The 45,155-nt window shown below is 53.4% G+C and carries 39 protein-coding genes; 21 read left to right on the forward strand and 18 right to left on the reverse strand.

Going from position 1 to position 45,155, the window contains the following annotated elements:
* Positions 1 to 316 precede the first annotated feature (316 nt).
* From C2U68_RS18660 to C2U68_RS18670, 3 genes are all read left to right on the forward strand, one after another.
* Positions 317 to 1,375 (forward strand): OmpA family protein, encoded by a 1,059-nt coding sequence (locus tag C2U68_RS18660; protein WP_140913982.1) that lies wholly within the window; start codon positions 317 to 319, stop codon positions 1,373 to 1,375.
* 838 nt (positions 1,376 to 2,213) lie between these two features.
* Positions 2,214 to 3,017 (forward strand): ferritin-like domain-containing protein, encoded by an 804-nt coding sequence (locus tag C2U68_RS18665; RefSeq protein WP_140913983.1) that lies wholly within the window; start codon positions 2,214 to 2,216, stop codon positions 3,015 to 3,017.
* Positions 3,010 to 4,185: an NnrS family protein gene (locus C2U68_RS18670; RefSeq protein WP_140913984.1), complete on the forward strand. Its 1,176-nt coding sequence runs from the start codon at positions 3,010 to 3,012 to the stop codon at positions 4,183 to 4,185. Before C2U68_RS18665 ends, C2U68_RS18670 begins: the two co-directional genes overlap by 8 nt.
* Before the next feature lie 50 nt (positions 4,186 to 4,235).
* Here the strand turns inward: C2U68_RS18670 and ispG are convergent, their stop codons facing one another.
* Positions 4,236 to 5,456 (reverse strand): flavodoxin-dependent (E)-4-hydroxy-3-methylbut-2-enyl-diphosphate synthase, encoded by a 1,221-nt coding sequence (ispG, locus tag C2U68_RS18675; protein ID WP_140913985.1) that lies wholly within the window; start codon positions 5,454 to 5,456, stop codon positions 4,236 to 4,238.
* Positions 5,457 to 5,551: 95 nt separating this feature from the next.
* Here ispG and C2U68_RS18680 point away from each other — a divergent pair, with 95 nt between their 5' ends.
* The 8 genes from C2U68_RS18680 to nqrM all read left to right on the forward strand — a co-directional run bounded on the left by C2U68_RS18680 (position 5,552) and on the right by nqrM (position 12,668).
* On the forward strand, positions 5,552 to 6,280 hold the full coding sequence (locus C2U68_RS18680; protein ID WP_140913986.1) for a metallophosphoesterase: 729 nt from the start codon (positions 5,552 to 5,554) through the stop codon (positions 6,278 to 6,280).
* A gap of 188 nt (positions 6,281 to 6,468) precedes the next feature.
* Positions 6,469 to 7,812 (forward strand): Na(+)-translocating NADH-quinone reductase subunit A, encoded by a 1,344-nt coding sequence (locus C2U68_RS18685; protein ID WP_140913987.1) that lies wholly within the window; start codon positions 6,469 to 6,471, stop codon positions 7,810 to 7,812.
* Positions 7,813 to 9,012 (forward strand): NADH:ubiquinone reductase (Na(+)-transporting) subunit B, encoded by a 1,200-nt coding sequence (locus tag C2U68_RS18690; RefSeq protein ID WP_140913988.1) that lies wholly within the window; start codon positions 7,813 to 7,815, stop codon positions 9,010 to 9,012.
* On the forward strand, positions 9,005 to 9,865 hold the full coding sequence (locus tag C2U68_RS18695) for a Na(+)-translocating NADH-quinone reductase subunit C (RefSeq protein WP_140913989.1): 861 nt from the start codon (positions 9,005 to 9,007) through the stop codon (positions 9,863 to 9,865). Before C2U68_RS18690 ends, C2U68_RS18695 begins: the two co-directional genes overlap by 8 nt.
* An 8-nt stretch (positions 9,866 to 9,873) precedes the next feature.
* Entirely contained in the window at positions 9,874 to 10,542 is a 669-nt protein-coding gene (locus C2U68_RS18700) for an NADH:ubiquinone reductase (Na(+)-transporting) subunit D (RefSeq protein ID WP_054759006.1), read from the forward strand.
* The gene (gene nqrE / locus C2U68_RS18705; RefSeq protein ID WP_140913990.1) at positions 10,542 to 11,150 is read left to right on the forward strand and encodes an NADH:ubiquinone reductase (Na(+)-transporting) subunit E; all 609 of its coding nucleotides are present in this window, start codon (positions 10,542 to 10,544) and stop codon (positions 11,148 to 11,150) included. Before C2U68_RS18700 ends, nqrE begins: the two co-directional genes overlap by 1 nt.
* 12 nt (positions 11,151 to 11,162) lie before the next feature.
* The gene (gene nqrF, locus C2U68_RS18710; protein ID WP_140913991.1) at positions 11,163 to 12,383 is read left to right on the forward strand and encodes an NADH:ubiquinone reductase (Na(+)-transporting) subunit F; all 1,221 of its coding nucleotides are present in this window, start codon (positions 11,163 to 11,165) and stop codon (positions 12,381 to 12,383) included.
* Positions 12,384 to 12,473: 90 nt separating this feature from the next.
* Positions 12,474 to 12,668: a (Na+)-NQR maturation NqrM gene (gene nqrM / locus C2U68_RS18715; RefSeq protein ID WP_140913992.1), complete on the forward strand. Its 195-nt coding sequence runs from the start codon at positions 12,474 to 12,476 to the stop codon at positions 12,666 to 12,668.
* 35 nt (positions 12,669 to 12,703) lie between these two features.
* On the opposite strand, the gene C2U68_RS18720 is transcribed toward nqrM, so the two are convergent.
* From C2U68_RS18720 to C2U68_RS18750, 7 genes are all read right to left on the reverse strand, one after another.
* The gene (locus C2U68_RS18720) at positions 12,704 to 13,273 is read right to left on the reverse strand and encodes an alpha-ketoglutarate-dependent dioxygenase AlkB family protein (RefSeq protein WP_140913993.1); all 570 of its coding nucleotides are present in this window, start codon (positions 13,271 to 13,273) and stop codon (positions 12,704 to 12,706) included.
* A gap of 6 nt (positions 13,274 to 13,279) precedes the next feature.
* Positions 13,280 to 13,672: a bacteriohemerythrin gene (locus tag C2U68_RS18725; RefSeq protein ID WP_140913994.1), complete on the reverse strand. Its 393-nt coding sequence runs from the start codon at positions 13,670 to 13,672 to the stop codon at positions 13,280 to 13,282.
* Positions 13,673 to 13,902: 230 nt separating this feature from the next.
* Positions 13,903 to 14,241 (reverse strand): integrase core domain-containing protein, encoded by a 339-nt coding sequence (locus C2U68_RS21330; protein WP_313901422.1) that lies wholly within the window; start codon positions 14,239 to 14,241, stop codon positions 13,903 to 13,905.
* Positions 14,148 to 14,789, reverse strand: coding sequence for an IS3 family transposase (locus C2U68_RS18735; RefSeq protein WP_140913996.1), 642 nt, complete (start codon positions 14,787 to 14,789; stop codon positions 14,148 to 14,150). The genes C2U68_RS21330 and C2U68_RS18735 overlap by 94 nt, the downstream gene beginning before the upstream one ends.
* On the reverse strand, positions 14,786 to 15,100 hold the full coding sequence (locus C2U68_RS18740) for a transposase (protein WP_140913997.1): 315 nt from the start codon (positions 15,098 to 15,100) through the stop codon (positions 14,786 to 14,788). Before C2U68_RS18740 ends, C2U68_RS18735 begins: the two co-directional genes overlap by 4 nt.
* Positions 15,101 to 15,259: 159 nt before the next feature.
* Positions 15,260 to 17,002 (reverse strand): sulfite reductase flavoprotein subunit alpha, encoded by a 1,743-nt coding sequence (locus C2U68_RS18745; RefSeq protein WP_140913998.1) that lies wholly within the window; start codon positions 17,000 to 17,002, stop codon positions 15,260 to 15,262.
* A gap of 108 nt (positions 17,003 to 17,110) precedes the next feature.
* The gene (locus tag C2U68_RS18750; RefSeq protein WP_140913999.1) at positions 17,111 to 22,594 is read right to left on the reverse strand and encodes a glutamate synthase-related protein; all 5,484 of its coding nucleotides are present in this window, start codon (positions 22,592 to 22,594) and stop codon (positions 17,111 to 17,113) included.
* 249 nt (positions 22,595 to 22,843) lie between these two features.
* Between C2U68_RS18750 and C2U68_RS18755 the strand changes: the two genes are divergently transcribed.
* A complete protein-coding gene (locus C2U68_RS18755) occupies positions 22,844 to 24,064 on the forward strand; it encodes an FAD-dependent monooxygenase (RefSeq protein WP_140914000.1) in 1,221 nt (406 codons plus the stop codon).
* Between the two features lie 6 nt (positions 24,065 to 24,070).
* Here C2U68_RS18755 and glnD read toward each other — a convergent pair whose 3' ends face one another.
* Positions 24,071 to 26,716 carry a [protein-PII] uridylyltransferase gene (glnD, locus tag C2U68_RS18760; RefSeq protein ID WP_260839402.1) on the reverse strand — a complete coding sequence of 882 codons (2,646 nt, stop codon included), beginning with the start codon at positions 26,714 to 26,716 and terminating at the stop codon, positions 24,071 to 24,073.
* Positions 26,713 to 27,510 (reverse strand): type I methionyl aminopeptidase, encoded by a 798-nt coding sequence (gene map / locus C2U68_RS18765; RefSeq protein ID WP_260839403.1) that lies wholly within the window; start codon positions 27,508 to 27,510, stop codon positions 26,713 to 26,715. The genes glnD and map overlap by 4 nt, the downstream gene beginning before the upstream one ends.
* Before the next feature lie 240 nt (positions 27,511 to 27,750).
* Between map and rpsB the strand changes: the two genes are divergently transcribed.
* The 9 genes from rpsB to C2U68_RS18810 all read left to right on the forward strand — a co-directional run bounded on the left by rpsB (position 27,751) and on the right by C2U68_RS18810 (position 35,924).
* Positions 27,751 to 28,494 (forward strand): 30S ribosomal protein S2, encoded by a 744-nt coding sequence (gene rpsB, locus C2U68_RS18770; protein ID WP_140914003.1) that lies wholly within the window; start codon positions 27,751 to 27,753, stop codon positions 28,492 to 28,494.
* A gap of 120 nt (positions 28,495 to 28,614) precedes the next feature.
* Positions 28,615 to 29,499 carry a translation elongation factor Ts gene (gene tsf, locus C2U68_RS18775; protein ID WP_140914004.1) on the forward strand — a complete coding sequence of 295 codons (885 nt, stop codon included), beginning with the start codon at positions 28,615 to 28,617 and terminating at the stop codon, positions 29,497 to 29,499.
* 84 nt (positions 29,500 to 29,583) lie between these two features.
* Positions 29,584 to 30,303, forward strand: a complete 720-nt coding sequence (gene pyrH / locus C2U68_RS18780; protein WP_140914005.1) for a UMP kinase — start codon at positions 29,584 to 29,586, stop codon at positions 30,301 to 30,303.
* Between the two features lie 4 nt (positions 30,304 to 30,307).
* Positions 30,308 to 30,865, forward strand: a complete 558-nt coding sequence (frr, locus tag C2U68_RS18785; RefSeq protein ID WP_140914006.1) for a ribosome recycling factor — start codon at positions 30,308 to 30,310, stop codon at positions 30,863 to 30,865.
* A gap of 11 nt (positions 30,866 to 30,876) precedes the next feature.
* Positions 30,877 to 31,638: an isoprenyl transferase gene (locus C2U68_RS18790; protein WP_140914007.1), complete on the forward strand. Its 762-nt coding sequence runs from the start codon at positions 30,877 to 30,879 to the stop codon at positions 31,636 to 31,638.
* Between the two features lie 37 nt (positions 31,639 to 31,675).
* Entirely contained in the window at positions 31,676 to 32,599 is a 924-nt protein-coding gene (locus tag C2U68_RS18795) for a phosphatidate cytidylyltransferase (RefSeq protein ID WP_140914008.1), read from the forward strand.
* Complete coding sequence (gene ispC / locus C2U68_RS18800; protein ID WP_140914009.1) at positions 32,596 to 33,780, forward strand: 1-deoxy-D-xylulose-5-phosphate reductoisomerase; 1,185 nt, start codon at positions 32,596 to 32,598, stop codon at positions 33,778 to 33,780. Before C2U68_RS18795 ends, ispC begins: the two co-directional genes overlap by 4 nt.
* Before the next feature lie 7 nt (positions 33,781 to 33,787).
* The gene (gene rseP / locus C2U68_RS18805; RefSeq protein ID WP_140914010.1) at positions 33,788 to 35,152 is read left to right on the forward strand and encodes an RIP metalloprotease RseP; all 1,365 of its coding nucleotides are present in this window, start codon (positions 33,788 to 33,790) and stop codon (positions 35,150 to 35,152) included.
* A gap of 64 nt (positions 35,153 to 35,216) precedes the next feature.
* Complete coding sequence (locus C2U68_RS18810) at positions 35,217 to 35,924, forward strand: DsbC family protein (RefSeq protein ID WP_140914011.1); 708 nt, start codon at positions 35,217 to 35,219, stop codon at positions 35,922 to 35,924.
* 40 nt (positions 35,925 to 35,964) lie between these two features.
* Here C2U68_RS18810 and C2U68_RS18815 read toward each other — a convergent pair whose 3' ends face one another.
* From C2U68_RS18815 to C2U68_RS18850, 8 genes are all read right to left on the reverse strand, one after another.
* Positions 35,965 to 36,558 (reverse strand): OmpA family protein, encoded by a 594-nt coding sequence (locus C2U68_RS18815; protein ID WP_140914012.1) that lies wholly within the window; start codon positions 36,556 to 36,558, stop codon positions 35,965 to 35,967.
* A gap of 14 nt (positions 36,559 to 36,572) precedes the next feature.
* Positions 36,573 to 37,019 (reverse strand): FecR domain-containing protein, encoded by a 447-nt coding sequence (locus C2U68_RS18820; protein ID WP_140914013.1) that lies wholly within the window; start codon positions 37,017 to 37,019, stop codon positions 36,573 to 36,575.
* A gap of 109 nt (positions 37,020 to 37,128) precedes the next feature.
* Entirely contained in the window at positions 37,129 to 39,390 is a 2,262-nt protein-coding gene (locus C2U68_RS18825; protein WP_186289670.1) for a CHASE2 domain-containing protein, read from the reverse strand.
* Positions 39,391 to 39,540: 150 nt separating this feature from the next.
* Complete coding sequence (mutS, locus tag C2U68_RS18830; RefSeq protein WP_140914015.1) at positions 39,541 to 42,141, reverse strand: DNA mismatch repair protein MutS; 2,601 nt, start codon at positions 42,139 to 42,141, stop codon at positions 39,541 to 39,543.
* Between the two features lie 402 nt (positions 42,142 to 42,543).
* Positions 42,544 to 43,041, reverse strand: a complete 498-nt coding sequence (locus C2U68_RS18835) for a GNAT family N-acetyltransferase (protein ID WP_140914016.1) — start codon at positions 43,039 to 43,041, stop codon at positions 42,544 to 42,546.
* A gap of 28 nt (positions 43,042 to 43,069) precedes the next feature.
* On the reverse strand, positions 43,070 to 43,675 hold the full coding sequence (locus tag C2U68_RS18840; protein WP_140914017.1) for a glutathione S-transferase family protein: 606 nt from the start codon (positions 43,673 to 43,675) through the stop codon (positions 43,070 to 43,072).
* A gap of 180 nt (positions 43,676 to 43,855) precedes the next feature.
* A complete protein-coding gene (locus tag C2U68_RS18845; protein WP_140914018.1) occupies positions 43,856 to 44,347 on the reverse strand; it encodes an SLATT domain-containing protein in 492 nt (163 codons plus the stop codon).
* 5 nt (positions 44,348 to 44,352) lie between these two features.
* On the reverse strand, positions 44,353 to 45,155 hold an 803-nt coding region (locus C2U68_RS18850; protein ID WP_186289671.1), incomplete at its 5' end, for a nucleotidyltransferase.

Here is a 45,155-nt window from a genome sequence, read left to right on the forward strand (position 1 = left end):
TTTTTGGGGCCGGCTCTCTGAGACCTTGAGATCACTTTAACGGGTTATTCCGGAATCAGTCGGTGCGCTAGCGTACATAAAGTACCAAGCCGGTAATGCCGCGACGTCTGTGTTGAGGAAGTAATGGGTGTTTGCTTAGAAACTGGAGGTCAGTGTGCTTATGTGCGTTACCGTACCGACAGTCTATCTCTGTTGCGAATAAGCTACTTGACAGCTTTTTTACAACAGATCGTCGAGAAAGTTAAGCGAGTCGGGATGGCTGGTCTGATCGGCGACGCCATTTACGTGTTCCCATTTTTTACTTAAAGGAAAGATTATGCTGAATAAACACTTACTGCCTTTCGCCTCTTTAGTCGGCATGGCAATGGTGCCGCAGGTGCGCGCCGCGGATCAATATCAAGATAACCGCTGGTATGTTGCGCCGTTTGCAACCTTTATCAACAGCGGTGGCGACAGGCGTGCGAGCGACGGTTGGGGGGGCGGTGTCGGCGTCGGTAAAATCATCGATCAGCATTTTAACGTCGAGATAAAAGGTTTTTATCAAGGCTTTGGCGGCGATAACGGTCCGTGGGATCTGGCCGGCGGGAGTGCCGATGTACAGTACTATTTGTTCCGCGATAAATTCTCGCCTTATGCGGTGGTGGGTTTGGGCGGCATGAACACCTGCGCCTCCGCCAACTGCGGTATCGGTTTTATCGGCGAGGCCGGTATCGGTGCCAGTTATGAGGTTAACGACAATTTGTTGATACGCAGCGATGTGCGTTACCGCTACAACAATAATTTGAACGCCCATGTTCAAGCCGGCACCGACGAATTTCACGACATGACCGTCAATTTAGGCGTGGTGATTCCGTTTGGCGATAAACCCAAATATGCGGCGAAGACTGACACCCGCGCCGCGCCAGTGCCGTTCGCGGTGGCGCCCAAACCCGATTGCAGCACGTTGGATTCCGATGGCGACGGCGTCAACGATTGTCTGGACAAATGCCCAGGGACTATCAAAGGCGCCACGGTCGACATCAAAGGTTGCGCGGTTCGGTTGATACTGAAAGGCCAGCATTTTAAATACGATTCCGCCGAACTCGGCGAAAACGCCAAACAACTGCTGGACGGCGTAGCCAGGGATTTGATCGCGTTTCCGCAGAAAAATGAAATTGAAGTGCAAGGCCATGCCAGTAGCGAAGGTAGTGATTCCTACAATATGAAACTGTCGCAAAGGCGGGCGCATTCGGTTGTTGAATACCTGAAGGCAAAAGGTGTTACCAACCGATTATCCGCAAAGGGCTATGGCGAAACCCGGCCAGTCGGCGACAATGCAACCGAAGCCGGTAAATCCGAAAACCGGCGGGTCGAGTTGATCTGGATCGAAGAGTGATTACCACTTACCTGCTGAAAATCTTGGAAACGGAGCGCGAGCGAAGTGAAGATTTTTAGTTCGAGATAGCCGTAGCGCCGGCCGGATATTCGCAGCGAAGCGCAGAAAACCTGCAAGGCGTCGTGAAACGGCGTCAAATCATGCGAGAGCCAATGTTTCGATCCGCTTGTTGGGTCGAACGAGGTGATGTGCACGAACCGGAGCCGCAGAAGGCGTGAGCGGTCGGGGCGATGTTGCTGATTTTTCCGGGATTCTGCTGGGAAAAATCGGCAAAAAGAAAGCGCGCTATCCCTGCCTGTGGCGCCCCCACCGTTCATCGACGCACGTTACCTTGGCTCAACAGAGCTTAGGTTCTCCCTGATCGGCGCTAAGACCTTTAGCGCGCCAGTGTAGTAAAAATCTAGTACTGCAAGATGGATACGACATTGATATTGGTCTCGCTGTAGTAGAACTTTAAAATTGCGAGATTTACAAGTTGTTGATTTTATTTTCTAATAAAAGGCGCTAATTGACTGGGAGTAAGTGTCGTGGGTTCTGATGCCTCGGCCCCAACCAATATTTTCAATGACTTACTTGATTTTTTACTGCGCTCTATATTTGAAGTGTCGTATTTCTCTAAACAAGATTTTGCGTTGCCAACATGGGGTTTAAGGTGTTCGCTTGATAGATGCGCATACCTTGCCATATTCAGTTAGCCCATCCTCCCCGTTTTTGCACGACATTTAGCGGTACGGCTTCCGGTTTGAACGGGCTTGCTTAAGTATGACGTATATCGTGCATCTCAATTTCCGTTGATAGATTGAGTTTCTGAATTGATCAAATCCCGTCTTAATTCCAGATGAAATCAGTGTTCGAATTTGCCGAGCGGTGTCTGTTCGACGCTGATATCGAGCGAAAACTTGCCTTTACCTTCCAGGCCCGCCAACTATTGGCGGAAAATCGGCTGTCTTTTGCGCCGGTCGGCGAGGCATTGCCGATCGCTGCTACGGTCTTCCCCGCAAAACCGGAATTATTGATGCCGCGCGACATGCCAAAACGGCGCTTGGATACCGTCGAAGGCAAGGCGGCTTTTTTCCATGCCTTGGCTCATATCGAATTCGTCGCAATCTATCTGGCCTGGGACATTATCTACCGCTTTCGCGGCTTGCCCGACGATTTTTACCGCGATTGGTTACTGATTGCCGATGAGGAGGCGCAACATTTCCAACTCATCCGCAACCGGCTAAGGCAATTGGGCTGCGATTACGGCGATCTGCCGGCGCACGGAGGCTTGTGGTCTCATGCGGAAGATACGGTGGAAGATATTTTAGCCCGATTGGCGATCGTGCCGCGGTGCATGGAGGCGCGCGGATTGGACGTCACGCCGGGCATGCGCGACAAGCTGGCGGCGATGGGCGATGCGGACGGCGTGGCCATATTGGAGCGGATATATACCGACGAAATTGGCCATGTCGAGCGCGGTTCGTATTGGTTCAAGAGCCTGGCCTGGCAGCAGGGACTGCCCCACGAGCAGCATTATAAGGATTTGATTTTGGGTTATTACAAGGGGAAACCCAAAGGGCCATTTAACCGAGAAGTGCGTATAATCGCCGGTTTCTCGGATAACGAACTCGACTGGCTGGAGGAAAGGGCGCATGAATAACAAACCGGTTTTTGATTACCCGCTGTTTGCAATGGGCTTTCGCGCTTTTTTTGCGCTAGCGGGTTTATCGGCGCTGGCTTTGATTGCACTATGGAATTCGATGTCCATAGGCGCCTTGCATATCGACAATTACTTCGTCGGTAGCCTGTGGCATGCGCATGAGATGTTGTTGGGTTACACCGCGGCGGTGATCGCCGGTTTTTTGCTGACCGCCGTCAGAAACTGGACCGGTTTGCAAACCGTCAACCCGGACCAATTGGCCTCATTGAGTTTTTTATGGATATACGGCCGGGTATTGCCGTTTTATTCGGGTTTGCTGCCGGACGGATTGATCGCGGTTGTCGATATGCTGTTCCTGCCGGCGGTGGCTTATTTCGTGGCCCGACCCTTGTTGAAGACTGGCAATTTCAAAAATCTGGTTTTTATCGCTTTATTACTGTTGCTGACGCTCGGTAACGGCTTGATGCACGCTCAGATTTTGGGTGTGTCGGCAACCAGCGCCGGCTTGGGGTTGACGCTGGTAGTTGCGGTAGTGGTGGCGATGATTTTGGTAATCGCCGGCCGGGTATTTCCGTTTTTTACCGAACGCGGATTGTCAGGTGTGATTTGCATCCGCAATCCTGCTTTGGACTTGGCTGCGGTCGCTGCCGGCGTGGCGGTTTTTGGGTTGCTGATGTTTGACGTCTCCGGTGTGGTGTTGGCGGTTGCGGCAATTGCGGCTCTGGTTATCAATGTGTTGCGGGTGTCCGCTTGGTACAACGCGCGGATCTGGTACGTGCCGTTGTTATGGGTGTTATACATCGGTTACGGTTGGTTAATACTCGGATTCGGCTTGGTGGCCTTGTCGGCATTTGCCTGGGTTCAACCGGTATTGGCACTGCATGCCTTTACGGTCGGCGGTATCGGCGTATTGACGCTGGGGATGATGGCAAGGGTGGCGTTGGGGCATACCGGGCGGGCGCTGAAGGCCTCGAATGTAGTGGCGATTGCGTTTTTACTGTTGAATATCGCGACGCTGTTCAGGGTAATGTTTCCGGCGTTGCTGCCGGCGTGGTACGGCGGCTTTGTCATGATTTCCAGCTACAGCTGGTTGGCGGCGTTTTCGTTATTCGCTTTTTATTATGCGCCGATACTGACATCGCCGCGGATCGACGGTCAACCCGGCTGACAGGCAATAAAAAAGGCGGCTGAAAAGCCGCCTTTTTTGTGGTCGGGGAGTTACTGGGCGCTGTAGTGCGTCTCGATGTAGCGTTCGACTAGTGCTTGGAATTCCTCGGCAATATGGTCGCCCTTTAAGGTTACGGTCTTGACGCCGTCTTCGAATACCGGCGCGACAGGGGACTCCCCGCTACCCGGCAAGCTGATGCCAATGTTGGCGTTCTTACTTTCGCCGGGGCCGTTGACGACGCAGCCCATTACTGCGACTTCCATATTTTCCACGCCTTTGTATTTGTCTTTCCAGATTGGCATTTGATCGCGCAGGAAAGCTTGGATATCCTGGGCCAGGCGTTGGAAATAATCACTGGTGGTACGGCCGCAACCCGGGCAGGCGATGACCATTGGCGTGAACGAACGAAAGCCCATGGTTTGCAAAATTTCCTGAGCGACGATAACCTCTTTCGTACGTGAGGCGCCGGGCTCTGGTGTTAGGGAGACGCGGATGGTGTCGCCGATGCCTTGCTGCATCAATACGCCCAAAGCGGCGGCGGAGGCGACGATGCCTTTCGAGCCCATACCGGCTTCAGTCAAGCCTAAATGCAGGGGGTAGTCGCAACGACTGGAGATGTCTTGGTAGATACTGATCAACTCCTGCACGTTGCTGATTTTGCAAGACAGCACGATTTTGTCCTTGCCCAGTCCAAGTTCGACGGCTTTGGCGGCGCTTTCCAGTGCCGACAGAATGATCGCTTCCCGAGTAATGGCAGGCAGCTCTTTGGGTTGTGCTAGCTGGCGATTTTCGTCCAGCAAGCGGGTCAATACCGCTTGGTCCAAGCTGCCGCCGTTAACGCCGATCCGGACCGGTTTGTTATAGCGAATCGCAAATTCGATCATTTGCTGGAATTGCGGATCGCGAGCTTTGCCTTTGCCGACGTTGCCAGGATTGATGCGGTACTTGGCAAGGGCTTGAGCGCAGTCCGGGTACTTTTCCAACAGTTTGTGGCCGTTAAAGTGAAAGTCGCCAACAATCGGTACTGAAAAGCCTTTTTGTTCCAGTTGGTTGACGATTTCCGGAACGGCTTTGGCGGCTTCTTCGGTATTGACTGTGACTCTGACGATTTCCGAGCCGGCGGTCGCTAGTTCCATGATTTGTTGAACGCTTCCTGCAACATCAGCTGTATCGGTGTTGGTCATGGATTGAACTACGATCGGCGCGCCGCCGCCGACTTTAACGTTACCTACCAAAACCTGTTGGGTGTGTTTTCTGGGGCTAATCGACATAGAATTGTGTTTTCAGGAACTCGAGTTGTTTAAAAATACCAAGTAATTCACTTAGGATTAAAATTATACCTCCATAGCCACGGGACGGAAAAATTTTGCGGATAAATTACTTCTCTGATGTGCACTTAGAGTTTGGCGACCAAGCTTTGCCGGATACGGATGCCGATATCGTAGTCGCTGCCGGCGACATCGGTGTTTTCAGTCAAGGCGTGGAATGGTTGAAGGCAATAGGCAAGCCGGTAATTTACGTTGCCGGTAATCATGAGTTTTACGGCTACGAGTATCGGCAAACGCTGGAGATGCTGCGGGAGCAGTGTGCCAACACCCAAATTCGGTTTCTGGAAAAGGGGCAGTTCGTGTTTCAGGGGGTGCGTTTTTTAGGGTGCACCCTGTGGAGCGATTTGTTCGTCGACGGTTTGGACAAGGCCGAGGCGCTTGGTCGATCGTTGAACGATTTTCGTAAGATTCTGTTCGGCCACCAAGCGTTTCGGCCGGAGCAATTCGTCGAATTGCACCAGGAATCGCGGCTTTGGCTGGAACAGCGGCTGGCTGATCCTTATCCCGGAAGAACAGTGGTAGTGACTCACCATGCGCCGACCGAATGGAGTTGGATCGATTCGCCGAACGTGATCAAAAAAATCGCCTATTGCAACGACCTGAAGCCGCTGTTCCACGAGTACGAAATTGCCGCCTGGTTTCACGGGCATGTGCACAATTTGGGCGACTACCGGATCGCCGACGCCCGGATTTTGAGCAATACCCGCGGGTATTTGGGGCGGAAAACCGTCGCCGGTTTCGACATCAATAAGGTCGTGGAAATTTGATTCCGGTAATCATTTTTCAGACGGTTTGGCAAGCGGCTTTTCCTGGCTTGCGGCTCGGGATTTATCGTTGAGAAAGCCGATAACTTGTGATGTAATGGCAAGGTTTTAAGTTTTCAACTGCTCTCGAGGAATGCTGTGTCCAAGGGGGCTTTTTGCTGAAATTTGTCTGGAGAGCAGGCGTATTAACTATGCAATTTACACTAAAGAAAGGTTTGGATTTGCCCATTACGGGTAAGCCCGAACAGCAAATAAGCGAGGGTAACGCCGTCAAATCGGTCGCGCTGTTGGGCGCCGATTACGTCGGGCTGAAGCCGAAAATGCTGGTCGCGGAAGGGGACAAGGTGAAAGTGGGCCAAGCTCTGTTCGTGGATAAGCAAAATCCCAGCGTAAATTTCACTTCGCCCGGGGCGGGCGTCGTCAAAGCCATCAACCGTGGTGATCGGCGGGTGCTGCAATCTGTGGTGATCGAGTTGAAAGGCGACCAGCACGAAAAGTTCAGCAAGTATGCCGAGTCCGAGTTGGCCGGATTGTCTGCCGAACAAATCAAGCAGAATTTGCAAGCATCAGGCTTGTGGACGTCGTTCGTGACTCGTCCTTACGGTAAAGTTCCGGCGGCCGATTCGACGCCGAGTTCTATCTTCGTCACCGCAATCGATACCCGTCCTTTAGCAGCCGATCCGGCGGTAGTGATAGCCGACAGAGCCGGCGATTTCGCCAACGGTTTGACCGTGATTTCGAAACTGGCCGGCAAGACCTATTTGTGTAAAGCGGCCGGCGCCAACATTTCTGCAGTTGCCGGCGTGCAGACCGCTGAGTTTGCCGGCCCGCATCCCGCCGGTTTGCCCAGCACGCACATCCATTTCATCGACCCGGTCAATGTCCACAAATTCGTGTGGCACATCGATTATCAGGCTGTGATCGCTATCGGTGCTCTGTTCACTACCGGTCAGCTGAACGTCGAGCGCGTTGTGTCTCTGGCCGGTCCGACGGTTAAAAAGCCCCGCTTGGTCAAGACTCGAGTTGGCGCTAACTTGTTGGAGCTGGCGGCTGGCGAGTTGGAAGACGGCGAGAATCGCGTCATTTCCGGTTCCGTGCTTTACGGGCACGAAGCTGCCGGACCGTTTGCCTATCTGAGTACTTATGCACTGCAGGTTTCCGCACTGAAAGAAGGTCGCGACCGCGAATTTTTTGGTTGGATCGTGCCGGGCAAAGACAAATATTCGGCTTTGAACGTCTATGTCTCATCCAAAGATCGTGAATCGGGACGCCTGTTTCCACTGACTACCGATAAAAACGGTAGTAACCGGGCCATTGTCCCGGTCGGAATTTACGAATCCGTCATGCCTCTGGATATTCTGCCGACACCGTTGTTGAAAGCGATTGTCGTCGGCGATACCGATACTGCGCAAGCCCTGGGCTGTTTGGAATTGAACGAGGAAGACGTCTCCCTGTTCACTTTCGTCGATCCCGGTAAACACGATTTTGCGCCGGTGCTCAGAGCAAATTTAACCAAAATCGAGAAGGAAGGATAAATGTCGGCTAGAGACTTATTAGATAGCATAGAGCCGCATTTTACAAAAGGCGGCAAATTCGAAAAGTATTACGGCCTGTACGAGATGGTCGATACTTTCATGTATACCCCGTCCGATGTAACGCGCGGTACTACTCATGTCCGGGACGGTAACGACCTGAAGCGGACGATGACTTTCGTCGTCATCGCCACGGCATTCTGCATTTTGATGGCTTGGTATAACACCGGCTTTCAAGCCAATCTGGCGATGCAGAAAATCGGCGCAACCGATATCGACGGCTGGCGTAGCATTCCGATGGCCTTGTTCGGCTATAACCCTTACAATCCGTTTTCCTGTCTGGTGCACGGTATGTTGTATTTCTTCCCGGTCTATATCGTCACGTTGGCGGTTGGGGGCTTCTGGGAAGTGTTGTTCGCCACCGTACGTAAACACGAAGTCAACGAAGGCTTCCTGGTCTCGTCAATGCTGTATACCTTGATCCTGCCGGCCAGTATTCCGCTGTGGCAAGTGGCCTTGGGCATTTCGTTCGGTATCGTGTTGGGTAAAGAGGTATTCGGCGGTACCGGTAAAAACTTCCTGAATCCGGCACTTACCGGCCGTGCTTTCCTGTTTTTCGCCTATCCTGCTTCAATCTCCGGCGATTCGGTCTGGGTTGCGGTTGACGGCTATAGTGGTGCGACAGCATTGTCTCTGGCTTCGGCCGGCGGATTGGACGCCATCACCGGTAGCTTCGGTTGGTTTCAGTCTTTCCTGGGCTTCATCCCCGGATCGATGGGCGAAACGTCGACTCTGGCTTGTCTGCTGGGTGCTGCGTTCCTGTTGTATACCCGCGTCGCTTCTTACCGCATCATGGGTGGCGTCATGATCGGCATGATCGGCATGTCGACCTTGTTGAACGTGATCGGCAGCGACACCAACCCGATGTTCGCGATTCCCTGGTACTGGCACATGGTATTGGGCGGTTTTGCCTTCGGTACCGTTTATATGGCTACTGATCCGGTTTCTGCAGCCAATACCGATATCGGTCGCTGGATCTACGGCGTGCTGATCGGCGTCATGATCATCATTATCCGCGTAATCAACCCGGCCTTTCCGGAAGGCGTCATGCTGGCGATTCTGTTCTCCAATATGTTCGCACCATTGATTGATTATTTTGTGATTCAAGCGAATATCAGAAGAAGGATCAAACGTCATGCCTAATGCCGAAAACAAGACCAATAACTTTAACGAGCAGTTGTGTAAGTACTACGCGCAGTTCCGGGTTTATGCCGACCGCATCCTGGCATTAAGCAACGATAGTCTGGAAAAAACGGTTAACGTCGCGCTGGCGCTGTGTTTGGTCTGCGCGGTTTTGGTATCGATAGCCACCGTGGCGTTGCGGCCTTTGCAGTCCCATAACAAGGCCCTGGACATGAAGAAGAATATTCTGGATGTTGCAGGCTTGCTGGAAGACGGTACCGATATCGACCAAGCTTTCAGAGAACGGATCGAAGCCAAATTGGTCGACATTGCGACCGGCGAATACGTGGACGGTAACGTCGACGAATACGACCAACGCAAAGCTGCCAAGGATCCTGCGCAAAACGAAGTGATTCCGCCGGAAAAAGACATCGCCAGCATCCGTACCAAAGCCAAGCTGGCTAAGGTATTCCTGGTCAAGAACGGCGATAAGTTGCAATCCATTATTTTGCCGATCAACGGTTACGGTTTGTGGTCGACCATGTACGGTTTCCTCGCTTTGGATGCCGACGGCCAAACCGTGCAAAGCATCAACCTGTACGACCAAGGCGAAACTCCGGGTCTGGGCGGCGAAGTGGTCAACCCGAACTGGCGTGCGCTGTGGAAAGGCAAGAAAGTTTACGGTGACAGTGGCGAAGTGGCTTTGACCTTGGTTAAAGGCACGGTCGACAATAGTCGTCCGGATGCTGCGACCAAGGTCGACGGTTTGGCCGGTGCGACTTTGACCAGCCGCGGCGTCAGCAATCTGATCCTGTACTGGATGGGGCCGGAAGGTTTTGCGCCTTACCTGAACAAAATCAAAGCAAACGGTTAGGAGTCGTCATGGACAAAGAAACCAAAAAAGTATTATTTGAACCGTTGGTCGATAACAACCCCATCACCTTGCAGGTGTTGGGGGTTTGCTCGGCGTTGGCGGTGACCTCGCAAATGTCGACCTCGTTGATCATGGCGTTGGCTCTGACTTCGGTTACAGCCTGCTCCAGTGCGGCGATTAGCGCCGTGCGCCAGCACACGCCGAGCAGCATCCGGATTATCGTGCAGATGATCATCATCGCTTCGCTGGTAATCGTGGTCGACCAGTTGCTGAAAGCCTTCGCGTTCGATGTCAGCAAAAAACTGTCGGTATTCGTCGGTTTGATCATCACCAACTGTATCGTGATGGGGCGCGCCGAAGCGTACGCGATGAAAAATCCGCCGCTGCAAAGCTTTATCGATGGTATCGGTAACGGCGCCGGCTACAGCTTGATTCTGATTCTGGTGGCGCTGGTGCGCGAAACTCTGGGATCGGGCAAGTTGTTGGGCATCGAAATTCTGCCGCTGGTCAAAGACGGCGGCTGGTACGTGCCGAACGGCTTGATGCTGTTGCCGCCCAGCGCTTTCTTCGTTATCGGCTTGATTATTTGGGCCTTCCGTACCTGGAAACCCAAACAAGTCGAACACAATGAGTTCAAAATAATGGCTATTGCTCACGGTGAAGGAGGGCATCACTAATGGACGCCTATATCGCATTATTTGTTAAAGCGGTTTTCATTGAAAACCTAGCTCTGTCGTTCTTCCTGGGTATGTGTACCTTCTTGGCCGTGTCCAAGAAGATAGCCACCGCCATGGGTTTGGGCATCGCGGTAATGGTGGTGCAAACCTTGACCGTACCGGCCAACCAGTTCATCTATCAAACTTTGTTGAAAGAAGATGCCTTGGCTTGGCTGGGTATCACCGGCGTGGATTTGAGCTTTTTGAGCTTGCTGAGCTGTATCGGTATGATCGCCGCGATCGTGCAAATTCTGGAAATGTTCCTGGATAAGTTCGTACCGGCTTTGTACAACGCGCTGGGTATCTTCCTGCCTTTGATTACCGTTAACTGCGCTATTCTGGCCGGTAGTTTGTTCATGATCGAACGCGACTACAATTTCGGCGAGAGTGTGGTTTACGGTATCGGTTCCGGTTTTGGTTGGGCGTTGGCTATCACCTTGATGGCCGGTGTTCGCGAGAAACTGAAATACAGCGATGTGCCTGCCGCGCTGCAAGGCCTGGGCATCACCTTCATCACAGCAGGCTTGATGTCCTTGGGCTTCATGGCTTTCTCTGGAATTCAATTGTAAAAGGGTATCGTAATGCTAGAAATTGCATTAGGTGTTATTTTCTTCACGGCTATCGTGATTGCGCTGGTGTTCCTGATCATCGGCGCGAAAAACAAACTGGTGGCCGCCGGGGATGTGGAAATTCTGATCAATAACGAGAAGAAGATTCACGTGCCGGCCGGTTCCAAATTATTGAATGCGTTGTCCGACAACCAGTTATTCGTATCGTCGGCTTGTGGCGGTGGCGGTTCTTGTGGTCAGTGCAAGGTAAAAGTGCATAGCGGCGGTGGCGATATTCTGCCAACTGAGTTGTCGCACATCACCAAGCGTGAAGCGGCCCACGGCGAGCGCCTGGCTTGTCAGGTCGCGGTGAAAACCAATATGGCGGTCGAGGTCGAAGACAGCGTATTCGGCGTCAAAAAGTGGCTTTGCACCGTCAAATCTAACGACAACGTCGCGACCTTCATTAAGGAACTGGTATTGCAATTGCCGGAAGGCGAAGCGATCAACTATCGCGCCGGCGGTTACATTCAAATCGAGTGTCCGCCACACGTTTCCAAATATGCGGATATGGATGTTGCTGACGAGTACCGGCCGGATTGGGATAAATTCAATCTGTGGCGTTATGTGTCGGATGTAAAAGAACCGACTTTGCGCGCCTACTCGATGGCTTCCTATCCGGAAGAGAAAGAAATTATGCTGAACGTGCGTATCGCCACGCCGCCGCCAAGTGCCCCGGAAGGCGTGCCGCCCGGCATCATGTCTTCGTTCATCTTCAACCTGAAACCGGGCGACCAAGTTTGGGTATCGGGTCCGTACGGCGAATTTTTCGCTAAAGATACCGACGCCGAAATGGTTTTCATCGGCGGCGGTGCCGGTATGGCGCCAATGCGTTCGCATATTTTCGATCAATTGCGCAGATTGAAGTCGAAACGCAAAATTACTTTCTGGTACGGTGCGCGTAGCAAACGTGAAATGTTCTACGTTGAAGATTTCGACATGCTGCAAGCCGAGAACGAAAACTTCAAATGGCACGTGGCATTGTCCGATCCGCTGCCGGAAGACAATTGGAAAGGCTATACCGGCTTCATCCACAACGTTCTGTACGAAGAGTTCTTGAAAAACCATCCGGCCCCGGAAGACTGTGAGTATTACATGTGCGGTCCACCGATCATGAACTCCTCGGTGATCAATATGCTGGTGGCTAACGGCGTCGACAGAGAAAACATTTTCTTGGACGACTTCGGCGGCTAACCGCAGCTTGATCGGGTAGACAAAAACGGGGGGCGATTAGGTCGTCCCTCGTTTTTTCGTTTCTAAGGCTTATATAACTGGACAATCGATATGGGTTATTTTCTTGCGACGTTTTTATTCATGCTGGTCGTGATCGCTATCATGGCGGTTGGGGTCATTTTCGGCCGAAACGCGATCAAAGGTTCCTGCGGCGGGACAGGTAACTGTATTTGTACCGAGAAGTGCGATAAAAGAAAGAAGTTTGAGGCTCAACAAGCGCAAGCGGCCCCCGCCGAACATTCTTGAACGGCGATGCGGTTAGCAAGAGCTGGAAGCCCCGGTTAAGGCGAGATAACCTTGCGGAAAGTCAAATTGATTCGGCCGCTGTCAAGTCCGGAATCCCGCGGTAAGCTATGCTGCCAATCGCGTTGAAATTCGGGGTGCATAATCAGCAATGCACCGTCGGCCAATTTAACCTCGCCTTGCTGCTCGAGTTTTTTATGGCGAAACGCAAAGTTGCGCGCCGTACCGAACGTTAAAGAGGCGATAAAGGGTCGCTCTCCCAGTTCCGGCTCGTCGTCGGCGTGCCAGCCCACGTAATCGTTGCCGTCGCGGTAGAGGTTGGCCAATACCGAATTAAACGAAATATTCAGATAAGCTTCGATTCGTTGCCTGATCTCGACTAGAAGCGGCGTCCATGCTCGGGTTTCCAACAGATTGTAACGGTAACTGTAACGAATGCCCGAGTCGGCATGCCAGGTTTGTAAGCGCGGCAGCGCAAAACGGCGTCCGCCGACGGTGTAGACGTTGACCGGCCAATCGTGGTCGAGCATGAAACGCCGGTAAATCTCCTCGCATTCGGCCTTTGCGTAAAACCGCTCGATAATTTGCAGACTGCCGTTCGCATCCATAACAGGCTATGCCTGATATTGCCGAATATAACTCGCCAATACGCTATCCATCGTCGCTACGTGTACGGCGAACCATCCCGGCAAGCGCTCCCGGACAAAGGCGCGGCCGAACCCGACTAGTCCCTTATGGACTCTGGATTGAAATTGTTTGAATTCGGACAATACTCGTTGATGTTCGCTTTTGTGTTCGCTTTCCGCCGGAAATCCGCATTGTGCCATCAATTGGTTTTCGCGTTCGAAGTGTGCCACTACGTGTTCGTGTAACAGCCGAAACAGTTGTGCAAACTCGGGGTTGTCTGCCTTTTCCAATTGATTGACAAGCTGAATAAATTCGACGTGATCGTCGTCGATCACGTCGTTTCCGGTTGCGGAAATCTTAGCTTCATCGATTAATGTCATTGTTGATTGTCCGAAGCGAAATATCAGCCTTTGTCTGAAAAAGGCTTGAGTTAGATTAGCAGTAATGATGCCAATGCTGAACATGCCGTAGCGCTGTCCTTGTCGTAATCGGAGGCATGTCAAGACCGCTATAGAGCGATATTTATTCGCCTCAAACAGTAGGGTAGGCCAATCGGTTGGAAAAGTAAAAATAGGATGGTTGTAATGGTCAACTAAAACCGGACACCTGTTTAGGCAGCGTTTCTATGAAATTCCCGTTCGAATTCGAGCGGGGACAAATAGGCCAATGTTGAGTGTGACCGGCGGCCATTATAAAAAGCCAAATAATCGATCACGCTCAGTTTCGCCGCCTCTTGGGTTTTGAATTTTTCGTAGTTGAGTTGCTCATGCTTCAAGCTGCGAAAAAAGCGTTCGGTTGGGGAGTTGTCCCAGCAATTCCCTTTGCGGCTCATACTCTGTTCCATCTTCATCACTGCTAAATGCTGACGATATTCCCGACTCGCATACTGGCTGCCACGATCCGAATGATGTAGCAGACCCGGCGCGGGTTTGCGACGCCAGAAAGCCATTTGCAATGCCTTGACGCACAGTGACGTGCGCACTTGTGCCCTGTGGGTATGTGGTCGTCAATGGCCCAGCCCACCACTTGGCGGGAAAACAAATCGATCACCACCGCGACATACAGCCAGCCTTGCAGGGTCCAGACGTAAGTAATATCGGTCGTCCAGACTTGATTGGGCTTGGCCACTTGGAATTGCCGATCTAATCGGTTGGGCGAAATGGCTTCGTTATGGTTGCTATCGGTCGTGACTTTAAAGCGTTTGGGGTAGCGAACCAGCAATTTTAAATCCCGCATGATGCGCCGCATTTTAAAGCGCCCAACGGCAAAGCCTTGTTTTTGCAAACGATCCGCTAAACGACGTGAACCAAAGCACTGCTTATTGTCGATGAAAATCTGCTTGGCTTTTTCGGCAACTTTTTGATCTTGTTGATATTTGTCGCTATCCTGCGGGATTTTTAACCACTGATAATAAGCACTGGTACTCACCTGCATCACTCGACAAAGCGCGGTCACTGGATACGTCTTCTGTTGCGCCTGAATAAACCCGTACTTTATTCGGCTTCTTTCGCAAAGAAGACAGCGGCCTTTTTTAAAATTTCGCGCTCCATTCGCAACTGTTCAATTTCCTTGCGTAACCGGGTCAACTCGTCTTGATCCGCCAGATTTAAACCGGTTTTTTTCACCGTTGAATCCTGGCTTGTCGGTTTACGTTCCACCCGAACCCACCGCCCAAGAGCACTTAACGATATGCCCAGATGTTCGGCTGCCTGTTGCTGACTGTAACCTTTTTCAAGAACCAACTTGGCGGCATCCTGCTTAAATTCCAGGCTATATTTAGGGCGGTTGTGTTTTTTCTCGTTCGTCATGATCACCTCTGCTGACAGTATAAAATCTGCCTTTAGAAGTGTCCGGGTTCATTAAACCATTTCAGGTTGGCGTACAATCCACCTAGGTAAGTAGAGTTTGCCTAGGCGGATTGTCGGAGGAAAATGTGGAAACGAACCGAGTTGGATTGGTTGGTTCGATCAGTAAACGTCTCTGACGTAACGTTTGTCTTTTTTCAGGCCGTTAACGTATTCAACAGCTTCAACCAAACTCATTTTGCCGTGCTCGCGAATGACGTCGTGCAAGGCTTGATCGACATCCTTTGCCATCCGGTAAGCGTCGCCACAAACGAAAAAATAGCCGCCCTGTTCCAACCAAGCGAACAACTCGGCGCCGTGTTGTTTCATCCGGTCCTGAACATAGATTTTCTCGGCTTGATCGCGGGAGAAAGCCAGGTCGAGCTTGGTCAACAGGCCGCTGGCTTGCATCGCTTCGATTTCGTCGCGGTAAATATAATCGGTCGAGGCGTTGCGGTCGCCGAAGAACAGCCAGTTTTTGCCGCTGGCATTGCGCGCTTGGCGTTCTTGCAGGAAGGCTCTGAATGGTGCGATACCGGTACCGGGGCCGACCATGACCATAGGCAGGCTATCGTCGCTCGGAACCCGGAAGTTATTGTTCGGCGTAAAGAAAATTTTAACGTCGCTGTTGCTGTCGGCCAAGTCGGCCAGATAGGTCGAACAGACGCCTTTGTGATGGCGGCCGTGGGCGTCGTAACGCACGCTGGCCACGGTCAGATGCACGGTGTCCGGAGTCAGTTTGCTGCTGGAAGAGATCGAATAGGCCCGATGTTGAAGCGGTTTTAATAGGCCTAGAAATTCGGCGGCGGAAAATTCGACGGCCGGAAATTGCAATAATAGGTCGAGCGTATCGCGGCCCCACAAATAATCGGATATTTTCTCTTTGTCGCCGGCCTGCAGGATGCCGTTAAGTTCCTGGTCGCCGGAACGCTTCGCGATTTCCTCGACGAATTCTTTGCTTGGAGTTTTGATTTCGAAATGGGTCCGCAGCGCCTCCGATAGTGTCATCAATTCGCCGTTGACCGGCTCGTCTTCGCCGCCGGTACAGCCCAGGGCTTTGACGATATCGGCAACCAATTGCGGGCAATTGCTAGGTATGACGCACATCGCGTCACCGGCTTCGTAACTGAGTCCGGAACCGGCGATGGAGATTTCGTAATGGCGGGTTTCCTTGGACGAGTTTTCGGCTGTCAGCAAGCGGTTGACCATCAATTTGGCCGGGAACGGATTCTTGCGGTTATAAGCCGGTTTGGCTGCGGCGCGATTATCGGTATCCAGCACGGCGACGGTGGCGGCGCCTTCTGCCATCAAGGGGATTACTTCGCTGAGCCACTGCTCGGCGGGGGCCTCGAAATCGACGTCGCAATCGACCCGGTCGAACAAGCGTTGCGCGCCTAATGCCGCCAAGCGCTCGTCCCAATCCTTGCCGGCTTGGCAGAACAAGTCGTAGCTGGTGTCGCCCAACGCCAAGATAGAGTATTTGATGTTTTCCAAACGGGGGGCTGACTCTGCTTTGGCGGCTTCCCAGAGCATTTCGGCGTTATCGGGCATCGCACCTTCGCCATACGTACTGGTTATGATGAGCAGATATTCCATTTTGGCTAACTGGCTGATATCGATTTCGTCCATGCCTTTGACTACCGGTACCAAGCCGTGGCTTTTGGCGCGGTTGGCGGCGTCATGAGCTACACCCTCGGAATTGCCGGTCTGGCTGCCGAACAAAATATGTAAGGTTCTGCTATTGCTCTGGTTGCTGCTATTCGAGTTTTGCACCATATGGCTATGCATGCCGGCAAAAAATCCGCTGAGCCAGGCACGTTGAATATCGGAATAAGGCGCGTTTTCGGGGATAAAAGGTGATTTCATTTCTTTACCAACTTTGGGCCGCACTACGGCGGCCCGTTAAACTATTAATCCAGTTTGGCCGGGTGTTTAATTCATAGCGCGGATGCGCTGTAACCCGACCGGCCAAGGTTATGCAGCTTCGCTTTCCAGCATTTCCTTGACGATGCTCAGGCTTTCCAGGCTGGCCAAATTCTTGTCGATGGTTGGCACGCCCGCCAGCGCTTGGCGGTTGAAGCGGTCCTGCTCGATAATCCAGGCGGTGGAGCCTATTGAATAAATGCTTTGGACGTCGCGCAGTTTCAACGTGGTCTTATAGTCGTTCAAGCGCTTTTCCGCCATCAGCGTCGCCAATTGTTGATCGTCGTATTGGCTGTAGGCCTCGCGAATGTTTTTCACCAATGCGTCTTGCAATTTGCGTGGACGCTCCATCAATAGTTTCTCCGCGTATTTATCGATCAAGCTTTGGGTCAAAGGCATATTGGCTTTGATCAGCTGGTCGCGAGCGATTTGCTGGGCCTTGTCAACCACCGCATAGCTGTTGATCAGTTTCAGCGTCAACTCGCTGTCGGTTTCGCCGTAGCCGGGTATGGCGCCGTTGAACAAAGCATTACCGGTTTTGTGCGCTTGCTTGATCTGTTCGATCTGGTTTTGCGCGAATGCCACCGACAGCTCTTCGATCATCGCTTTTCGGTCCAGAGATTTGCTCAAATACTCCGCGGTTTGGGTACGATTCAGCCACAGCGGCAGCGCGAATTTGAAATGTCCGCGTTGTTGTTCCCAATCGGCGAGAATCGCTTTGGCTTTGGTTGAGCCGGTATGCTCGACGTGTTGCTCCAGCATATAACGGATGAACTGTTCGTGGCTGGCTGCGACTTCGCCGCCGTCGGTCAATCGATGGATACTGACCGAGCTGTCGTCGTACAGTTCTTCCAGTCGGTCTTCGGGGTCGTATTGGTAGGCGTTGCCGCCGGACATGCCAGTGCAGAAACCTTTACCGAAACCGCCCAGGTTAAGGACCGCGCCGTTGATCATGTATTCGCAGGCAAAATCGCCGACGCCCTCGACCACCGCCATCGCGCCGGAATTGCGCACCGCGAAGCGGTCGCCGGCCTCGCCTTCGATGAAGGCTTTGCCGCCGGAGGCGCCGAACAAGGCAAAGTTGCCGATCAATACGTTTTCGCCAGGTTTATTCGAGCCGCCGCCGGGCGACTTGATCACGATTACGCCGCCGCAAGCGGTTTTACCGACGCCGTCGTTGCAAGTGCCGGTATGCTCCATGCGCATGCCGTCATTATTGAATGCCGCATAACTTTGTCCCGCCGAACCGTGGGTGCGAACAATGACGGTATCGTCCGCCAGATAACGGCGGCCGTGTTGATTGGTGTACACGATTTGGCTGGCGGCGATTTGCTCGGCGCTCATTTCATAGTGCAATAAGCGCTCGATATCGATCGCGGTTTGGCCGCCGACGGTTTTGTTGCGGTTGTTGAGTTTGAACTCGCTGCCCTCGACCACGACTTGCTTGTGGCCTTGTTCGAACAAAGCTGTTTTCACTTGCGCGAAGATCAGATCGTCGATGGTAAAGTCTTTTTCCAGGTATATCGGCTTTTCGACTTTGATTTCCTGTACTTCCGCCAACAGTTTTTGCAGATGCAACTGCCCGATCATGCTCGGATGGTTGATTAAATGCAGCAGCTCGGTTTTACCGCGAATCTCTTTTAGGCTGGTGTAACCCAGGTCGGCCAGAATTTCCCGCACTTCGTGGGCCAGATTCATGAAGAACTGCGCCAACACGCGCGGATCACCTTTGAATTCCTCGTGGGCGGTGGTCAGGCCGGCCGGGCAGCGGATGTTGCAGTTTTTTGCCATCACGCAGCGCAGCATCATCAATGCGGTGGTGCCGAATTCGAACGAGTCGCCGCCGAGGATTGCCGATTTGACCACGTCGGTGCCGTTCTGGTGCGCGGCACTGCAGCGTAACGTGACCTTATCGCGTAATCCGTTCACGGCCAAGGCTTGGTGGACTTCGGCGATACCGATTTCCGGCGAGCGGCCGGTGTTTTTCAAACTGGTGACCGCCGCGGCGCCGGTGCCGCCGGTGTTCCCGGCGACGTTAATGACGTCCGCGCCGGCTTTAGCGACGCCGACGGCGATCGTGCCGATACCTTCGGAGGAAACCAGTTTGACGACGACCCTAACCCGGGCGGCTTTGGCGTCGTGAATCAATTGGCCCAAGTCTTCGATCGAGTACGTGTCGTGGTGGGGTGGCGGGCTGACCAGTTCGACTTTCGGCGTACCGCCGCGCAAGGCTGCGATTTCCACCGAGACTTTCGGCGCCGGCAATTGGCCGCCTTCGCCCGGTTTAGCGCCTTGGCCGATTTTGATTTCGATTTCTTCCAGATTCGGGTCGGCCAAATAACCGGCCCAAACCCCGAAACGGCCGGACGCGAATTGTTTGATTTTGCTGGAGCGAATCGTGCCGAAGCGGCTGGAGTGTTCGCCGCCTTCGCCGGAGTTGCTCATACCGCCGGCAATGTTGGTACCTTGCGCGACCGCTTCGTGGGCCTCGGCCAACAATGCGCCGTGACTCATGGCCCCGGAAGCAAAAGTTGGGGTGATTTCGTGCGCCGGTTGAACCTTCGCTAAGTCCAGCCGCTCGCGGCTGATGCGGAGGTTGCTCAGGTAAAAATACAGTATGCTGTCGGTATCGTTGATCCGTGCATTTAGGCTGTCGGCTTCGATGGCGACCGAGAAATCCTGGTCGGCGAAACGTGATTTGAGATGTTCCGCCAGTTGCTCCAGCCGAGATTTGTTCGAGTTTTCGGTCAATTCGATTTTGAACACGGCGCCGTTAGTGCGCGAAACTTTCAAGCCGCGGACCAGAAAGTTGTTATTGCCATGCAGGTTTTGGCTGCCGAGCAGGCGATCGAAATCGGCTTGGGTCTCAGCGTCCGCGATATCGACCGGGAATTCCATCACGTCACGCAACGCGGCCGGCCGGTGGGCACGCTCTTGAGCCAGATTGCGAGTAAAGCTGCGATAGGCCGGCGTAATGCCGAAAGCGTCGATTTGCGCCGGCGTACGTTTTTCGTAGCCGAAATCGCGGTAAGCATTATCGCTGGCTTCGTTAGCCTGTTGCTGCGGGATATACAGAATCGGCTCGTCGGTCATCGCGATATATTCGCGCACCGCAGTATTGCCGAAGGTGTGTCCGGCACCGTCCTGACGTTCTTTGAACAGGCCCAGGAACGGGATGTCGTTTTCGCTTTGCACCGACAGCGCTTTATGGTGCCATTCGCGGGAACTGGCGGCGATGTCGGCGTAGCGCGCACCGCCGACCGAGGAGTTGATGTTCGGGAAATAGGGTTTTAATTTCGGCTCGTCGGTGTCCAGATAGTTGGATTCGAAAAACTCGCCGCCGATGTAACTTTCCACAGTGCAGAGGCCGAATTTGCCCATGGTTTTCATCAGCGATTTTTCGACGCCTTTCTGGAAGTTGTAAAGGGCTTTTTTGCGGCCGGTTTCGTCGGCATATTCGGTCATGACCCGGTTATGCACGCTGAGTGGGCAAATTGCCGACGCGCCGAAACCCAAAATCGTCGCTACATCGTGCGGACTGGCGGCCTGGCCGGTTTCCATGATGATGGATGAATTGAAGCGCAGGCCCTGTTTGACCAGATGCTGGTTAGCGGCGGCGATCATCAATAAGGCCGGGATCGCTGCGCGGGTTTGGCCGATGTTGGCGTCGCTTAGAACAATGATGCCGGTATGGTTGCGCGCGGCTTGCTCGACTTGCTCGCACACGGCCAGGAATGCGTGTTCCAGTGCTTGTTCGTTGCGCGCGGCATCGTCGAAGTCGGGTGTATACAGCATATCCAGGGTCACGGTTTTGACCAAGGTTTGGCGGCGGATTTGTTCCAGTTGCGTACGCTGTAGAATCGGCGATTCGATCATCAACTGTTTGCTGGTCGGCGGCGCGAAGGTCGGTTTGGCACCCAGCGCGACGCGCAGCGTCATGCCGTCGCTTTCCCGCAGCGAATCCAGCGGCGGATTGGTGACCTGAGCGAAGCGCTGGCTGAAATAACGCGACATGCCGCCCTCGGCCGAGCTCAGTGCGTTCGGGGTCAGGCCGTAGCCCATCGCCGAGACTTTTTCCAGGCCGGTTTGCAGGATCGGATCCAGCAGGAATTTGAAACTTTCCTGGTTCAGAGAATACGCAGTGTGGCACTGTTCTGTGTTCAGCGCGTGGTCGCTACCGATCTCGGAAAGTTCCACTTTCGGCAGTTGATCCATGTGCACGCAGCGCTGCGCCAACATCGCCTTGTAATCTTTTTCGCTAGCCAGACGCGCCATGACCTGGTGGCTGTCGTAAGACTCGCCGGTGTTGTGGTCGAAATACAGCATGCCGCCGGCCTCAATCCGGCCTCGGCGCAATACTTGTTCGGGAGGGAAGTCGATTTGGCCGGCTTCCGACATTACGGCCAGATAGTCTGCGGTTTCGACCGAACGCAGCGGCCGCAGGCCCAAACGATCCAGGCGGGCGCCGACGCGGGTACCGTCATTGAATATCAGCGCTGCCGGGCCGTCGTTTTTTTCTTCGTACAAGCTGAAATATTCCAGCATGGCGCGAACTTCGTCGGACAGGGTCGGGTCGTTTTCCCAGGCTGGAGGCATCATCGCCAGGATTGCGGTGACGATGTCGAGCTCGTCTTCGTTGATGCGACGGGTCAGGGTTTGATCGAGACGGCCGGAGTCAGACTGGCCGCACGGAAACACGATGTGCTTGTTATTTTGCCGGGCGATGGCGTTTTCGCTCAAGCGGTTTTTCTTGTCGGTGTTCAACTCGCCGTTATGCGCCATATAACGGAACGGCTGCGCCATCATCGTCGCCGGCGCGGTGTTGGTCGAGAAACGGGTGTGGAAGAACAGCGTGCTGATTTCGTGGTCGGCGTCGTACAGGTCGACGAAGTAAGGGATGACCTCGAACGAATTCAAGCGGCCTTTATACACCTGAGTGCGCGAACTCATGGATAGCGGGTAGAAGCCCTGCAATTCCGGACGATTGAAGCCGTCGGCTTCGATGGCCAGCAGGGCCTGCTGGATGTGTTTTTCGAATGCCTCGTGGCTGGCGTCTTGCAACGACGCCGGCCGGCCGAAAATCAGCTGCTTGATCGGTAGTTGGGCTTTGACCGCGGCAGCGTTCAATACCGAGGTATCGACCGGCACTTCACGCCATTTCAAAACCGGTAGCTCGAATTCTTTCAGGTGTTCCTCGACCAGTTTTTGCGCTTCGGAGTCGTAATGGGTGTGGTCTTCCGGAAAAAAGAAGTTGGCTACGCCGAATTGGCCCAATATCAAGCTTGGGTTGCCGGTGACTTTACGGAAAAACTTCAAAGACAGGTCGATATTGACCCCGGCGCCGTCGCCGATGCCCTCGGCGCTCATGCCGCCGCGGTGCGGAATGGTACAGAGTGCTTCGTGCGATTTCAGCAGCAGTTCGTGGGTCTGTTTGCTGTCCTTGCGGGTAATGAAGCCGACCCCGCAACTGTCCTGAGACAAGTCGGCGTCGTAAAGCATGTGTACTGAATTGATTTTCTGGGCGTTTTTAATCATAGCTATCCAGATCCTGTCTACTGATTGATGCGTTACCGGTGTTTTCCTTGCCGAAAACGCTGTTTATGGTTTTTCTGCCTGCTGCGTGTTAGAGTCGTCTCAACGAGCGGGGAAAAACGCGCAATAACTTCCGAATTTCAGTCGGCGAAACTTTCCAATCATACCATGTAGGCCTGTCCCTGTCATTTCGCGCATTTAACTTTGCTGAGTGTGGCTCCAGGCTTCTGTTTTAAAACTTTGTGATCAATTATGAAAGAACAAATCGATGTGGTTATTGTGGGCGGCGGTATGGTCGGTGCCGCGTTAGCATGCAGTTTGGGCGGTAGCCGCTTGAAGGTCGCCGTGTTAGAAGCGCAAACCCCGCAGCCGTTCTCTGCCGATCAGCCGCATGATCTAAGGGTTTCCGCCCTTAGTATCGCCTCGAAAAATATCCTGGAAACCGTCGGCGCTTGGGACGGAGTGACGTCGCGGCGCTTTTGTCCGTTTCGCCGGATGCGCGTCTGGGAAAATTCCGGCGATACTCTGTTCGATAGTACCGATATCAGCTATCCCGAATTAGGTTATATCGTCGAAAATCGGGTTACGCAATTAGCATTACTCGATAGATTGCGTGACTTTGATAATGTGGAGCTATTAATGCCGCAAGCGATCAAAGCCATTCATTATGACGGCGCTCAATCTCGTGTGGTTTTGGAGAATGGTCGGGAGCTGCAAGCTAAGTTGTTGGTCGCGGCCGATGGTGGTCACTCCAGAGTAAGGCAGGCAGTTGGCTTGGGCGTTACCAGTTGGGATTATAACCAGCACGCGCTGGTGATTTACATCGAAACGGCCTATCCGCAACAGGATATTACCTGGCAGCGCTTCGTGTCGTCCGGGCCGCAAGCGTTTCTGCCGTTGACCGGGAATTACGGCTCCATCGTTTGGTACCAATCGCCGGATGAGGTCAGACGCTTACAAGCCCTGCCATTTGAGCGGTTGCAGGCGGAGTTGGTCGCAGCGTTTCCGGATTGTCTTGGCGAAGTGAAACAGGTGCTGGGTGTGGCAAGTTTTCCGTTGCGGCGTCAGCATGCGCAAGCCTACGTCAAACAAGGCGTCGCCTTGGTTGGAGACGCGGCGCATATGATCAATCCGCTGGCGGGGCAGGGTGTCAATATCGGGTTGCTGGATGCTGCGGCTTTAGCTGAGGTGGTGGTGGATGCGCACGGCCGAGGCAAAAACTTTGCCGATGTCTCGGTGCTGCGGCGTTACGAGGCGATGCGGCGTAACGAAAACTTGAAAATGATGACCGTGATGGATGTGTTTTACCGCTCGTTCAGCAACGACATTCTGCCGGTCAAGTTTTTGCGCAATCTCGGCCTGGGTTTGGCTCAGCGCATCACGCCGGCGCGCAATAAAGTCATGAAGGCGGCTATGGGCTTGGAAGGACGTTTGCCAAAATTGGCGCGCGGCCAGCGGCTGTCCGCCGGTTAGTCGTGCTCAGTTTTTCAGTTCCAGATACCTGAGCATCGTAGTGCGCAATTGTTGTTTTTTGTTCTCGTCGTCGATCGGACGCGATTGCGGGTCGGTAATGTAGAACATATCCTCAGCGCGACTGCCTATGGTCGTGATCTTAGCGTCGTGCAGCTGGATGTTGAGTTCGGTAAAGGCGCGGCCGATTGTCGATAGTAGGCCGGCGCGGTCGGTTGTCACCAGTTCCACGATTGTGTGTTTGTGCGAAGGATCGTCCAAAAAGGTAATGCTGGTTTCAATTGGGAAATGACGGGCCTGTCGGGATTGTTTGTGGATGTTTTTAGAGGTTTTCACTTTTTTGGCAATCAGTCCTTGGCGTAGTGCATTGCAGATATGGACCTCCCGGTACAGATCGTTGATTGCTTCGCCGGATTGTTCCAGCACCTGAAAGCTGTTCAAAACATACTGGTCGGCCGTGGTGATGATCCGGGCGTCCAGGATGGTCAGGCCTAGTTGGTCAAGGGTTGCCGTGCAGATCGAAAACAATAAGTCTTCGTTGCGGGTATAGACGAATATTTCGGCGCTGCCGCGTTGTGTTTGCGGTCTCAGCAGCACCAGGGGTAGTTCGCTTTCCTGGCAGGCGGCAATCGCGATGGTATGCCAGGCGACCTCGTCGGCAGAGTAGCGTAAAAAATAATCGTCGCTGAGGTGTTGCCAGGAATGTTTAATCGTGGTTTTCGATATACCTAGTTTCAGCAGTTCTTCGCGTGCTTCCTTCTTGTTTTCCTGCACCCGTTCGGAACGGGCTACCGGGTTGTGCAAGCCCCGGTGCAGTGCTTGGTGGGTCGAGATGTAAAGTTCCTTCAGCAGTGCATCTTTCCAGGTGTTCCACAAACTCGGGTTGGTGGCGCGGATGTCGGCCACGGTCAACAGGTATAAGTAATTCAAATATTCGATGCTGCCGACTTGCAGGGCAAAGGTATGGATCACCTCCGGATCGCTGATGTCTTTGCGTTGGGCGGTCATCGACATCAGCAGGTGGTGGCGCACCAGCCAGGTAATGACTTTGGTGTCGTGGTTGGATAGTTCGTGTTGCAGGCAAAAATTACGCGCCAGAGTTTCGCCCAGCGTGGAATGGTCGCCGCCGCGACCTTTGGCGATGTCATGGAACAATGCTGCCAAATATAGGATGTCGGGTTTGGCGATCAGCAAAAAAATATTGTTGCAAAAGGGTAGTTCATTGTTGTGCTTGGCCAGTGAGAAGCGGCGCAGATTGCGGATCACGAACAGCGTGTGCTCGTCGACAGTGTAAATATGGAATAAATCGTATTGCATCCGGGCCACGATATTCGCGAAGTCCGGCAGATAAGCTGCCAGCACGCCGTAGCGGTTCATGCGTTTTAGTTGGCTGGTGATGCCGCGCGGCTGGCGTAGGATGTCCATGAACAGGCGGTTAGCCTGTTTGTTGCTGCGAAAATCTTCGTCGATCAATGGCAAATTTTTGCGGATCAGCCGAATCGTGCTGGCGCGAATGCCTTTAAGTGACGGCGATTGCTGCAGGATCAGGAATATTTCCAGTAAAGCCAGTGGCTGTTTTTGAAAAACGTCTTTATTGCTGACTTCCAGGTAGCCGTCTATCGACGAGAAGTTGGCCGTTATTGGAATCGGGGCCAGGCTTTCCTTGTTGCTGATCAGGCGCTCGTTAAGCAATTGCAGCAGCATTTCGTTCAGCCGTTCAATGTCGACCACGGTTTTGAAGTAGAACTGCATGAATTGTTCTACGTCCGGCTGCTCGTTGCGGTCGACGTAGCCGAATTGGCTGGCAAGTTCCCGCTGATAGTCAAATACCAGGCGGTCTTCGCAGCGGTTGGTCAAATTGTGCAAGGCAAACCGCAGTCGCCACAAAATGTCGCGCGCCGTGATCAGGTTGTCGTATTCGGACTTGGGCAGGAAGCCGTATTTGATCAATTCCCTTAGCGACGAGGCATTGTAGTGGCGTTTGAATACCCAGCTGATAACCTGTAAATCGCGCAACCCGCCTGGACCTTCTTTGATATTCGGTTCCAGGTTGTAAGCCGTATCGTGGTATTTGGCGTACCGTTTTTGTTGCTCCAGCATCTTGGCTGGGAAAAATCGGTCGGAAGGCCATAAGGCATCCGAGCTGACTTTGCCTTTTAGTTTTTCGAAAAGCTCGGTGTTGCCGTCGATCAGGCGCATTTCCAGTAGGCTGGTAAACACGGTTTGATCATCCTGGGCTGCTATGACGCAGTCGTCGACATCGCGTGTGCTTAAACCCGGTTTTAAGCCGATATCCCACAGAAAATTGCAAAAGCCCGATAGCGAATGCTGGTAATCGGCGGCGTCGGCGTCGGCCAGTAAAACGAGAATGTCGATGTCCGAATGAGGGAACAGTTCGCTACGGCCATAGCCGCCGGTTGCAATCAGTGCGTGTATATCCGCTGTCGGGCCGAGAAAATGCAACCAGCAGGCGGTAAGGATATTGTCGATGAACCGAGCTTTCTCCGTAAGCAGGCCGGCTGTCGCCTGGTCCGGGTTGAATCGCAGTTTTAAATGGGAGTTTTCCGCGCTAATAGCGTTTTTAAACGCCGTAATCGGGTTTTCATGCTTGAAACAACCTAAAAAGTCGTTTTCCGTGAACGGAAATGGGCTCACAGTTCTTCCTGTCTTAAGGTAAGTATCTCGTAACCTTGGTCGGTCACTAGAATCGTGTGTTCCCATTGGGCCGATAAACTGCGGTCCTTGGTAACGGCAGTCCAGCCGTCGGGCAGGATTTTCATGTGGCGCTTGCCGAGATTGAGCATGGGTTCTATCGTGAATATCATGCCCGGCTCCATCATCGCGCCTTCGCCGCGCTTGCCGAAATGCATGACGTGCGGGTCTTCGTGAAATTTTTTGCCGATGCCGTGGCCGCAGAATTCGCGCACGACCGAATAGCGGTTGGCTTCGGCGTGTTTTTGAATGGCATGGCCGATATCGCCGAAATACGCGCCGGGTTTGACTTGTTCGATACCTAAAAACAAGCTTTCCCGGGTGATGTCCACCAAACGTTTGGCATGCGGACTCACCTCGCCGATGCAGAACATTTTGCTGGTATCGCCATGGTAGCCGTCTTTGATCACGGTGATATCGATATTGACGATATCACCGTTTTTTAGTTTTTTATCGCTGGGAATGCCGTGGCAGATCTGGTGATTAATCGAAGTGCATATCGATTTCGGAAAGCCCCTGTAATTCAGCGGTGCCGGAATCGCTTTTTGGACGTCGACGATATATTCGTGGCAGATCCGGTCGAGCTCTTCCGTGGCGACGCCGGCGACGACATGCGGAGCGATCATGTCCAGCACATCTGCCGCCAGTTTGCAGGCAACGCGCATTTTCTCGATTTCGTCGGCGGTTTTGATAATTATGGTCATCGGGTCGGAGAATGGTTTGGATAGCGGGTTCAATCGAGCCGGGTTTGCGCCAAAATCGGACTGACGCCCTGCGAACGATTTGGGGAGTCTATCAGACTTGAAGTTGTTGTGAAATTGTAATCATGGTATAAAGGTAAGTTCACTATGTAATCAATACTCACACTTGTCGACACGGTCGGTGGGGTGCTGGAAACCGTTGGTTTTCGGTCACTGGTCGGGGCGAGTGGAGGCGTAACCCAAAGCCGAATTATTCGGCAATTTTAGGAGAAGTAAATGGCAGCAGTGTCAATGCGTCAAATGCTGGAAGCGGGTGTTCACTTTGGACACCAAACCCGCTACTGGAACCCGAAAATGGCTTCATATCTGTTTGGAGCCCGCAACAAAATTCATATCATCGACTTGGAGCAAACGTTGCCCTTGTTCAATGATGCGATGAACTATCTGGGTCAAATGACCGCGAATAAAGGAACCATCCTGTTCGTCGGTACTAAAAAAGCCGCGCGTAAAGCGGTGGCCGAAGAAGCGAAACGTTGTGGCATGCCTTACGTCAACCATCGTTGGTTGGGCGGTATGCTGACTAACTTCAAAACCATCAAGAAGTCTATCAATCGTCTGAAAGAACTGGAAGCGATGAAAGCCGACGGTACCTTGTATCAGCGTTTCAGCAAAAAAGAAGCACTGGGTATGGAGCGCGAGCTGGAAAAGCTTGAGCGTAGCTTGGGCGGTATCAAAGACATGCGCGGTACCCCAGATGTGATTTTCGTGCTGGATGTCGGTTACGAAAAGAATGCGATCATGGAAGCCAAAAAATTGGGCATTCCGGTGGTCGGCGTGGTTGACTCCAACAACTCTCCGGAAAAAATCGATTACGTGATTCCGGGTAATGACGACTCTATCCGTGCGGTTACTCTTTACTGCCAAAGCGCTTCGGCAGCTATTTTGGAAGCCAAAGCCTTGCGGATGGATGCGTCGTCTAAAGCCGACGAGTTTGTCGAAGAAGTGGCCTCGGAGGCTTAAGTATTTTTAAAGTGCCCGGCGCTGCTGCCGGGCGCCTGGACTTAGCGTTCAGAACAGAATGTCTTTTAAACGCCTCCTTTGTGAGGCGTTTTTTTAGTTGATAAATTTGAGGAAAAAGAGATGAGTATTAGTGCGGCGATGGTCAAGGAACTGCGCGAACGTACCGGTTCGGGCATGATGGAGTGCAAAAAAGCCTTGGTCGAAGCCAATGGCGACATGGAGCTGGCGATCGAGAACATGCGTAAATCGGGTCTGGCCAAGGCAGACAAAAAATCCGGTCGTATCGCAGCTGAAGGTGTAATCGGAGTTAAAGTATCCGACGACGGCAAAACCGTGGTAATGGTTGACGTGAACTGCGAAACCGATTTCGTAGCCAAAGGCGACGACTTTATCGGTTTCGCCAACGACGTCGTCAACAGCCTGTTGAATAGCAACGTCAATAGCGACGAAGAGTTGCAAACGATGGTATTGAGCACCGGCGTCAGCGTAGACGAAACCCGCCGGGCTTTGATCGCTAAAATCGGTGAAAACATCACCGTACGCCGTTTCGTCAAATACACCACCACCGATGGCGGTCAAGCGGCATACCTGCACGGTAGCAAAATCGGCGTAATCGTCGAGTTGGCTAAAGCCGATGCGGAGCTGGGTAAAGACGTCGCAATGCACATTGCCGCCAGCAAACCTGCTTGCATTTCGGCAGATGAAGTTGCTGCGGAAACCATCGAAAAAGAGAAAGAAATTTTCTTGGCGCAACAAGAAGAGAAAATCAAAGGTAAACCGGCCGACATCGTGGAAAAAATGGTTTCCGGCCGCGTTAACAAATTTTTGGCGGAAATCACGCTGCAAGGCCAGGCTTTCATCAAGGACGACAGCAAAACCGTCGGCCAGCTATTGAAAGAGAAAGGCAATGCGGCGGTACGTTTCGCCCGTTTCGAAGTCGGCGAGGGCATTGAAAAGAAAGAAGAGGACTTCGCGGCCGAAGTGATGGCGCAAGTCAGAGGTTAACCAACCTAATCAATAAACCCGGTCATCCGGGTTTATTTTTCTGGATAATCCGTTGCTTTTACCCTTTACGTTGGATATTTGAATATGAGTCAATTGATTTGTCGGAGAATTTTACTGAAGTTGAGCGGCGAAGCACTGATGAGCGAGCGGGGCGGCAGTATCGACCCGGATATCGTTCAACGCTTGGCTCAAGAGGTGAAAGAGCTGTGCGACGCCGGTATCCAAGTAGGGTTGGTGATTGGCGGCGGCAATATTTTGCGCGGCGGCGAAAAAGCGTCGGAATGTTTGAACCGGGTCACCGGCGATCAGATGGGTATGCTCGCTACCGTGATTAACGCCTTGGCCATGCAGGATGCGTTGGAATATCTGGGCCAGCCGGTGCGGGTTATGACCGCGCTGAAAATCAATCAGGTTTGCGAAGATTATATTCGCCGCCGGGCGGTCCGCCATCTGGAAAAAGGTCGGGTTGCCATTTTCGCCGCCGGCACCGGCAATCCGTTTTTCACCACGGATACCGCCGCCAGTCTGCGCGCCATCGAAATCGACGCTGAACTGATGATCAAGGCCACCAAGGTCAAGGGCGTCTATTCAGCCGATCCTGTGAAAGTGCCTGATGCGGTATTTTATCCGCGTTTGACCTACGACGAAGCCATCGATCAGCGTCTTAACGTCATGGATACTACTGCGCTAGTGCTGTGCCGGGATAACAACTTGCCGATGCGGGTTATGAATGTATTTGAACCGGGTGCCGTGATGCGTCTGATGCGCGGTGAAGAAATCGGTTCTCTGATCGTGAGGAAATAACAAAATGATTAGCGATATTCAACAGGATGCTGCGGCGCGGATGGTAAAAAGCATCGAAGCGTTGCAAAAAGCATTCACCAAAATTAGAACCGGGCGTGCCCATCCCAGTTTGCTGGATCAAATCTCGGTGTCCTACTACGGTAGCGAATCTCCATTGTCCCAAGTGGCCAACGTTACGGTTGAAGACGCCAGGACATTGAAGGTCGTGCCATGGGAAAAAAGCATGATACAAGCGATTGAAAAAGCGATCATGTCTTCCGGTTTGGGTTTGAACCCGGCCACGCAGGGTACCGTGATTCGTCTGCCTTTGCCGGCTTTGACCGAGGAGCGCCGACGCGATCTGGTGAAAATCGTCAAAAACGAAGCCGAGCAAGGCCGGGTGGCGATCCGCAACATTCGCCGTGATGCCAATGCCGCGATCAAAGACGCCCTGAAAGAGAAATTGATTTCCGAGGACGACGCGCGCCAGGCCGAAGACAAGATCCAAAAATTGACCGATCAATACATCAAGGAAGTGGAGAAGCATCTGGAAGAAAAAGAAGCTGATTTGCTGTCCATGTAATCGAGATAAACATGACTGTTATTGACGACAAACCGGTGATTGATAACGGTAACCCGCGCCATATTGCCATCATTATGGATGGCAACGGCCGTTGGGCGCAAAAACGCCTGATGCCGAGGATTATGGGGCACCATGCCGGGGTCAAGACAGTGCGTAAAATCGTCGAACACTGCGCCAAGGAAAATATCGAAGTGTTGTCGTTGTTTGCGTTCAGCAGCGAGAATTGGCGCCGGCCCAAGGACGAGGTCAGCTTGTTGATGGAACTGTTTATGTCGACTTTGCAAGCCGAGGTCGACAAATTGGACCGGAACAATATCCGCTTGAAAATCATTGGCGACAAATCCGCGTTCAACGACAAATTGCAAGATAAAATCCGTTCGGCCGAGGCGCAAACTGGCCAGAATACCGGTTTGACCTTACTGATTGCCGCCAATTACGGCGGACGCTGGGACGTAACCAATGCCATGCGGCAAATCGTAGCCGGTATTAAAGCAGGTACAATCGACGAACAGGCGGTCAGTGAGGATTTGGTAGAACGGTATTTGCAAACGGCTGGTTTGCCGGAACCGGATCTGTTCATTCGCACCGGCGGCGAGGAACGAGTCAGTAATTTCCTGCTCTGGCAGTTGGCCTACACTGAATTCTATTTTACCGACGCCCTCTGGCCCGATTTCGACCAAAACGCCTTGCAGAAGGCCATCGACAGCTTCAAGCGCAGGCAGCGCCGTTTCGGCCACACCGGCGAGCAAGTCATTGCCGGCAGAGTTGTCTAGGGAAGATTTCCATAACCATAATAACTAGAAAATCGACATGTTAGTAAAACGTATTTTAACCGCACTGGTTCTGGCAGCGGTCGCCACGGCGGCGGTGTTCTTGTTGCCCGCCACTTATTTTTCGTTGTTCATCGCTTTGATCACATTGGTAGCGGCTTACGAATGGATGCTGTTGACTGACGTCACCAAACTCAGCAGCAAGATTTTGTTTCTGATCGCTCTAATCGTACCTATGTTGGGTGTGACCTATTGGACCGTACTGCTGGAAGTGGCCAGCGAAGCGATGGAGTGGCCGGAAATCAAGGATTATTCCGATGCCCTGGAGTGGTTTGTGATATTGCCGGTATCGTTCTGGATCCTGACGATGGTCTTAATCAGAAAGACCAGTCCGCAGCTGTTGGCTCTGGAGTTCAAACCCGGATTCAAAGCGTTTGTCGGCTGGATGGTGCTGCTTGGCGCTTGGATGTTTTTGAGCAAACTGCGCGCCTATTACGGAACCGGCATGGTGCTTTACTTTTTGATCTTGATTTGGGCCGCCGATATTTCCGCTTACTTTGCCGGCAAAACCTGGGGCAAAGACAAACTGGCCCCCGAAGTCAGCCCCGGCAAAACGGTGCAGGGTATGTACGGCGCTCTGGCCTCGGCGGCATTATGCGGTCTGGGCTTCGCCGTCTACGGTTGGCTGACCGCCGCCGAACCGGCCGAAGCCCAAGACAGCGGTCTGAGGTTTTTAGGTGGCCTGGTTTGGACCGATATGCTGATCTTGTCAGTGATGACAGTGTTGATCTCGATTTACGGCGATTTGTTTTTCAGTCTGGTCAAGCGCAAAAAGGGCGTGAAAGACAGCGGGAACTTGTTGCCGGGACACGGCGGCATTTTGGATAGAGTCGATAGCGTGATCGCCGCAGCCCCATTCTTTTACGCCGGCATACTGTTGATCGGCAGGATTTTTTACTCATGAAAGGCATTTGCATACTCGGGGCGACCGGCTCCATCGGCGTCAGCACCCTGGATGTGGTCGCGCGTCATCCGGATCAGTACAAAGTGGTTGCGTTAACCGCTAACGGCAATATCGATGCCTTATTCGAACAATGCCTTACGCATCGGCCGGAATATGCCGTGGTTGCCAACCCGGATAATTTCCAGGCTTTCAAGGACAAACTGGTTGGCACGCCGATAGCGGGCCTCAAGGTCCTGGCCGGCGCCGATGCCTTGGCTCAGGTCGCGACACTGGATAGTGTCGATGCGGTGATGGCAGCGATCGTTGGCGCCGCCGGCTTGTTGCCGACCCTCGCCGCCGCGAAAGCCGGGAAGACGGTGCTACTTGCCAACAAAGAAGCGCTGGTGATGTCCGGCCAAATCTTCATGCAGGCGGTGGCCGATTCCGGTGCGACCCTGTTGCCGATCGATAGCGAGCATAACGCCATCTTCCAGTGCATGCCGGCCGGATACACCGCCGGACATCGCGCCAAACAAGCCCGTAGAATTTTACTGACGGCTTCGGGTGGGCCGTTCCGCCAGACGCCGCTGGCCGATTTGGAGCACGTCACCCCCGAGCAGGCGGTAGCTCACCCTAAGTGGGACATGGGCCGGAAAATTTCGGTCGATTCGGCGACGATGATGAACAAAGGCTTGGAACTGATAGAAGCCTGCCTGCTGTTCGATATGGACCCCGATGCCATTCAGGTGGTGATTCATCCGCAAAGCATCATTCATTCCATGGTGGATTACGTCGACGGTTCAGTGTTGGCGCAAATGGGCAATCCGGACATGCGTACGCCGATCGCCCATGCGATGGCCTGGCCGGAGCGTTTCGATTCGGGAGTGGAGCCCTTGAACATCTTTCAGGTCAAGCACATGGATTTCGAACAGCCTGATTTGCAACGTTTTCCTTGTTTGAAGTTGGCGTACTTGGCAATCAAGGCCGGCGGCATCATGCCCACGGTATTGAATGCCGCCAATGAAATCGCGGTAGACGCCTTCTTGAACGAACGCGTTCGTTTTACCGATATCGCCAAAATTATCGAGCGCAGCATGGCGCATTTCGAACCCGAAGCCGCCGATACCTTGGATCATGTTCTGGACGCCGACCGGCGCGCCAGAGAGGTGGCCGAAACCGTCATTGCTCAATTGCAGCACTAGGCGTTAGATGGATACCCTACATACCTTGTTTTACTTCATCGTCGCCATTGCGGTACTGGTGGCGTTTCATGAATTCGGCCACTTTTGGGTCGCGCGCAAGGTTGGGGTGAAAGTCATCCGTTTTTCCATCGGCTTCGGCAAGCCTTTGCTGGCTTGGCGGAAAAGCGCCGAAGATACGGAGTTCGTCATCGCGGCGGTGCCGTTGGGCGGTTATGTAAAAATGGTTGACGAGCGCGAGGAAGCCGTCAAGGAAGCGGATCTGCCGTTCGCGTTCAATCGCCAGCCCTTATGGGCCAGAACCGCGGTAGTGGCGGCTGGTCCCTTGTTTAACCTCTTGCTGGCGGTATTGCTGTTCTGGGCGGTACTCGTCATCGGCGAAGTGGGCGTCAAGCCGTTGATTGGTGGAGTCGAGCCCGGATCACTGGCCGAACAAGTCGGTTTGATCAAAGGCGACGAAATTGTAGCGATCAACGAAAAGACTACGCCAACCTGGATCGAAACTTTCGACGTGCTGCTTTCGGCGGCAATCGTTGGCCAACGTGAAATAAGCATCACTACCAAATCTGCGGACGATAGTCGGCAAACCCACATTCTGCAGCTGACCGACCAGGATGCGGCGACGCCGGAAGGCTTGCACAAGCGTTTGGGTTTGAAGCCCTGGTCGCCGAAGATCAAACCGGTGGTCGGCAAATTGATGGAAGACGGCGTAGCCAAACAGGCCGGTTTGCAACCCGGCGACCTCTTGGTCAATGCGGATGGCGTTGATATCAGCGATTGGCAACAATGGGTCGATTATGTGCAGGCGCGTCCGGAAATTGCGATCAATTTGACGATAGAGCGGAGCGGCGTGCGTTCGCTACTCACTTTGACTCCGCGCAGAGAACAACAGAAAGACGGCACCAGCATCGGTAAGATCGGTGCCGGAGTTGAGACCCCGCAAGATGTGTTGGATTCATTGTTGGTCAAGCACTCCTTGTCGCCGCTCGACGCTGTGCCGGCTGCTTTTGAAAGAACCTGGTTCTATGCCGTCAATACCTTGAAAATGATGGGTAAAATGCTGGTCGGTTCGGCATCGGTGGAAAATCTGAGCGGGCCGATCAGTATTGCCCAGTATGCCGGACAATCGGCCGATATGGGGCTGACCGCCTTCTTGAAGTTTCTCGGTTTGGTCAGCGTCAGTCTCGGCGTGTTGAATCTGTTGCCGGTGCCGGTTTTGGATGGCGGGCACCTATTGTTTTTCGCCGTGGAGGCGGTCAAAGGCAGCCCGGTTCCCGAGAAATTGCAGATATATTTTCAACAGGTCGGCATGGTGCTGTTAATGCTGTTGATGGCGTTGGCTATGTTTCTCGATATCGACCGGTTGTTTCAATAACGCTGAACGAAACGGCGCAATCCCGGTCAACCGCTTTCCTTGACTATCTTCCATTGGTATTAGCATGAAAAAAATCTCACACCTATTGGCTTTGTCGGCCACGATTTTATGCGGTCAAGCGCTTGCTGACGAAGCTGCGATAAAAAAGGCGCTCGGCAATTTTATGCCGGAAGGCAAAATCGATGCGGTGAAACCGTCCGAAATTCCCGGACTCTATGAAGTGACTTCGGGCGGCAATATTTTTTACGCCTCAGAAGACGGCAAATACTTGGTGCAAGGGCAATTGTTCGACGTTCAAGCCAAGAAAAATATCACGGAGACCAAGTTGGCCGGCGCTCGTAAAGCCGAATTGGACAAGCTTGGCGAACAAAAGATGATCATCTTCAATCCCGAGTCTTCCAAACACACGGTTTCGGTGTTTACCGATATCGATTGCGGCTACTGCCGTAAATTGCACTCGGAAATCGACCAATATATGGCGCAAGGCATCACCGTTCGCTACATGTTCTTCCCTAGGGCCGGTAAAGGCTCCGATTCATATAAAAAAGCGGTTTCGGTGTGGTGTGCGGCCGATAGAAACAAGGCACTGACTGCGGCCAAAAAAGGCGAAAGTTTGGACATCAAGAGTTGCGAAAATCCGGTCGACGAACATATGGCGCTGGGCGAGGCATTTGGCATGAACGGAACGCCAATGATCGTTACCCAAAAAGGCAACATTTTGCCGGGCTATGTGCCGGCCGCGCAGTTGGCCAAAATTTTGGCAAGCGAATAAAACTGAGGCGGTCCGGTTTGTCGTCGGACCGCCGTTCGCTTTACCGGATCGTCACTTCTACCCTACGGTTTTTCGGTTCCGCGGTTTCGTCCGGGGTTTTAACCAACAAATTCTTCTCGCCGTGCGAGGTCACGGTCACTTCTTTAACGTCCAGTTTGCTCGGATCGAACAAACGGCTGACTTCGACTGCGCGTTCGCGGGCCAGTTTTTCGTTCTTATCGGCGTTGCCGACCGTGTCGGTATGACCGATTACCGAAATATCGGCGGCTGGATGTTTGCCGGCTGCCTCAATGATTTTCGGTATCAGCGCGGCAGACTCCTGAGTTAACTTGGCGCCTCCGGTCTCGAAATAAAGCAGATATACCTCGGGGCGCACCGGCTCGGAAGCTAACGCCCGCCCGAAATCTTTTTCCATGCGTTGCTGCTCGACTTTAAACACGGTCTTATCGTTCGTCAGCGCTGCGCCGTAGCCGGCCGTTTCGATCAACGTTTCGCCGGCCGGGCTGCTGAAAGTGACTTTACCGGTGCTGCCGTCGTGGTCTTCCAGCAGGACCAAGTAAGATTCGGTGCAGCCGCCCAAAGCCATTGCAGCGGCAAGTGTCAGGGGTTTTCTTAAAGTAAGCATTTTGGTCATGGCGGGTACCCGGTTTATTCGGCGATTTTGACTAGAAAACGTGTCCCTCTGACGGCAATCACGCCGGTCGGAGTGTTGAGCCTAACGGCCTCCGGCTTAAGCTTGGCGATGACTCCGGAGATGTAGTGTAGAGTTCCCCTCAATAGACTGGCGTTCAATTCCAGTTTGTCCTGCTCCGGCAAAAACTGGTAAGCCTCGATTTTCAATTCGGTGTTAGGTCCGATGGAAAGCACCGTATTGTCTTTTAGCGTCAAACCGGCAGAGCCATTCGCATCGGTTTTAATCGTATCGCCGATACGCACTGCCGATCCCAGTCCGGCTTTCAATGTAGCGCCCGCTTCGATGATTGAGGTTTCGTCGGTAGAGGTTTTGATGTATCCGATGATGCTATCGTCGGCGAAGGCGGCGGTAGAGAGCGTGAGGACAAGCCCTAGGCATAGCAGCGTGACAAAACGATTCATAAGAGCCTCGAGATTCAAAAAAGGGTGGTAAAAACTCACCGCGGTAGCGGCTTTGAGGTATCGGCCAAGTATAGTCGGTATTGGCGGCTTGCCGAGAAACGGGGCGTCTTTAGCGGTCAGGTGTCGTGACGTCTTCAATCGCGATCGGAAATTCCACCCAAAAGGTGCTGCCCATGCCCGGTGTGCTGCTAACGCCTACGCTTCCGTCCATCAGCTCGGCCAGTTGTTTGGTAATCGCCAAGCCAATACCGGTGCCTTCGATTTCGCTATTCTCGGCGCCCAAACGTTGAAACGATTGAAACAGCAATTTCTGCTCTTGCGCCGCCAATCCTTCTCCGGCATCCACGACCGAAATGCGGATGCGGTTGCTGCCGATACGCTGGGTGTGCAAATCGATACGGCCGGCCGGCCTATTGTATTTGACGGCATTTGACAGGAAATTCAGCAGTATCTGTTTTGCCCGTTTCGGGTCGACCTTCAGTAAAAGGTCCTGCGGTAACGAATTCCGGGCGGTCAAGTCCAGTCCTTTGCTACGCACCAATGGCGTGATCAGCGCAGCGCAGTCCCCGATCAAGTCCTGTAGCGCCACGCTTTGAATATTCATCGCGATTTTGCCGGATTCGATTTTGGCGAGATCGAGCAGTTCGTTGATCAAGCCTAGTAAATGCTGACCGGCTTTCAGGATTTCGTTCACCGAATCCAGATGATAAGGATCCAAAGGATGTTCGGGATCGTCCATCTGCAGCAGTTGCGCGAAACCGATTACCGCGTTTAACGGCGTACGCAACTCGTGGCTCATTTGCGATAAAAACTGGCTTTTAGCCAGACTGACCTGCTCGGCGCGGTTGATCAGCTCGCGCATCACGGCCTGCTCTTCGGTCTTTTGCAACAACATTTTCGCCATCAACATTCTTTCGCCGATATCGTTGATGCTGATTACGGCCCCGCTAGGCCCATTTTTACCCGCCATCAACGGCGCAATTGCCAGATTGGCGGTAATCTGGTGCTGGCCCGATACGGTCAAACTGCAATGGCTGAATTTCAGCGGCGCGTTTTCGGCGATGCTTTTTCGGATCAGGTCGGCGATGGCAACAGGTTTGTCGCGGATTTCCAGCGCGAAAATCCGGTCTATCTGCTGACTGCTGGAATTGGGCGGTCTATTGCCGACGATGTCGATGGCGGCGGAGTTCATGTAATCGATAAAGCCGTCAGGCGTCGTAGTGATCACACCGTCGGCGATCGCGTTCAGCGTGATAAACGCGCGTTTTCGCTCGGCAAACAAGGACTGAATCAGCTTTTCGAAATGGCGCCAACTACGTAGCGGATAGCTGAACCACAGGACGCACAGCGCGACCGATGGCGCGAACCAATAGTGGCTCAATCGTAACAGCAGCCAACTGCAAAGTAGAATTAGCGCCGATAGCGCCAATACCGCCGGCGGCAACCAGCGTGGCGAGAAACGGGTGCTGAGCGAAACCGAAACGCCGGCGACGGCGAGGCTGGCGATAAATTGCCAAATTCCGGGTAAGGGCTGCCACAGGGTTTGTTTCAACAAGCCGTCCAGGCCCGCGGCGATAAATTCGACTCCGGTCATCGGCCGGCCGCCAACCGCCAGCGGCGCCGGCAATTCGCGTTCCAGGCCGCTGGCGGTCAGCCCGACCAATACGTATTTGCCGTCGAATGTTCGCGCCGGGATTTTGCCGGATAACACCGCCGAGTAGGAAAGGCGGACGAAATCGGTGCTGGGATCGAAGAACGGCAGCCAAACCCTAAAATCGCCCTCCAACGAGTCGTGGCTGTTTTCAGTACGCAAGCCGGGCAGATTTTCGAGAAACTCCGGGTGCTGTTGCGCGTACAGCGCCAACGGCATCGCCGGCCAACGCCTTTCGCCCAAACCGGCTTCCAGCAGAATACTGCGGCTGACGCCGTCTTTATCCAGATCGACGTTGGCGTGGCCGAGTGCGGCATGTTTGGCGTAGTCGGCCAGCGGCAAGGTTTCCACTAAGCTCTTGCCGTTATATTCGACCACGACCGGCAGCACTACCGGCCGGACTTGTGCCAGCGCCCGCGCCAGATGGGCGTCCGCTTCGGGGTGCGATTTGTCAGTTTCGGAAAAAATGAAATCCAGCGCCACGGCGCGCGGTTTCGACTGCGCCAAAAACTCTAGCAAGCGGGCATGGATGTCTCGCGGCCATGGCCAACGGCCGAATTCGGCCAAGCTTTCTTGATCGACTTCGATGATAACGATCTCCGGCGAAGCCGGCGAGGCCAACAAAGGCAGTTGCAGGTCGTATACCCAGCGGTCTACACGCCACAAGGCGTCGCTTGCGGTCAATATGACCGTCAACAACGTCAAAATGGAAATTAACACTGGTTTGTCGCAGCGGCGTTTCGCCATGGGGATCGTCTAAAGAGCGGCTGAGAATCAATTATAGTCCGATAGCGTTGAGGCGAGTAATGCCGTAGCGACTGTTAGCTCTCGTTTGACCTAGCCCTTCAGGCATACCGTATTGGTTTCCTATCAGTTGCCGTAGCTTTTCATCAGACCGGCCAGACGGTATAGAGTATCCAAAGCTTGTCTGGGGCTGAGTTGGTCAGGGTCGAGTTCGGCGAGTAACACCAGTGCCGGATGGCATTCCTGACTGGTAAACAAATCGAATTGGTTGATTTCGCTACGGTCCTGTTGCTCGATGTAAGCGGTATTTTCCAGTTGCGCCAGTTTTTGTTTGGCATTGGCGATCACCGACTGCGGCACGCCGGCCAGTGCTGCGACTTGCAGGCCGTAGCTCTGGCTGGCCGGGCCGTCTTTCACTGCATGTAAAAACACGATCTTGTCGCCGTGCTCCATCGCATCCAGATGAATGTTGTGGATACCGGTTTGTTCTTCGGCCAGGGTGGTCAGTTCGAAATAGTGGGTGGCGAACAGGGTAAAGGCTTTGACGTTGCGGGCCAGATAATCGGCGCAGGCCCAGGCCAGCGACAAACCGTCGAAAGTGCTAGTGCCGCGGCCGATTTCGTCCATCAAAATCAGACTGTTGGCGCTGGCGTTGTGCAGGATGTTGGCAGTTTCCGACATTTCCACCATGAAGGTGGAACGGCCGCTGGCCAAGTCGTCGGAAGCGCCGATGCGGGTGAAGATTTTGTCGATCGGCCCGCAAGTCAACGTTTGCGCCGGCACGTAGCAACCGATATGGGCCAGCAATACGATCAATGCGGCCTGACGCATATAGGTCGATTTACCGCCCATGTTCGGACCGGTGATGACCAGCATGCGTCGGTCGCCGGAAAAATCCAGGTCGTTGGCGACAAAGGGAATGCTGGACAGTTGCTCGACCACCGGATGGCGGCCGGCGACGATGTGAATGCCGGGTTCCTGGGTCAATATCGGTTGAGACCAATTCAGGGTTTCGGCGCGCTCGGCAAAGTTGACCAGCACGTCCAGTTCCGCCAGTGCCGTCGCGCATTGCTGCAAATCCAGCAAGGCTTCGCCCAGCGTGCCCAGCAAGTCGTCGTACAAGGCTTTTTCGAAGGCCAGCGACTTTTCCCGGGCACTCAGCACTTTGTCCTCGAACGATTTTAGCTCCGGGGTGATATAGCGTTCGGCACCTTTTAAGGTTTGCTTGCGGGTGTAATGCACCGGCACTTTGTCGGCTTGGGCGTTGGAAATTTCGATGTAATAGCCGTGCACCCGGTTGTAATTGACCTTGAGGTTGGCGATGCCGGTGGCGGCGCGCTCACGTTGCTCCATGTCGATCAAAAACTGGTCGGCGTTCTGGCTGAGGTTGCGCAGTTCGTCGAGTTCGGCGTTGAAGCCCGGCGCGATGACGCCGCCGTCCCGAATCAACACCGGCGGATTATCGATGATCGCGCGTTGCAGCAGATCGACCAATTCCGGATGTTCTTTGAGTTGCTGGCGTAAGGCTTCCAAATGAGGATTGTCGCTACCGGCCAGTTTTTGTTGCAGTTCCGGCAGCACCGCCAAGGTCAGGCGCAGGGTCAACAGGTCGCGCGGTCTGGCCGATTTCAACGCAATCCGTGAGCTGATGCGCTCGATGTCGCCGACTTGGCGCAGGCTGGCTTGAAGGTCGCGATACAACTCGTGGTCGATCAGACTGGCGATGCAGGCGTAACGGCCGTTGACTACGGCCTGGTCGCGCAACGGCCGATGCAGCCAGCGCCGCAAACAGCGGCTGCCCATCGCGGTGGCGGTCTTGTCCAACACGCCGAGCAAAGTGTATTGCAATTGGCCGCTGGGGTGGCTGTCCAACTCCAGATTGCGGCGGCTGGCAGCGTCCAGGCTGATGCTGTCGTCGGCGTGCTCGACGGCGATGCCCTGGATGTGGGGCAGGGCGTTGAACTGGGTGTCGCGCACGTATTGCAGCAAACAGCCGGCCGCGCAAATCGCCGCCGGCAGTTGCTCGCAACCGAAGCCCTTCAAGTCGTGGCAGTTGAATTGCTTCAAAATCAATTGCCGGCAACTGTCCAATTCAAAATGCCAGGGCGGCCGCCTGCACAGGCCCTTGCGCTCCTTGATCGCGGCGGGCAGGGCTTGGTCTTCGCTGAACAACAATTCGGCCGGATTCAAGCGCTCGATTTCCGCCAGCAACTGGCTGTCGTTTTCCAGTTGTTGCAACACGAACTTGCCGCTGGTCAAATCCAGGCAAGCCAGACCGATCAGTTTGTCGAAGCGCGCCAGCGCCACCAGCAGATTATCCTTGCGGTCTTCCAGCAGAGCCTCGTCGGTGACGGTGCCGGGGGTGACGATGCGCACTACTTGGCGCTCGACCGGTCCTTTGGATTTGGCGGGGTCGCCGATTTGCTCGCAAATCGCGATAGACTCGCCCTGTTTGAGCAAGCGGGCGATGTAGTTCTCGGCGGCGTGGTACGGAATCCCAGCCATCGGAATCGGCGCGCCGGCCGAGGCGCCGCGCGCGGTCAAAGTAATGTCCAGCAACCTTGCGGCGCGCTTGGCATCGTCGTAAAACAGCTCGTAAAAATCGCCCATCCGGTAAAACAACAAAATCTCCGGATGCTGTGCCTTAATGCGCAGGTATTGCTGCATCATCGGCGTATGGGGAGATTCGTTGGCTGGCTTAGACGATTGTTTTTCTGGGCTGTTCATTGATTAAGTTAATGAAATATCTTGAAAACGTTCTTCGTTCCGGTGCCGACTACGCTCGGCGATGCTTGTCGAAACTTGCGAGGTTTTTGGCGCTGAGTACCGGATTGGGTGTAGGTTTTGGGTATCGATTTGCGCAAACGCTGGACTCCAAAAACACATGCCGGAATCCAATTCAAGGCCAATGCCGTAAGCGGGTTAACCGACTCGGCAAGTCTTTTTTGCCGGCTATCCCGGCGCGCTATTGTCGCTTGGCAGGCGCTGAAAAACCAGCGGCAGGCTGTGATTGAGACTGAGTGTGGAGCAGGACTTGTCCGTTTAAAGGAAATAGGTAGGGCGAAAAGGCCGGCTTTGGCCCGACTCCGCCAAGGCCCGTGCCGGGTTATCGCTGCAGGGCATGGTAAGTCAAGCGTTACCGGACCCCAATACGGCACGCATCGGCTGAAACGCTACGCCGTTGGCCTGTACCGCCGCGCCGAGTTCGACAAAACCGAAACGCCGATACACTGCGACCGCGTTCAAGCTGGCGTTGACGGTAAATTCGCCCGGATTACCGGCGTCGAGTGCCCCGGTTTTGACCCATTGCCACAAATGGCGTGCCAACCCCCGGTTTTGAAAAACTTCGGCCACAAACAGGTGATACAAATGCCGATGATCTCGCATCGCCACCACGCCGGCCAGTTCGCCGTTCGCTTCCGCCAGCCAATAGCGGAAATCGGCGTCTTCAATATAACCGGCAATCGCCGCTTCGCCGACGGCCGCCAGAAACACTTCCGCGCCTACGCCGTCCGCGGATAGCAGAAAAGGCCGGCTCAGCGCCGCGATCAAGCGGCTGATAGGTGCCGCGTCGGCGACCGTTGCGCGGCGCATCGTCACCGATTTAATCCAATCAAAATCCGTCACCACAACCGCCGCCTCATCGTTCCGCCGCTTAGGCTTGCCACAGGCCCGGCATCGGGACGTAGCCGGGCAGGGCGCGGATGCGCTGAAACCAGGCGACGATGTTGGGGTAATCGCCGATGGCGATGCCACCTTCCGGCGCCAACGCCAGGTAGGGGTAGACGGCCAAATCGGCCAGCGACAGCCGGTCGTTGGCCAGCCAATCGTGGTTTTGCAGATGGCCTTCGACGATGCCCAGCACTTTGTCGGCGACTTGTTGCGCCCGCGCCGTATCGATGGCGCGGCCGACCTTGTGATGCACCCGCAGCATGGCCGGGCCATTGAAGATTTCGTTGGCGGCGGTCGATAGCCACGCCGCGATTTGCGCCAGTTGGTAAGCGTCGCCCGGCCACCAGGTCTCGCCGCCGTAGCGTTTGGCCAGATACACCAAAATGGCCTGACTGTCGCGAATCGTCAGGCCGTCGTCCTCCAGCACCGGCACCTGACCGAACGGATTGACTTGCAAAAAGTCGCTGCCGCGTTGCTCGCCGCCCAGCAAATCCACCGGCCGGGTTTGGTAAGGCAGCCCCAGCAGGCTCAACAGCAGCCGGACCTTGTGGCAATTGCCGGATAAGGCCATGTCGTAGAGGGTGATCATTTGGGTTTCTTTGGGTTTCAAGTATTGGTTGGGGGGAATGAGTTGGGAACGGCCAATTCCCGACCTTCGAAGGTAATTTCCCAATGGCCGGTTTATGTCAGAAATTACTCGTTTAACGCCACCGCTCACAGGTAAAATTGCGAGCGCCAGCGAGTAATTTTATCCTTGTGTAGCGGATTGTTAGGCTTTATCTGCGACATATTCTGCCTGACCATCTTCGATATTTTTTCTGGCTCTTTTGAATGCCCATTCTGGAATTTGTGGTGTTGTTGAACTGAGGTCGTCCTTCTGTTGGCCGAAGGTTAATACTTTTTCTTTTCCTTCCTGCGCATCCATGCCCGGCAACTCAATATTTTTAAACCTTCGTACCCGGTTTCGTAATTCTAGATAGCTGCTAGCAGCAGCATGGTGTTCATTGGCTTTACTGCTAGGGTTGAGGAATGTTGCAATTGCCCCCAGTGCAGCAACCAGAATGGCAAGTGCGCCTGCTACAAGCGTGTTTTCTTCAAACGCAGAGATACTAGCGATTCCCGCCATAATTGCCGACGGCACTCCTATCCACAAGTGAATTCTTTTCCAGAGCGCCGACGCTTCGAAGTGCCCCTTGGAGGAATAGATGCAATCTTCCTCGATGCGGCAGCATTCTTTAACTATTTCATTTTCTAAACTCATAAACTCTACCCGTAAGCTGGGAATTTGTCCCCAAACAATTGCCGCCACTTACCGATGGCTCCGGCATGATCGTTTTTATCATCGTATGTTAAATACCAAGCGTCTCTTGCCAAATTAGCTGCAGACCTTAACCTTTTGACGACTTCTTGCCTGGATGTGTAGGTAAGGTAATTATCTACCATGCCTTTGTCGTGCCACATTGGCGATGCTGCTAGTTCTGAAGCCTTGTCAAAGTACTGGAAAACGCTCCACGAGTAATCAGATATCTGCGTTTCAAGTATTTGTAAAGCCATGACCTCCATATGATATGATTGCAAATAATCTGAATGCTTTTTGTTCCACCACTTGACCATTGTGATTATTCGCCTAAAGCCAATGCCTGCCACGGAGCTTCTATTGTTAATATCGGCTGTATGTATTTTAGGATTGGTTGATATCCATGACCCTGTATTCATATCAGGAATCTGATATTTGACGATATTTCCGTTGTTATCCACAACGCGACTTGCAGGAACAATATCGACGTTCGGCCATGTTTTATAGTGCAAAGTGACCGCTTGACCATTTTTTCTTACGTTATTTCTATATTCACCGAGGGCATCCCTAACCAATTGCAAGACCTCCTGCGGGCTTTTCCCTTCTATATGCTTTCCAAAGTGTAATGCGGTAATAACGTCCAAATCAGCGTAACCAGTAAGCGCGGTATACCTGTGAATTGATCCAGAGTTGAACGATTCTACGACGTGAAGCTTATTGGAAAGAGTTTTTACAACGTCATCTCGCCTGTTGTTAGAGCCGGCCCCAAAAA

The organism is Methylomonas koyamae (assembly GCF_006483455.1).
Taxonomy (GTDB): domain Bacteria; phylum Pseudomonadota; class Gammaproteobacteria; order Methylococcales; family Methylomonadaceae; genus Methylomonas; species Methylomonas koyamae_B.

Bases quoted from the DNA above. Each gene is read 5' to 3' on its own strand.
- C2U68_RS18660 (WP_140913982.1), top strand. From the start codon at position 317: ATGCTGAATAAACACTTACTGCCTTTCGCCTCTTTAGTCGGCATGGCA.
- C2U68_RS18665 (WP_140913983.1), top strand. From the start codon at position 2,214: ATGAAATCAGTGTTCGAATTTGCCGAGCGGTGTCTGTTCGACGCTGAT.
- C2U68_RS18670 (WP_140913984.1), top strand. From the start codon at position 3,010: ATGAATAACAAACCGGTTTTTGATTACCCGCTGTTTGCAATGGGCTTT.
- ispG (WP_140913985.1), bottom strand. From the start codon at position 5,456: ATGTCGATTAGCCCCAGAAAACACACCCAACAGGTTTTGGTAGGTAAC.
- C2U68_RS18685 (WP_140913987.1), top strand. From the start codon at position 6,469: ATGCAATTTACACTAAAGAAAGGTTTGGATTTGCCCATTACGGGTAAG.
- C2U68_RS18690 (WP_140913988.1), top strand. From the start codon at position 7,813: ATGTCGGCTAGAGACTTATTAGATAGCATAGAGCCGCATTTTACAAAA.
- C2U68_RS18695 (WP_140913989.1), top strand. From the start codon at position 9,005: ATGCCTAATGCCGAAAACAAGACCAATAACTTTAACGAGCAGTTGTGT.
- C2U68_RS18700 (WP_054759006.1), top strand. From the start codon at position 9,874: ATGGACAAAGAAACCAAAAAAGTATTATTTGAACCGTTGGTCGATAAC.
- nqrE (WP_140913990.1), top strand. From the start codon at position 10,542: ATGGACGCCTATATCGCATTATTTGTTAAAGCGGTTTTCATTGAAAAC.
- nqrF (WP_140913991.1), top strand. From the start codon at position 11,163: ATGCTAGAAATTGCATTAGGTGTTATTTTCTTCACGGCTATCGTGATT.
- nqrM (WP_140913992.1), top strand. From the start codon at position 12,474: ATGGGTTATTTTCTTGCGACGTTTTTATTCATGCTGGTCGTGATCGCT.
- C2U68_RS18720 (WP_140913993.1), bottom strand. From the start codon at position 13,273: ATGGATGCGAACGGCAGTCTGCAAATTATCGAGCGGTTTTACGCAAAG.
- C2U68_RS18725 (WP_140913994.1), bottom strand. From the start codon at position 13,672: ATGACATTAATCGATGAAGCTAAGATTTCCGCAACCGGAAACGACGTG.
- C2U68_RS21330 (WP_313901422.1), bottom strand. From the start codon at position 14,241: ATGGCTTTCTGGCGTCGCAAACCCGCGCCGGGTCTGCTACATCATTCG.
- C2U68_RS18740 (WP_140913997.1), bottom strand. From the start codon at position 15,100: ATGACGAACGAGAAAAAACACAACCGCCCTAAATATAGCCTGGAATTT.
- C2U68_RS18745 (WP_140913998.1), bottom strand. From the start codon at position 17,002: ATGAAATCACCTTTTATCCCCGAAAACGCGCCTTATTCCGATATTCAA.
- C2U68_RS18750 (WP_140913999.1), bottom strand. From the start codon at position 22,594: ATGATTAAAAACGCCCAGAAAATCAATTCAGTACACATGCTTTACGAC.
- C2U68_RS18755 (WP_140914000.1), top strand. From the start codon at position 22,844: ATGAAAGAACAAATCGATGTGGTTATTGTGGGCGGCGGTATGGTCGGT.
- rpsB (WP_140914003.1), top strand. From the start codon at position 27,751: ATGGCAGCAGTGTCAATGCGTCAAATGCTGGAAGCGGGTGTTCACTTT.
- tsf (WP_140914004.1), top strand. From the start codon at position 28,615: ATGAGTATTAGTGCGGCGATGGTCAAGGAACTGCGCGAACGTACCGGT.
- pyrH (WP_140914005.1), top strand. From the start codon at position 29,584: ATGAGTCAATTGATTTGTCGGAGAATTTTACTGAAGTTGAGCGGCGAA.
- frr (WP_140914006.1), top strand. From the start codon at position 30,308: ATGATTAGCGATATTCAACAGGATGCTGCGGCGCGGATGGTAAAAAGC.
- C2U68_RS18790 (WP_140914007.1), top strand. From the start codon at position 30,877: ATGACTGTTATTGACGACAAACCGGTGATTGATAACGGTAACCCGCGC.
- C2U68_RS18795 (WP_140914008.1), top strand. From the start codon at position 31,676: ATGTTAGTAAAACGTATTTTAACCGCACTGGTTCTGGCAGCGGTCGCC.
- ispC (WP_140914009.1), top strand. From the start codon at position 32,596: ATGAAAGGCATTTGCATACTCGGGGCGACCGGCTCCATCGGCGTCAGC.
- rseP (WP_140914010.1), top strand. From the start codon at position 33,788: ATGGATACCCTACATACCTTGTTTTACTTCATCGTCGCCATTGCGGTA.
- C2U68_RS18810 (WP_140914011.1), top strand. From the start codon at position 35,217: ATGAAAAAAATCTCACACCTATTGGCTTTGTCGGCCACGATTTTATGC.
- C2U68_RS18815 (WP_140914012.1), bottom strand. From the start codon at position 36,558: ATGACCAAAATGCTTACTTTAAGAAAACCCCTGACACTTGCCGCTGCA.
- C2U68_RS18820 (WP_140914013.1), bottom strand. From the start codon at position 37,019: ATGAATCGTTTTGTCACGCTGCTATGCCTAGGGCTTGTCCTCACGCTC.
- mutS (WP_140914015.1), bottom strand. From the start codon at position 42,141: ATGAACAGCCCAGAAAAACAATCGTCTAAGCCAGCCAACGAATCTCCC.
- C2U68_RS18840 (WP_140914017.1), bottom strand. From the start codon at position 43,675: ATGATCACCCTCTACGACATGGCCTTATCCGGCAATTGCCACAAGGTC.
- C2U68_RS18845 (WP_140914018.1), bottom strand. From the start codon at position 44,347: ATGAGTTTAGAAAATGAAATAGTTAAAGAATGCTGCCGCATCGAGGAA.